We start from the raw sequence: 55961 nt of genomic DNA on the forward strand, positions 1-55961 counted from the left end.
TACATGCGGCATAAAAATCACCTCGGCACCCAGCAGGGTGGTGGCTCTAACATTTTCTATTACATTGTTATCATAACAGATCAGGATGCCAAATGTCCAACCATACAGATCAAATACGGTATACGAATTGCCAGGCGAAATATTGGGGTTAATAAACGGATGTAGTTTCCTATGTTTAGCTATCATCCCGGTTTTATCTACAAAAACCTGGGCCTTATATATATTGTTGTTCTCATCTTTTTCAAATAACCCGGCCAGTATGGCAATATCATATTCATTTGCGATGGCTTTTAGTGCATTAATGCTTGGCCCCTGCGGTAAAACCTCTGCCAAAGCAAGCATCTGTTCTTTAGATAGCCCCCTTGCAAAACTATATCCGGTTACAGAACATTCGTGAAAAGCGATAACGTGCGCCCCTTGCCGGGCAGCATCGGCAGCCAATCGCCTTATGATACTTAAATTATAAGTTTTATCGCCGTTTTTATTTTCAAACTGGGCCGTCGCTATTTTTAGGTTCTGTTTCATGTTGTTTGTTTTCAACAAAAGTATCCTGCCCAATAACTTATGCATTGTAAATAACCGACAATCTTTTTTACTAAACCTGCATAAAATTGATCACCGACGGATTGAATTTTGCCTTGTATTGCATAGGTGTTAAACCGGTATTTATTTTAAAACACTTGTTTAAATGTGCCTGGTCGTAAAAGCCATAGCTGTAAATAATATCGTTAATAGCTTTATCTGAGGGGCTATTTTGAAGGGATTTTAAAAAGAACTGGAATCGGATAATATCCACAAACTTTTTGGGCGATGTACCGATGTCGTGTTTAAATTTACGTTCCAGCTGCCGCTCGGTAATGGGTAACGCTTTCGTAAGGTACTGTATTGGTACAATACCACGTTTTTGGTAAATTATATCTACAGCTTGTTTAACATAGCTATCAACCTGGCTAACTGCGGTTAGCTGTTTTAACAGAAAACTTTCTATCAGTGAAATTAATTTTGGCAAAACGGACGAGCTTAAAAGTTGATCTTCGAGATCCGCGGCATCTTGTTTAAAAACATCAGTAAGTTTTACAACAGTGTTATTCAGCTCGGATGCAGCCAGCCCCAATAGTGAGTTAATACCATATGGCTGAAGTACCACAATCAGCATAGATAGATCGCCGTTAAGTATGATGTTATTGTAATGGGTGATCTGTCCGTAAATAAAACTTTGTGGCTGTAATTGTGTAGCTATATTTAAATTGTTTACCTGGCTCAAAGGTGTATTAAGGTGGAAAACAATGCCGGGGTTGCCGTCAGAGAAAAACCGGTAAAAAGATTGATCGCTATAAGCTGTATTAACAAACAAATAATGCTTAACTACAGATTGTAACTCGTATGATGCTGGTAGTTGCATTTAGCCGGGCTTGTTTTACAAACATAAGCGTGATTGTCTGATTTTAAAACGTTTAAGATATGATTTTTATTTCTTCTGCGTTTTAAAGCTAAACTTTAGGTTTACGCCACCCGCGCCAAAGCGTATATCCTGCGCACCCAAACCACTAAGCGGGTATTTAACAAATGGCTCTATTACCAGCCTGTTGCCGCCTACGGGATAACCTACACCAAATGAAAAGTTCAACGTTTTAGCGAAGTAAAAGCTGTTGAAACTGTTATGTGAGGTTTGCTCTTCGGGCGCGGCGTTTGCTGCAAAACCTGCGCCGCCACTGTAGCTGTAGCGGTAAGTATAAGTTTCGTTAATGAACGTGCCCGAACTTAAACCAGCCGATATATAAGCATCCGTTTTTTGAGGATTAAACTCGTATTTGATGTTAATAGGGATATCTAACCCTACCAGGCTGGCATTATAATTTTTAAATACAGGTAAAACGGCCGTGGCACTAAAAAGGCTTTCGGACCTTAACGCAGGGGCGGCATCGGCCAGCGCGCTTGCCGCTTGCGGGGCCTGCGTATTATAACTTAATGAATTTTGCGCAATGGATACGCCGGTAGATAGTTTAAGGTTTTTACTCAGCCTAAAATCCGACGTAACACCCGCGCCGGCGTTAACTTGGTTGGTGCTGCCCTCGGCATAGTTAAAATAGGTGGCAGCGTAAATGCTAAAGTTTATCTTTTTCGCATTTTGCTTATCGGCCTGTTTGTTGGTTTTAGTGGTTTGGTTAAGCCTGTCGTTTTCAAACATAGCAGCCATTGATATTTCAGGCGCTTGTTGTTTAGCTAAACTATTTGTTGAATTATTCGCAGCGTTTTTTACAACCGTATTATCGGCAGGGGGTATATTGCTTGCCAATTGCGGCTGGTTAGTTATATCATTGATAACCTTTTGGCTATCAATCAAAGTACGCGGGGTGGTATTATTAACAGGGCTATTTTGAATGATATTATTCGGCTGGATCGCATTTAGTGCAGCCAGTTGCTGCGCTAAAGTTTTTGAATTTTGATTCCCAAGAGCATCTGCACTCGCTGTATTTGTATTTTGGCCGGGTTGAGCGTTTTCAATAAGTTGTTTACCAACCGTACGGTCTACATACATAGGAATAACAAGCGTGTTATTAAACGCCGGGGCCGGGTTATTAGCAATAGCAGACTCAGTTTTATTTGAAGCAGTGGTATTGTTGATGACCGCCGTATCTTTTATAACCGGTTGGTGCTGTTGTTTTACATGCTTAACCGCTATATTGTTTACAGTAGTGCCCTGGTTATTGTACCATGCTAAAACACTTACAAAAACCAAAACGACGGCCGCAGCACTACTCCACCAAAGCCAGGCAACTTTGTTGCTCTTCGCTTCGGCAGGGAATTTTTTTCTCAACTGCTCCCAACCATGCTCAGCGCCGGGGTGTTCGTAGTTATCAAACACCTCCCTAATGTGGTTGCTTAGTTTTTTATCAAACTGCTCATCCATGGTTTTGTGTTTCGGTTGTTAACAGCTGCCTTAATTTATCTTTAGCCCTGCTTAAATAAACCCTTGACGAGCTTGCCGGCAAATTCAATATTTTGCCTATCTCATCGTGGTTATAGCCATCTATTTCGTACATGTTAAAAATGGTAAGCTGTATCTGCGGTAATTGCTTCATCAGCTTTAAAATATCTTGTGCGTTTAAAGTATCTATAGCTGTAGCGTTGCTGCCAACGTTATAGGCGTCTTCAATATCTAAGTTAGCCTGGTGTTTAATCTCTTTTCGGCGCCTGTCAATAGCGGTATTTACTACAATTGTACGCAGCCATGCCCTAAAAGGTTTATTGGCATTATAGGTGCCGATATTATTAAAAACCTTTATAAACGCGTCATTCGCAACTTCTAAAGCATCATCCTGGTTAAGGCTGTACCGCATACTTACACCCATAGCATAGCCATAAAACTGTTTATACAGTAACTCCTGATGTTTTATGCTTCCTGATTTACATTTACTGACTATTTCATCTTCAGTAATGCCGTGAAGTACATGCATTAATTGTAATACTGCTTAGTTGAATATTTACAATACGCCCCAAAACCGAAACGCTACATTAATAGCCAATTGTAAAAAATCAATGCCTTAATTGGTCTTTTTCAGATCGTATTGTAAGCTTAAGCTATCGCCGCTGTTAAATACCATTTGCAAATTTGTACCGTTGTATACAAAAACATAGTCGCCTTGCAGGTGTCTTTTATTGTATTTACCCACTACAAAGGTACTATCCACAAACCTGATGCCGTTGCCTGCAATGCCATAACGGCCTTTGCTGCCTGCATGTACTTTAGTGGTATCGCCTAAAACTTTAAAGCCTACGCCGGGTGTTAAAATCAGTTGAATAATGGCTTTGGCGGTATCAATTTTTGTAACGTTGGGTAATTTTCTTAAAAGCCTGAATTCGCCGGAGAAGGTGCCTTCCGGATTAGGAATAGGCACCGAATTATCGTTGTTAAAACAACCTGCAGCAAGTATCAGTAGCGTTGGTAAAAAATAAATTAATTTTCTCATCTTATTCGGGATTACACCTATCAATACGTACTAAATTCTGAAACGCTACAGGCAGGCAATAATTATTAAACTTTTTTGGCCTCGTTCCAAAATACATCCATTTCGGCAAGGTTCATGTCTTTCAGTTGTTTGCCATGTTCTTCGGCTTTACTTTCCAGGTACTGGAAACGTTTAATAAACTTCCGGTTTGTTTTCTCCAAAGCATCCTCGGGGTTTATACCTATAAAGCGCGCGTAATTGATCAGCGAAAACAGCAGGTCGCCAAATTCGCCTTCGGCTTTATCATGGTCTATGTCCTTTTCTTCGGCCACATTATACTCATCTTTAAACTCCTGTAGTTCTTCTTCTACCTTGGCCCAAACCTGGTCCTTGCTATCCCAGTCGAACCCAACACCGCGGGCTTTCTCCTGTATGCGCGATGCTTTTACCAATGCCGGTAATGATGCAGGCACACCACCCAAAACAGATTTGTTACCTTCTTTCAGCTTTATCTGTTCCCAGTTGCGTTTTACATCTTCCTCGCTGCATACAACGGTATCGCTGTAGATATGCGGATGGCGGTTTATCAGTTTATCGCAAATGCCGTTTAGTACGCCGGTGATGTTAAAACTTTCGGTTTCTGATGCGATGCGCGCGTAAAAAACCAGGTGCAGCATAATATCGCCAAGTTCTTTTTTGATCTCGTCGGTATCGCCGCTCAGGATGGCGTCAGATAGTTCGTAAGTTTCTTCGATGGTTAAATGGCGAAGGCTTTCCAGCGTTTGCTTTTTATCCCAGGGGCAGTTGATCCGCAGGTCGTCCATAATGGTAAGCAAGCGGTCGAACGCCGCAGATGGGGTATATGCGGTAATAGGAGCAGTAATTGGCATTTTGTTAAATTAGATGATCAAAGATAAGGTATTCGGTTTTAGTAGCAGTGGCCGTTGCGGGAGCAGTTTAATATTTGAAGTAGTAACGGCAGCATTTATTACTGCTACATCTACTGCACTATAAACTTTTAACAGCGCGCAGCATCTCCCGCTTACCCGGTGCGCCGGGGGCTTTCTGCACTTTTAAACCCAGGGCTTTTACAGCGCGTTTTAGGTTGCCGGTGATAGCATAGGTTACAAACACACCGCCGGGTTTTAAAAACTGCAGGGTATGGGTAATGGCCTCGTCGCTCCACATTTCGGGTTGGTAGGTGGCCGCAAAAGCATCAAAGTAAATAACGTCAAATTTTTGTGCCGATGTAAAATCTTGAAGCGTAGATGCCGCTACATGAAGATCGACATAACCATTCATTTTAACAGATGCGGATAATGAGTCCGTATATCGCTCTAAAAAACTTTCCCAAATAGAAGAGGCTACATATTGATCATAGCCGGTCTGGCTGATCATTTCGTTGGTGAGCGGGTAGGCCTCAATGCCGGTGTATTGCAATTTTATTTGCTGCTGTGTGCAAAAAACGGCAGTAAGCAAAAAGTTTAGCCCGGTACCAAAACCTACTTCCAGTACAGAAACTTCGGTTTTGCCGGTTCCGCTGTTCGCCAAAAAATATTCCAACCCCGAATGTAAAAACACATGCCTGCTCTCCTGCAAGGCCCCGTGGTGCGAATGGTAATTTTCGCCAACCCGCGCGTTGTAAATGGTATTTGAACCATCGGCAGTAGGTACTATTTGCAGGTGGGAGGGATTGGTGTTTTCTTCGTTCATGGTGGAGGGGCAAATTTAGGGAAAATTTAACCTCTCCCCAGCCCTCTCCGAAAGAGAGGGGTTTATTTTTCTTTCTGCTTTCGAAAGGAGGTAGTAAAGCGAAGCAATGTCCCGATAGATATTGGGAAGGTGAGAAGAGTACGAAACTTAAAAGCCCCTCGGTAAAAAGGGGCTTCAATCACAAATTATTCTATTATCCTATAAACATTCAATGTTAAAGCAGATTAATCTTTAATCTCCGCTACGCTGTCATCGCCAGCAGGCGGTTTAGCTGGTTACAATAATCGGGTAGGGTAATGTGGCCCTGGTCGTATTCTTTCACCAGTTCGTCCAGTTGTTTTTCAACTATGGCACGGTCAACCTTTTGCTCGGCGCAGGCAACTTTAAGCGACTGCACTTTTTGCTGTGCCGATTTACGCATGTACATTGGCTGTACATCTTTTGCCTGCATTAATATCTTATCAAGTTTTTTACGGTTTTGCTTATCGAATTTTAGTATCAAATACACCAAAACAGATCCTATTACCAGGAAGTAAAAAAAGTTAGCTGTAGAAGTAGTAAAAAGTTCGTTCATATAAATTATTCGTCTTCGTTGTTAATCTCTCGTTTTCAATTTATAGTGATGTGCTTCGGTTTTAATTATTACGCATATGACTTTAAATTGGTTACGTGTTTTTTTAAAAAGTTGATAAACAGCTTACGGGAGATATTTAATATTTAATTATTTGGAAAATTTGGTTGCAGGATATTATCCGCGTGTTAGGTTTTATATACCTTTGCGGCATGTTATCCAGGCACTTAAAAGTTACCCTATACAGTTCTGTTTTTTTTATGTTGATGCTGGCTGCATTACCGGCAGTATCACAAACCAAACGCAAGGCCAAGGCCGAAGCTGCAAAAGAGGGTGCCCCCGAACATTCATTCAAGTTCAAGACCATCGTTATAGACCCCGGCCATGGCGGTAAAGACCCCGGCGCGCACGGCGCTTACTCCAACGAGAAAACCATAGCGCTAAGCATCGGCAAAAAATTGAAAGTGGCTATCAACAATGCTATTAGCGGTGTAGATGTGATCATGACGCGCAGCACCGATAAATTTATTGAGTTACACCGCCGCGCCAACATCGCTAATGAGAATAACGCCAACCTGTTCATTTCCATTCACTGCAACTCATCGCCCGAGCGGGTAAGCCCTAACCGCGGCGTGCTGCTGTTAGTTTATGGTTTCCACCGCAAAGGCGAGCAATTAGAAGCCCTGCGCGAGAACGCCTCCATATTTATAGAGAAGGATTATAAGAAAAAATACAACGGCTACGGCGATGATGCCGCGCTTAACGCCATTGTATTGGCTGCGTTTCAGCAACGCTACCGGAAGCAAAGCGTACAATTTGGCAACCTGCTAAACCACCAACTTAAAGTGAATAACGGCCGCAAAAGCCTCGGCGTACGCGAGCAGGGTGTGCTTGTACTACAGCAAAGCAGCATGCCCGGTATGCTCCTGGAAACTGGTTTCATTAACAACCCAACCGACGAAAAATACCTGAACTCCGAAGAAGGGCAAAATGATATTGTACAATCTATTTTGGTAGCTATAAAGAAATATAAAGAGAGTTTTGAGTAAATGGCCTTTACACGTATAAAATTTGCTGTTCAATTATGATATCTTAAAGTAGACGCTATTATGAAAACCAAAAGACTATCCCGCAGAGATTTTATCCTCAACAGTACTATTGGCGCAAGCGCGTTGCTGCTTGGCCCGGCCCTTTCTGCACTTGCCTTAACAAAACCCGATAAACGACTGGGTATTGCCTTGGTAGGTTTGGGTGGTTACAGCAGCGGGCAACTGGCCCCGGCGTTGCAGCATACTAAAAACTGTTACCTGGCGGGTATAGTTACCGGCACGCCTGCCAAAGCCAAAAGCTGGGCGGCAAAATATAGTATCCCGCAAAAGAACATTTACAATTACCAAAATTTCGATAACATTGCCCGCAACCCGGATATTGATATTATTTACGTAGTGCTGCCGGTATCGATGCATAAAGAGTACACCATCCGCGCGGCACGCGCGGGCAAGCATGTAATATGCGAAAAACCTATGGCCCTTAATGCTGCCGAGTGCCGCGAAATGATAGCCGCCTGCAAAAAGGCAAACCGTCTGCTGTCAATAGGTTACCGCTTGCATTTCGAGCCGCACACGCAGGAGGTAATGCGCCTTGGGCAAAAACAGGTATTTGGCAAAGTAACCAAAATTGATACCGGGAATGGCTTTACCTACAACGGCGACCCCAACGCCTGGCGACTTAAAAAGGCTATGGCGGGTGGCGGCGGTTTAATGGATATGGGTATCTACGCCATACAGGGTGCGCGTTATACCCTGGGGCAGGAACCAATTGCCGTTAAGGCCACCCAGCAAAAAACCAGGCCGCAGTTTTTTAAAGAGGTTGACGAGACCGTTTTTTGGGAATTAAAATTCCCCGGAGGACAAAAAGTTACGGGAAAAAGTAGTTATAATAATGATTGGAGTTACCTGCAGGTTGAAGCCGAAAAAGGGAATTTTGAATTGCAGCCCGCCTACGGGTATGGTGGTTTAGACGGCAAAGTAAACGGCAAGCCCATGCAAATCCCTAATATTATACAACAAGCTGCCCAGATGGACGATTTTGCCACCTGCGTACAGCTTAAAAAGCAAAGCCGCGTCCCCGGCGAAGAAGGTTTAATGGATATGAAGGTTGTTGATGCTGTTTATCGTAGTTTGAATAGTGGCCAATGGGAGAATATTGTTTAATGCCCAAGCCTGAACGATATCTCCAGAAAGATCCCGCCAGAGCTATAATTTAGGGGCGCGTAATATGTAGGGCGAAGTTTATTTATCCCCTTGCCAAAATTAGTAGTGTCGTACCCAAGGCTAAACCCAATGCTCCCTACGTTAATGGGGAAAGTTAGGTTAACTGCAGGGGCGGCGTTCACGGTGAAACCCGCATGTACGGCTTGGTTTCGATCTGTTTATCCTGGTCGCTTAGGTTTGATTGTGTTACAACGCCCCAGCCCTGGTTAATGCCACCCTTAATTGCCATGGAAACTGAAAGTAGCACCCCCTCGTTCTCTGGATTAAAACAGTATCATGTGTTAAGCGCGAGGCCGGTATAAAGGGTAGTGGCATCAAGCTTGCGCAGATCGGGCAGATCATTTTTATAACTTAGGAAATCCGCGAACGCGGTTAGGTCGGCACCCATGTGGCCTTTCAAAAACGTTTTGCCGTACCCGAGGTTAACCCCAACAGAGGAATATTTGGAATCGAGGAAGTTAACTGATGGTGTTATGCCCCTAACGCCAATCACAAAACCGCTTTGTGCTTTGGTAACTTGAATAAAAAATAAACTAATAAATAAGGTTAGGAAAATGGTACGCATACAAATGTTGTAATTGGTTATACTAATATAATCACCTAAAATGAAAGGTAAATGAAAGCTACACGATTGCTATATTTACCTCATTAAAACAACCCATGTACCTAAAACGAATAATATTGATGGCGCTGATACCACAACTGATAGCCGCGTTTAGCTTCGCGCAAAAAGTGCCTTATGGTAAAAATGCCGCTGTGGGTAAGTATTGCGATGTGCGCGGTATAAAGCTTTATGTAGAAGAATATGGCAGCGGTGAGCCCTTGCTGATGATCCACGGTAACGGTGGCGATATGAGCGCCTTTAGCGAGAATGTGCCTTACTTCGCCAAAAAGTATAGGGTGATTTTGGTAGATAGCCGTTCGCAAGGGAAATCTATCGACACCAACCCGGCTATCACCTTTGAACAGATGGCCGATGATTTTGCCGAATTACTACATGTACTGCATATCGCCAAAGCGTATGTATTAGGCTGGAGCGATGGTGGTATCAGTGCTATTTTAATGGCCATGTACCACCCGGATAAGGTAATAAAGTTCGCATCCACAGGGGCTAACATTACGCCCGATGCATCCAGCTATGCCGACCCTAATGGCTGGCCGGGTTCCAAAAATTATTACGAGCAAAACAAGAATAGGAAATGGCGCACCGCCAAGGAACGGAACGCCTGGAAAATGTTTATGCTGGATTGGGAACAACCCAACATCAAACTTACCGAGCTCCACAAAATAAAAACCCCGGCACTCATCATAGCCGGCGACCATGATGTGATAGCAGATAAACATACCCGTCTTATCCAGGCCAATATCCCAGGCTCGCAGTTGTGGATCGTAAAGGATTCGGGCCATGGTACTTTGATAGAACATGCTGATACGTTCAATAAAAAAGTCGACGCGTTTTTTCAGCATAAATAGGCCTTTGTCATTACTTATTCAAAAACGATGTTTAAACATCGTTTTTACTATCACATATCAAACCTTTATCTATATTTGACTCAATAAAATATCAAACTGAAAAAATTTAAACAATGAAAAAGATTTTAACCTTAGCTGCTGCTGCATTATTTATGCAAACGGCATTTGCCCAAAGCACCTGGAAAGCTGACAAAGCACACTCACACGTTAAATTTACCATCACCCACCTTGCAGTATCTGATGTTGACGGTACATTTAAAGATTTCGACGCAAGCATCGTTGCTGCAAAACCTGATTTTAGCGATGCTAAATACACATTCTCTGCAAACGCAGCATCTGTAAGCACTGATAATGACAACCGCGACGGTCATTTGAAATCTCCAGACTTTTTTGATGTTGCTAAATTCCCGACATTAAATTTTGAGAGCACAAGCGTTAAAGCTGCAGGTACAAACAAATACAAAGTAACCGGTAATTTAACTTTACACGGTGTTACCAAACCGGCTGTTTTAGATGTTGTTTACCGTGGTACCATCACCCACCCAATGACTAAAGGCCCTGACGCCGGTTTCAAAATTACAGGTACAATCAAACGTTCTGATTTTGGTTTCGGTGCTAAATATGGCTCACCAATGCTTAGCGACGAAGTTGAACTTAACGCAAGCGGCGAATTCTTGAAACAATAATTGCCCCGATATAAATTGAAAAGGCGGCTTTCACTATTGAAGGCCGCCTTTTTTTATGGGGTGAAATTATTTAGATGCGTTTAAAGGTAAGTGTTTTGCCAATGAATTTATAGTGCCAATAGCCTTTTACCTTCAGCGCGCCCTCTTTATCAATATAGGCAGATGAGTTCCATAATTTGCCGTGCTTGGCATCGTAGATCATGCCATCTTCCCAACTGTTGGTTTGCTGGTTATAGGTAAGTTTCTCCAGCACATTCATGCCTATAAGCTTGCGGCTGCGTAGTGACGGGTCGGGGTTGTTCTCGTCTGTCCAGTAATCAAGCTCCTTACTATCGTCGCGGTCATCAAACCAAACTATCTTAGCTTTAAATTCATTACCTTCTTTATAAACCTGCACAATTAGTCTGTCATCATCAAGTTTCCATTTACCGCAAACCTTTTCGGCAGCTGCTGCCGTAGTTGTAACAACAGGTGTATGGTAATTTGTACTACCAACAAGCATTAAAGCCACAAAACTACACAAAAACAGATTTGCCATATTGGTGTCAATTTATCAACACAATATAGGCAATAGTAATGCCATTATTACAAATTATTTTTCAGAATAATTAAATAAATTTATAGTATCCTGTTAAAAGTCATGGTTTTACCTAAGAGCTTTACTTTCCAGTAACCTTTTACTTTTAATAAACCTGTTTTGTCGATGCCGGCGGCAGCACTCCAGTATTTGCCGCTCTGCACTTCGTAGATCTTGCCGCCCTCCCATGAGTTTGACGATGCGTCGTATTGAAGGTTCTCTACCACATCAAGCCCAAGTACCTTTCGGCTGTGCAGGGTGGGGTTGGGGTTTTTAATATCCATAATGGTTTCCATGGGTTTGGCTTTGGATACTCCACCACTAAACCATATGATCTTTGCCTTAAAAGTGTTTTTGTATGGATACACCTCAACGGTTAAATTCTTCTCGCTCGATTGCCATTTGCCGCAGATAAGATTGGCTTTAGCAACCTCATCCGGGTTGATGGTTTTAAAAGAGCAAAGTATGGTTAACAGTAAAAAACAAACGTAGTGCATAAGGGTGATTTAGCCGCTATTAAAAATAGCTTTAAGAATAACGCATAAATACGTAATTGTTTGCAATGCGCCAACGAAAACGTTATAGTGAATTGAATGCCCTTGGTTTGCGCCGGGGGCGTTTCTGTTTTATATATTTGAGATGTAAACCAATATTACCTTTACTACCCGTATGAAAAAACTGCCACTGCTACTTCCGTTGCTTGGGCTTGCCTTGTCTGCATCGGCACAACAAAAAAATATATACCACAAGGGCTGGGTCGATTTTAACAAGAACGGCCGCATGGATGTGTTTGAAGATCCATCGCAAAACATCGAAAAACGTATCACCGACTTGTTGAGCCAAATGACCGTTGAGGAGAAAACCTGCCAGATGGCTACCCTTTATGGCTACAAACGCGTGCTAAAAGATGAAATGCCGACCGCCAACTGGAAGAACGAGGTTTGGAAGGATGGCATTGCTAATATCGACGAAGAGCTAAACAATCTTACCTCCAAAACCGATGATGCACCTACACAATATTCGTACCCCTTCAGCAAACATGCGTCGGCTATAAACACCGTGCAAAAGTGGTTTGTAGAAGAAACCCGCATGGGCATCCCCGTGGATTTTACTAACGAGGGTATCCACGGCCTAAACCACGATCGTGCAACACCGTTGCCTGCCCCCATAGGAATTGGCAGTACATGGGATAAAGCCCTTGTGCGCCGGGCCGGCCAAACCGTTGGCCGCGAAGCAAAAGCACTTGGCTACACCAATGTTTATGCACCGATACTTGACCCTGCCCGCGACCAGCGCTGGGGCCGCGTGGTAGAATGCTACGGCGAAAACCCTTTCCTGATAGCTGAAATGGGCAAGCAAATGGTACTGGGCATCCAGGAAGAGGGTGTGGCATCAACCTTAAAACATTATGCCGTTTACAGCGTGCCCAAAGGTGGCCGCGATGGCAGCGCCCGTACCGACCCGCATGTGGCCCCGCGCGAGATGCACCAGATTTACCTGTATCCGTTTCGCCGGGTGATCCAGGAAGCCCACCCAATGGGGGTAATGAGCAGCTATAACGATTGGGATGGCGTACCCATTACAGGTAGTTATTATTTCCTTACGGAGCTGCTTCGCCAGAAATTTGGTTTCCAGGGATATGTGGTGAGCGATAGCGAAGCAGTAGAGTTCCTGTTCTCTAAACATAAAGTAGCCATTAATTATAAAGAAGCTGTACGCCAGGCGGTAGAGGCCGGGCTAAACGTGCGTACCAATTTTACCCCGCCTCAAACGTTTATACTGCCCTTGCGCGAATTGATCAAAGAGAACAAGATCTCAATGAAGGTAATAGACTCCCGCGTAGCGGATGTATTGCGGGTTAAATTCCGTTTGGGATTATTTGACAGCCCTTATGTTAAAGACCCAAAAGCTGCTGATAAACTGGTACACACCGCTGCCGATGCCGAGATGAGTTTAAAAATGAACCGCGAAAGCATGGTGCTTTTAAAGAACGAGAATAACCTGCTACCGCTTGATAAAAGCAAATACAAAAATATATTGGTGACCGGCCCGCTGGCAGTAGAAAGTAACTATACCATCAGCAGGTATGGCCCGTCGCATAACAAGATCATCAGCGTGCTGGAAGGGGTTAAAAACTTTGTGGGCACTGCCGGCAAAGTAAGCTACACCAAGGGCTGCGATATGGTAGATGCCACCTGGCCCGAAAGTGAAATTATCGAAACACCGCTGACCGCGCAAGAGCAGGCCGGTATCGATTCTGCAGTGGCACAGGCTAAACTAAGCGATGTGGTGATAGCCGTTGTAGGCGAGGATGTTGATAGGGTGGGCGAAAGCCTGTCGCGCACAGGGTTGAATCTTCCGGGCCGCCAGTTAAAGCTGATCCAGGCTTTGCAGGCTACAGGCAAGCCCGTTGTTATGGTGATGATAAACGGGCAGCCGCTCACCATCAACTGGGAAAATAAATATGTGCCTGCCATTTTAGAGGCATGGTTCCCCAGTGTACAAAGCGGGCAGGTAATTGCCGAAACCTTATTTGGCGATAATAATCCCGGCGGTAAACTGCCGATCACTTTCCCTAAAACAACCGGTCAGCTGGAATTTAATTTCCCGTTCAAACCAAATTCGCAGGCCGGGCAAGGCGGCCAAAACAGCTGGGGGCATACCAGTGTGAACGGCGCGCTATATCCGTTTGGCTACGGCTTAAGCTATACCAAATTTGAGTATAGCAATTTGCAGGTATCGCCCGAGAAAGGGCAATCGCAAGGCGATGTAACCGTAACGGTAGATGTTACCAACACCGGCCAGCGCAAAGGCGATGATGTGGTGCAGCTATATCTAAAAGATGACATCAGCACTGTTACCACCTACGAATACGACCTGCGCGGTTTCGACCGCGTAACCCTTAATCCCGGCGAAAAGAAAACCATTACCTTTACCCTGCACCCCGATGACCTGGCCCTGCTGGACAAAAACATGAACTGGACCGTAGAGCCCGGCACCTTCCAGGTTTGGATAGGCGCATCATCGCAGGATATAAAGTTGAAGAAAGGGTTTACGGTGGAGTAGGGGGTTTAGAAACCGTCGCCCGTTCAAGCGTCCAAGCTTACCATTATTTAAGTGTGGACACTTAAAGTATTGTTGCTTCAAGCGGATGACGCTTGAAGCGGCGGGTGTCATTACATATATTTGCTATTATGCCAAAACGTTTCGACTGGACACCCGCAGCTTATTCAACTATGGAAAACATCACTACCCGCCCGGCCACCGTGGCTGATATGGATACGCTGCTTCAATTTGAGCAGGGCGTTATCAGCGCCGAGCGGCCGTTCGACCCAACTTTAAAGGAGGGGCATATTAACTATTATGATCTTAACGAGCTTATCACCGCCCCACATATCCAACTTGTGATTGCCGAACTTAACGGCGAGATCATCGGCAGCGGCTACGCCCGGATCGAAACTTCTAAGATCTACCTGCAACATCCGCAGCATGCCTACCTGGGTTTTATGTATGTGTTGCCCCAGCACCGTGGCAAGGGCATAAATAAATTGGTTATTAATGCGCTAAAGGAATGGTCGGTGCAGCAAGGGATAACCGAATTTAGATTGGAGGTGTATTTCGGGAACGTGCCTGCTATTAAGGCTTACGAAAAAGTAGGTTTTAACAGCCACATGATAGAGATGCGCATGGGGCTTTAGGACATTTGCCTACAACAATAATTAAATTTTTAAAAAGTTTAGTAACTTATTGTAGTTTCGTGCTTTATTTATAAATTTATAGCCGAATACAAACCTAAACTATTTAAAGGCAAGAAAATACCGAATGGAAATTAAGAGTAATGGCGTAAAAAGCGGATGGTTAAAAAATATGATCATCAAAAGGTTATATTTCGATAAAGCTATGTCGTGTGCCGCGTTAAGCCAGCTTTTTGACAAGAGCATCCCCTCAATAGCGAAAGCAATAAACGAACTTATAAAAGAAGGTTTTGTGGTGGAGCAAGGCTTCGCCCCTTCAAGCGGTGGCCGCAGGCCGTTGATGTACGCCATCAATACCAACGCCATGTTTATACTGGCCGTAGCGATGGATCAGCTCTCTGCCCGTATCCAGCTGATAGACCTGAACAATAACCCCGTTGTAGATATGGCTACGGTTGAATTGAAACTCCATAATAACGATAACGCGCTGGCCGAATTAATAGGTCACCTGAATAATTATGTGGAAGAAAGCGGCATTTCTAAAAAGAAAATCGCGGGTATTGGCATCGGTATGCCGGGCTTTATCAACGCGGTAGAAGGTATCAACTACACCTACCTTGATGCCGGCGGCGAGAGCCTGAGCAAGTACATTACCAAAGAAATAGGTATTACCACTTATATTGATAACGATAGCAGCCTTATCGCCCTTGCCGAACAAAAGTTTGGCATTGCCCGCTCGCAGCAAGAAGTAATGGTGATAAACCTGGGCTGGGGTATAGGCCTGGGGATGATCATTGATGGTAAGATCTTCCGCGGCTATAATGGCTTCGCGGGTGAGTTGAGCCACATCCCGCTGTCAGACAATGGCGCGCTTTGCCTGTGCGGTAAACGCGGTTGTTTAGAGGCCGAAGCATCTATGCTGGTAGTTGCCGAAAAAGCCGAAGAAGGCATTAAAAAAGGCCGTATAACCAGCCTTAAACCACATAACGGCCAGTCCAAATTAATGGGCGAGGACCTGATGGAGGCCGCCAACCAGGGCGACCAGTTTGCTATAGAATTGTTGACAGATGCCGGTTACAAAATTGGCAAGGCGCTGGCTATACTGATCCATATCATGAACCCGGCAAACATCGTGTTAAGTGGCCGCGGTGCAAAAGTTGGCAAGATCCTAATGGCGCCCATACAACAGGCCCTGCATAAATATTGTATCCCCCGCCTTTCATCAGGCACCGAATTATTAATATCTTCATTAGGTTTTGATGCTGAACTTATTGGCGCCGCCGTATTGGTGATGGAGAATTTTGATAAGGAAGAGCAGGCGAGGTAACAAAAAATAAGTCTACAGTCTATGAAAATACTTTTGCTGGGTGCTACAGGCCGAACAGGTAAACTTATTTTAGAACAACTTATTCAACGCGGGCACATTGTGAACATATTGGTAAGAGACAAGCGAAAAGTGAAGTTGGATTCTGAGGCAGTTAATGTTTTTGAGGGTTCTACACTTGATATAAACCTACTTGGCACAGCAATGAAAGGCTGCTGTGCACTTATAAGTGCCCTTAATATATCGCGCGAAAATGATTTTCCATGGTCTGCATTACGTACGCCACCTAACCTGCTATCGGCTACCATGAAAAATGTTATTGAGCTTCTTGGTCAGTTTGAAATAAAGCGTATTATCATAATTTCAGCTTGGGGAGTAAACGAAACCCGAAAAGATATACCGGCATGGTTCAGGTGGGTAATTGACAATAGTAATATTTCATTTGCATATACAGATCATGCCTTACAAGAGGCTAAGCTTGCCGCAACCGACCTTTATTGGACGGCTATCAGGCCGGTAGGCTTAACCAATTTTAGTACAAAACAGGTTAAAGTAAGCATCGGCAATAAGCCTAAACCTGGTTTGTTGATAAGTAGAAAGAGTGTTGCCACCTTTGCTGTTGACATCCTGGAACAAGCGGAATTTATAGGATTATCGCCTGTTATCTTTAATTGAAATTACATATCTTGTATTGTAATGCTTTACCCGGGTATGCACTAATGCCTCGTGACTCTACACCCAACATTCTTTTTAAAAATACTTTTGTTATCTTGCAATGCACCTAAGCTAATGATGATACCATGAACCCAAAAGTTGATTTTTATTTTAATAAGGACAAAAAATGGCAACCCGGGGTAAATAAACTGCGGTCGATCATGCTGGATTGCGGGCTTACCGAGGAGTTGAAATGGGGCTGCCCGTGCTACACCTACCGGGATGATAACATTGTACTGATCCACGATTTTAAGGAATACTGCGCGCTGCTATTTTTTAAAGGTGTTTTACTGAACGATACCCACGGGATCCTGATCCAACAAACGGAGAATGTACAAGCTGCGCGACAGATCAGGTTCACCGGTCTTGAACAAATTGTTAAGCAGGAAGCTATTATCAAAACCTATGTTTTTGAAGCCATTGAAGTGGAGAAAGCAGGCTTACAGGTAGAAATGAAAAAGACCGCCGACTTTACCGTTGCCCAAGAATTTCAAACCAAACTGGATGTTAGTGATGCATTGCGGATTGCGTTTGAAGCTTTAACACCCGGCAGGCAAAAAGCCTACCTGCTGCATTTTGCGGCACCCAAGCAAGCCAAAACCCGCGAGGCAAGGGTAGAGAAATGCTTACCGCAAATTATGAATGGTAAAGGCTTGAACGATTAGTTAGATGGTGTTTATCCAGATACGATGTCGCCGTATTTATCCAGTTGTGTTTGGCAATTTGGGCAGGTTGTGCCACCCCATAAAAATTGCTTGCCGCTTTTAGGTACGCGCACAACAGGCTGTAGGGTTTGGCATACCGGGCAGGTTACACGGTTTAAATTAATGCCCCATTTAGATTTGTTCCTGCCGGCCCTTCTAACCCAGATAACGAGGCCAACCACTACGATCGCAAAAATAATAAGTTTGATCATTTTGAATTTTTACTGTATTAAAGATATGAAATATATTGTAACGTTTGTTTTGTCAAAACCAGTTTGGTTTTTGCTTAAAGCAGCTGTTTTAACTCATCAAAGTTGTTAATGGTAGCAACCTGCCCGCTTTCCACTACACCAAAACCGTACGATGCAAATATGAAAGGTACGCCCGCTTTGCTTGCGGCTTCGTAATCGCCCATGGTATCGCCCACATAAACCGGGTTTTTAAGGTTATGGTCTATTACAATATCGCTTATGTTATCTGCTTTGGGGTTGCCCTTGGTGCCATAGCATTGGTGCGCCAAAAAGTAAGAGTGCATATTATGCAAGTCCAGAAAGAGTTCGATATAGCCGCTTTGGCAGTTGCTTACAATGTAAAGCTTGTAATTTTTGCCCAGGTAGGTAAGCGTATCAGCAAGATTTGGGTACAGCGTGCCACCTTGTTTGTGCAGGATCTCCAGCTCACTAACCGAGCAAAGCTGCTTCACCTCTTCGCGCTGTTCGTGGCTTAAAAACGGGAACAGTTTTTCGAAGATCTTATCATACGTCATCCCGGTGATGGAACGAACCCGCTCGCGGGTCATTACCTCGTTAGCCATGTAGGGCGCCTGGTTAAGGGCTGCCTGCCATGCGCCGGTAATGGTATCGGTACTATCCCAAAGGGTGCCGTCAAGGTCAAATATGATGCTGTCGTATGTGTTTTTTAAGCTATCCATTGCTGCGTTTTGTGCCGCAAAAGTAGTAGATTATTTTTAGCGGACAGTCGCCTAAACGTAATTAGTAAATGGGGAACTCACCAATACCAAAGATGATAGACATGATTGGAACGGCTAAAAGGAAAAATACCCTCGCCTGTTCTACCTTGTCAGATTCGCCTTTTACAAATACGTGGTTAATGTCGGTTAATATAGTGTTGATCGCGTTTTTCATGGTAAACAGTGTTAATTGTGATTGCTGCAATTATGACTGTGCGAGTGGAGGTAAGGTTTAATGGGGAAGTAAAAAATTAAAAGATGAAAGAAAGAGCGGAAAGCGGGGTAATGGTAGAAACTTTAGTCACGCAGAGGGGGCTTCGAGAAGCTCAGACTAACAAAAAATAAATTTCATTTCGAACGAGGTACGAGGAGAACCGACCGAAGGGAGCTCATCGTAGATAAATCTTGTTAGACCTGCAAAGGTCGCTCGTCGTATCTAACAAGATTTCTCACAAACATAGGATGACATCGAATAAAAGATTTACCTACCCCTTCTCGTACAATACCGTATTATGGATATTCCAATCCTCAATATCGATCAAGCCCGGTTGGGTTTGGTAGTGCGTATCATGGGCGGGGCATTTAACCACATACTCGCCTTTACCAACAAGGGAAATAATAGGGCGTTCGCCGCATTGTCTACAGGGTTTGCAATAAATAGATTTGGGTATTGTAACATAGTCCTTCATACCGTGATATAGTAGGTTTTATTCCTTCGGGTTGTGAAAGTAATTAATTTTTTTATTCCCGTAAAAACTTATTTGAGGTTGTTATTTGGCGTCGTTTATCTCTATCCAGTAACCATCAGGGTCCTGTATGTAAACTTGCGATACGCCATCCACACGGTGCTCTATCTGGCCGGCAACACCTTTCCAGTTGCTGTAGGTGATTTTCTTTTCGTTAAGCGTGGCAATAAATTTGGTGATAGATGGCACGCTGAAACAAATGTGATCGCCAATGAGTTTTGGCGCGGTTGAGCAATTGCCTTGTATAATGTGCATAGCAATGTTAGGCGCAATGTTATACCAGGTGTGTACGGTATCTTTAAAGGGGTTGGGAATTATTTTTAGGCCTAAAACAGAGGTGTAAAAGGCATTGCTTTTTTTAAGATCGGCAGAGCATAGGGCGGCGTGGTTAAACACAGCTTGTGCATTGCTTGTAAGTGGGGCGCTTAGCAAAAGCATTGCAGCTATTTTAAAGGCACGGTTTTTTATTTGTGTATAGTTTAACATATTTAGGGATTATTAATACGTGATAAATATACACCTTGTATGATACTAAATTAATGTTTGCTGATATTTAATTGTAAAAAATAACAGCTAGTACTTTGGTATTGGTTCGTATATTTATTTCATCAATATATACCCTATGAACACCCAAACTGTAAATAGTAAAGCCATAACTACCTGGAGCGCGATTTTAGCATTGCTTAACTGGTTTGCTATAGGGCTGCAGTTCTACTTATCTATAAACGCGTACATGGCAAAAGGCCGCACATTAGGTGGGGCGGTGGTTGAGTTTTTTAGCTTTTTTACGATAGAAAGCAATATACTGGTGGCATTTGGCCTCACGGCGGTGGCATTAGGCGGGTTTAATAAAAGGTTTTTCTCGCGGGCAAGTGTACTTACGGCTATGGCGGTTTATATCACTATCGTTTGCCTGGTTTACAACGTAGTATTACGCAGCGGCTACAGCCCGCAAGGGTGGGATAGGGTGGTGAACGAGCTTTTACATGCTATTTGCCCGCCGCTATTTATATTGTTTTGGCTGGTATATGTGCCTAAACAGGGCATCACTTATAAAGGCGCATTGCCTTGGTTATGGTTCCCGTTTTTTTATATGGTTTATGTGCTGGTCCGAGGTGCCATCTGCTGGATCTATCCATACTTTTTTATGAACGCTACCAATTTTGGTTACCCGCGCGTTGCCTTAAACTGCCTGATGCTGATGGTAGTTTTCCTGGCCTTTGATATGCTGTTCGTTTGGCTGGCAAAGCTGATGGCTAAACACAGGGCTGCATAGCCTATCGCCCAAAAACCTTCTTCATTCATCAGAAACCCGCTTTGTAACAACTTAGTGATACTGCCTACCGTGGATTAGACTTTGCATTGCCGCTGTAGTTTATACTTATAACAAACAGGATTTAGCATATTAAAAACATAGAAATTATGAAAAAGGAAATAGTGAGATTGTTAGCGTTATTAGTATTTGGCGCAGCAGCATTAACCGGATGTTCAATTGAGAACAGGGGCCACAGGGGCAGGTATGATAACAACCGCCACCACAACCGTGACCGCAATAACGACCATCATTACAACAACGGTTATTAATTAACACAGTTAACACGTAAATCTTAATTTAAATATAAACATCATGAAATATTTTAAAGTATTAGCCATAGCAGTATTAGCCATGTTTGCCGTTGAAGGCGCAAAGGCACAAGTAGTAGTAAAAGCCCGTGTAGGCGCGCCCGTTGTACGCCATACCCGCACAGTAGCTGTAAACAGGCCGGTACACCGCGCGTATTACCGCCGCCCGGTTGTTGTTCGCCACGCATATGTACGCCCGGCTTACCGCCGCACCGTGGTGGTGAACAGGCCACATTACTACCGCGCACATACCAGGCATGTAGTGGTTAGGCACCAAATCATAAAATAATTAAGCTCTCCTGATTTTTCAGGGGGGCTTTTTTTATGCGCTGTTCGCAAACAATATTGGCTGTCAGTGTTTTTTACATCCTAATTACCTTTCCTTTTCTATCTTGCATGCTAAACAAATATTGTAAAATGCACAGAGGCGGTTTCCTTAAAGTTTTCCTGGTTATATCGGCCATTACGCTGCTGATGGATTGGTACGTTTTTAACGGCCTGCGTACCCTTACCGCCGACTGGCAGAACCGCCCGGTAAGGCTTATCCTTATCTGGGGTTTCCTGCTGATATCGGTTGGGGTAACCGTAGTGTTTTTGGTAGGCTTAAATAGCCTGAGTAGTGCTAAAGGGATGACGCCTTTCCACGAGTGGATGCTAAGCTTGTTCCTTACCTTTTTTGTAACCAAACTGGTATTTGTAATAGTATTATCAGTGGGTGACCTGGGCCGATTTATAACCGGGATTGTACACGCCGTTACTAAGGATGGGAAAACGGGCGAACCCGTATTCCCATCACGCCGTAAATTCATCAGTGAGATAGCCATCCTGCTGGCTGCTATACCTTTTATCGCGTTTTTTTACGCCATGCTGCGCGGCAAGTACGATTACAAGGTACACCGCCAAACCATTTATTACGATGAACTGCCCGAAGCTTTCGATGGCTTTACCATCACCCAGTTATCTGATATCCATTCCGGTAGTTTTGATAACGTAAAAGCCTTGCAGCGCGGTATCGACCTGGCTAAAGCCCAAAAATCTGACCTGTTTGTTTTTACCGGCGATTTGGTGAACAATGCCGCCTGGGAAATTGAACAATATATAGACCGTTTTGGTGCGATAAAAGCGCCATTCGGCCAGTTCTCAATATTGGGCAACCACGATTATGGCGACTATATTTCATGGGAGAGTGAGCAAGCCAAGCACGATAACCTTGCCAAACTAAAACAACACCACGCCGAATTGGGCTACCGTTTACTACTTGATGAGAACGTAGTGCTTGAAAAAGGCGGACAAAAAATTGCCCTTGTCGGGGTAGAGAACTGGGGCGAAGGCTTCGTGCAAAAAGGCGACCTTGACCGTGCCCTTAAAGGCACTGATTTTAACGCCTTTAAGATCTTATTATCTCACGACCCCACCCACTGGGAAAAGAAAGTACGCTACCACCCGGTGGATGTACATTTAACCCTATCTGGCCATACCCATGGTGCGCAATTTGGTATAGAAGCCGCCGGCCTGAAATGGAGCCCGGTTAAATACCGCTACCTGGATTGGGCAGGCCTTATCAATAACAAAAACCGCTACCTGTACGTGAACCGTGGTTTCGGCTTCCTGGCATTCTCGGGCCGCCTCGGTATCTGGCCGGAAATTACAGTTATAACTTTGAAGAAGAAGCGTTCCGCTTAGTGGTTGGTAAGTAGTTGGGCGTCACCCGCGCGACATTGCGAGGTATGAAGCAATCTCTTTGCTATACAGAGCGGCTCTGCCTACGTAGAGATTGCTACGTACCTCGCAAATATGGACTTTTTTAAATCTTGTCTCTTACCTCTAAAAGTCCTGCTTCTCTAATTCAACCACTTCCCAAACTCGTAAAACTTTTTAATGCTGATGCCCACCTTGCTGCCAACGGGATGTTTGCGGCGGGCGTAATTGATAACGCGGAGGCTAACCTCTTCGCGTTCGATGATGAGTTCTTCGAAAAAGCCTTTGAAGAGCACTTGCTTTATCACCCATTTTGGCCCCATGCCTAATGCGGTTATGGTGATATGCTCGGAATATATGACCACCGTACCACGTTTGGATTTGATGCCGCAAACTTTTGCCTGTGCTGTGGTTAGTTCGCTGCAGCTGACTAAAATTTTGGCGGTATAAAGTAATTTAGGGTCGTGATAAAGCGTTTCGGGGGCGCCATATTCTACAATTTCGCCCTCTTTTATTACGATGAGTTCATCTGCCATCGAGAGCAATTCCGCAGGGTCATGCGATACCAATATCACGGTAACGCCCCATTCTTTTACGATCTGGCGGATATCGTGCTGCAGGCTTTCGCGGTAGGCAGCATCAACCTGGTTAAAGGGCTCGTCCAGCATCAGCACTTCAGGGCGGTTGATGAGGGCTTTGGCGATGGTGACCCTTTGCTTTTCGCCGCCGCTTAGTTTACCGAAGGGCTGGTCGCGCAGTTCGTATATACCCAGCAAGTTTAGCGCCTGGGTAGTTTTTTGAATCTTGTAATTGGCATCCTCGGTAGGCAGGCCGCGGCCCACGTTTTCCCACACGTTGGCTCCTATGTCCATATCGGTATTATCCTGGCTTACCATGGTAATGGCAACCTGCGCGGCCGTGAAATTGGTCGTACGTACGGGCAGGGGCTGGCCATGGAAGAACACATCGCCCGAATCGGGTTTCATAGCGCCGGATAGCAGTTTAAGCAGGCTGGTTTTACCGCTGCCGCTTTCGCCCACAATGGCGGTAATTTTACCTTTGGGTATAAAAACGGTGATATTATTAACCCCGGAAGATTTATCGCCAAAAAAGTTTTTAGTAACCGATATGGTTTCCAGTATTAGATCGTCGTTCATTATTATCCCGGGGCGTATGATTGTTAACTTATTTCAAACCTAATCTATAAAACGGTATCAGCCAAAAAAAAGTGGAAATCAAAAATCCTTGTCGGCATGATGGGTACGATAGTAAGGTAATTCCCAACTTAGCAAACAATTCGCCCCAAACCGGCATTCACATATAAAATCTATCATCATGAATAAAATCATCGGAATAGTACTTATTGTTATCGGCGCGGTAATGTTGATCTGGACGGGCTTTACGTACACCAAAAAAGAAAAAATTGTAGATGCCGGGCCTATCCAAATCTCGGCCGACAGGCAAAAAACCGTTAACTGGCCGCCATACATGGGCGGGATATTGTTAGTAGGCGGGATAGTTATTGTGGCCACTTCTAAAAAAGCCTAAACCTGCCGTATTTTAGCGGTAATGGAATTGAACTTTTTTGAAACCCCTGCCCATTTCCGCGACTGGCTGCAAAAGCACGCGGATAAAGAAACCGAACTGCTGGTTGGTTTTTACAAAGTGGATAGCGGTAAACCCAGCATCAACTGGTCATAATCAGTAGATGAAGCACTGTGTTTCGGCTGGATAGATGGCGTACGCAGGTCTGTAGATGCTAAGGCATACAGCATCCGTTTTACCCCGCGCAAACCTACCAGCATCTGGAGCGCGGTGAACATTAAAAAGGTAGCCGAGCTTACCGAAAAAGGTTTGATGCAACCTGCAGGAATTGCCGCTTACGGAAAACGCAAGGAAGAAAGATCGGCTATTTATAGTTTCGAGGTGGATGCCATGAAGCTAAAACCAGCCTACGAAAAGCAATTTAAAGCCAACAAAAAAGCCTGGAATTTTTTTGAAGCCCAGGCACCATGGTACAAGCGGCTAACCATCCATCGCATCATGAGTGCCAAGCAAGAAAAAACGCAATTGAGCCGTTTGCTAAATATTATTGCCGCGTGTGAAAGGGGAGAGGTGATTAGGTAGGGGTAATTGTTAGTATGGAATTGTCGAAGAATTAAGGCTACGCTAAAAAAATTTGTCATGCTGAACGTAGTGAAGCATCTATTCGCCGCCATGCAAATTGTTGTGCACCGTTCGCTAAAAGAGCCTTCGCTATCGCTCAGGATGACAGGATACAGTTCAATGATAAATAAAATACTGTCATCCCGGTTTGGTAGCTAACAAACCGGGCCCCACACCGTAAATATTAACCTGTCACAGCCCTATTTAGTGTGAGATGCCTCCCTCCGGCCGGTGGGGGGCACGACAGTTATCTTTAATATTATATCAGCCTGCCATTCTCGATAGCATCCTGCAAAACAGCGACTTTAAATTTTGGCTTGTAGCAATAACCCGCCAGTTTTTTAACCCACGGGCGCTGGTAACCAAACACCGATTTAAGCATCCGCACCCTTGCCGAGCCTTTTGGGTAGCCATATTTGTACCAGCTAAATTTTGAATTGTCGATGTTGAAATGTTCGGCAAACTCGGCCAGGAAAAGGTCTATTTCTATATCGTAAATATCAAGGTCGAGGTCTATACTGGTGTTGGGGTACAGCTGCGAGGTATCAAACCGGCTTACCTTGTACCGGTTACAGTAGTTGATGATAAAATCTTTTAACTGTGGTTGAATTTGGTCCATACGATCCCTTAATAGTTATCTAAAGGACACTGCTTTTTGGCCGGCGTTGCATCTTAAAAATAAGAAAATCGATTAAAAAAAACACTGTTGGATTTGTGGCCATATCTTACATCAAGAAAGAGTTTATTAATTGGTTGTGCTATAAAATTCTTAAAAGTTACTTTCCTATCTTTACTGCATAACATTAAATGCGATTTAACCAGATGTTAGAAACAACAAAGCCACCTGCAGAGATATTAAAAGCACTGGAAACAGCGCCAAACATTTACCTGGTATTATCTCCCGATCTGTACATCCTTACCGCCAGCGATCTTTATTTTAAGGCAACTGAAAGCACCCGCAAAGCTATAGTTGGTAAACATATTTTTGAAGCCTTTCCCGCTAATCCCGATCTGCCGGATGCTGATGGTGTGCAAAATATAAATGCATCGCTGCAGGAAGTATTGCGTACTAAAAAGCCGCATTACATGCGCATACAAAGGTATGATGTGCCTGATATAAGCAATCCCGGCGAATTTATACAGCGATACTGGGACCCAAGCCACACGCCGGTGTTGGACGATAACGGCAATATTTCTTACATTATCCAGCTTGCGGCTAACGTTACCGATAAGGTCCTTACCGAACAGGCCCTTGAAAAAAGCCGCTCGCAGGAGCAGGAATCATTAGCGCATGTAAAGGAACTTAACGAAGCCCTGATTTCTGCCAATAATCAACTACGGCAAACACAGGGCAACCTGCACACTTTAAATGCCGGGCTGGAAGAAATAGTGCACAGCCGCACAAAAGAACTGGCTATTAGCGAGGCCAAGTTTAAATCGTTGATCATGCAAAACCCCATAGCCATGCAGGTTTACCGGGGCGATGACATGACCTTCGAAATAAACAACGATGCCATGCTGCAGTTTTTGGGTAAAACGGCCGAAATTAATGGCAAAACCCTGTTTGAAGGTGTGCCCGAAATTATGGGCCAGCCCATAGTAGATAGCCTGTACCATGTTTACCATACCGGCGAACAGCTGGATATCACAGCAATACCTGTAATGATACACCGTAACGGGCAAGATGAACACGGCTATTATAATGTAAGCTACAGGGCGTTGTATTATGATAGTAAAATTACCGGTGTGTTGGGGATAGCGATAGATGTTACCGCCCAGGTTATTGCCCGCCAGGCGCTGGAGGAAAGCGAAGAAAAACTTAAAGTTGCCATTGCGACCGGCAGGATGGGCACCTGGAGTATCGAATTGGATACGATGCAGATAACGATGTCTGATTTTGTGAAGGACCTGTTGGGTATCCCTGCGGATGAGCCGGCTACAATGGCCAGGATAATGCAGGCCATTAACCTGGAATACCATACCGACATCAACAATGCGCTAAAAGATGCTGCCGATAACCATCAGGCAAGCGATATTGAATATGCCATCCGGAACTTACAAACTAACGAACAAAAGTGGGTGCGGGCTACCGGTAGGGTATTCCCGGGGTTGTACGGAAAGTCGGCCCAGTTTACGGGGATGTTTATAGATATTACCGAGCAGAAGAAGGACGAACAGCGAAAGAATGACTTTATAGGTATGGTAAGCCACGAATTAAAAACACCGCTTACATCACTTAAGGCATACCTGCAGGTTTTAGAAATTAAGGCGCAAAAAAACGACGATACGTTTGTGATGAATGCCCTTGTTAAATCTAACAACCAGGTAAATAAAATGACCACCATGATCAATGGTTTCCTGAATGTTTCGCGCCTGGAATCTGGCAAGATCCATATCAGCATACAGCGCTTTGATATGGCCGGCCTTGTTAAAGAGGTTGAAGATGAATCGATAGCGACCATTGCCAGCCACAAGGTGATATTTTCCCCCGTCGACGAGTTATTTGTAAATGCCGACCGCGATAAAATAGGACAGGTTATTAACAACCTGATCAGTAATGCGGTAAAATATTCGCCCCAGGGTAGTACTATCCATGTAGCATGCCAAGTGGCGGATAAACGCGCCCGTGTATGCGTTAAAGATGAAGGGATGGGGATCTCGGCAAAGGATATAGATAAATTATTTGATCGCTACTACCGGGTAAATAACAATACCAATATTTCCGGTTTTGGCATTGGCCTTTACCTGAGCGCCGAAATTATAAACCGCCACAAAGGCAAAATTTGGGCGAACAGCGAAATTGGCAAAGGGTCTACATTTTGCTTCAGCATCCCCTTTAATTAAGATACGTCTCTATAGTTAAACCAGCTTCTCTAACTTATACATTTCTACAGGCTGCCTCAAAATGCCGTTACGCTCGGTAATGTTCAGCGGGATAACTTCGCCGGTTTTGGCGTAGCCGCGGCGTTCGTACCATTCCAGCAGCTCGGTGCGGGTGGTAATAACCGTCATGGTGATGGTGTGGTAATTGATGCTTCGTGCATAATCTTCAGCGGTTTCTAAAAGTTTGCGGCCAAGTCCACCAGCTTGCAGGGTGGGCGATACGGTAAGCATGCCAAGGTAAAGTTTGTCGCTACGTTTTTGCAGGTAAACACAGCCGGTTATTTGGTTGTCCTCATTTGTGCTTTTTAGGATGATGGCTTTCGGGTCGTCCATCTGCTCAGTTAGGCCTTCTGCGTCTATGCGCTGCCCATCTATCAGGTTAGCCTCGGTGGTCCAACCTTTTTTGGAACTTTCGCCACGGTAGGCCGAATTGATCAACACAACAAGTTCGGGAGCATCAATAAGGGTAGCAGGAGTAATAGCCATGCGGCAAATTTATTAAATCGAAACAACAAAGAAAGTGTCATGGTGATCTTGTCGAACCATATTTGGAAGTATAGGTCTTCGATAGGCTCAAACTGATAAGCGTATTTTACAAATTCCTGTAATCTTCCCGCACGGGGCTAAACACATCTATCAACCGGCAATCGGTAATAGCCAGGCCGCTGTGCCTTACGTTTGACGGGATCACCGCGAACATGCCGTTATCCAAAACCTGCACCTCGCCATCAACCGTAAGCTGAAACTGCCCCTCCAGCACTAAAGACATTTGCTCGTGCACATGCTGATGATCGGGCACGCTATTGCCTGCCTTTACCGCTATAAAATTGATCGTATTGTTGGCAGTATGGATGAGTTTAGAGAAAAAGCCCGGGGCGATTTCTTTAGTGTCGATATCGGTAAATTGGCGGAAGTAAGTGGTATTCATAGGTGTTAAAATACAAAAAAGCGCCGAGTAAAACAGAAGAAAAATATTTCAATCAGTAAAATCGTACAAATCCCGGTATTATCCAACTATATACTTACTCCCGGGCAAGTACGATAATATCTTGATGCCGAGATACGTCACCAAAAACGTGCTGATTGCCAGAACGGGTATCACCAACACCACATCGTGCAGCCAATTATTAATGATGGGGAATAGCTGCACCAGCACTAAAATATGCGCAAGGTACATGCCATAAGTAAGCCCGGATACTTTAGCCATGAAGGTTTCTATCGGGGCACTTTTAAAGCTGATAACGCGAAATATCAGGAACATACCCGTTGCCATCATAGCCACGTTGATGGTTGGGAACGCCCATGACAACTCCAGTTCGGGTAGGTCTTTAGCGAATGGCAACTGGTGGTCAAATACCACGTGGGTGATGATGTAGCCTATCACCATTAACACTGCCCCAACTGCAAAGCCACCCCATTTAGAGATAGTAACATGCCCCTTAATGTAATTGCCCAGTAGCAGGTAGCCGATGTAGCCCGAAAAATAATACCCGCTATGGTATTTGTTCCAGAAGCACTCGCCCCAAACTTCGGGTGTGATGGTTTTGATGTAGGGGAAGCACAAGGTAATAACCCATATCAGCAAAAAGAATTGTTTAAACCGCTTGGATGCCGTTTGCACCCACGGCGAAAATATGGGGATGAACAGGTACACGCCAATAAACATATATACAAACCACAAATGCCCTGCGCTTGGCGCAAAGTTAATGGGAATGATGAACAGATCGTGCCACATCTGGTCGGGTTTGGTATTGCCCATCAGGAACGGTATTATGGCGTACATCACGCTCCAAAACAGAAAGGGGATAAGCAGGCGGCTAAACCTGCGCTTGTAAAACTGGCTGCCGGTTTCTTTAATAGGCAACAGCAAATAGCCCGAGATCATCACAAACAACGGCACGCACGACCTCATAAAACTGCCGTAATTATTTACCCAAACATGGTTGTAGCGCACTATACTATTATTGTCGCCGATGTAAAAAAACTCGCCCGAGTGTACCAGGAGTACCATAAGGCAGGCAAAAATTCTTAATACGTTAAGGTAGGCAGTTGGGCTGCTTTTAAAAACGGCAGGGGCTTGTATGGTGGGCATAGTTTATTGTATGGTGGCCTAATTTATATAAAACACGTGTAATTATGTACATATGTTAAAACTTAGCCCCAATTTAGGCGTTTTACAAATACATCGTATGTAGCTATGGCATTTATTGATTATTATAAGATACTGGGCATCAGCAAAACCGCTACTGATAAAGAGATCAAGAGCGCGTACCGCAAAATGGCCCGCAAACACCACCCCGACCTTAACCCCAACAACGCCGAGGCCGAAAAACAATTTAAGGAAGTTAATGAGGCCAACGAGGTATTAAGCGACCCTGAAAAACGAAAAAAGTATGATAAATATGGCGAGAACTGGCAACATGGCGAGGCTTATGAACAGCAATCGCGGCAGCAAAGCCAGCAACGTAACCCTGGCGGCGGCGGTGGCTTTGATTTCGGCGGTGGCGGCGGCGATTTCTCCGGGTTCTTTAATTCTATGTTTGGCGGCGGCCCTCCAGGGGGAGGTGGCGGCAGGCAGCAGGCTCGTTATCGCGGGCAGGATATGAATGCCAGCCTGAGCCTGGATCTGCGCGAGATACTGGAAAGTAAAAAGCAAACCATTACCGTTAACGGCAAAAACATCCGGCTTACCATTCCTGCGGGGATTGCCGACGGCCAAACTATAAAAATTGCAGGGCATGGCGGCGCAGGCAGCAATGGCGCACCAGCCGGCGACCTTTACCTTAAGTTCAACATCCCCGAGGATGCCGAGTTTAAACGGGTAGGTAGTGATTTGTACCGTAACATCAACCTTGACCTGTACACAGCCGTATTAGGGGGTGAAATTACTGCCGATACCCTAACGGGCAAAGTGAAGCTAAAAGTGGTACCCGGTACGCAAATAGGCACTAAGGTGAAGCTTAAAGGTAAGGGCGTACCTGTTTATAAAAAGGAAGGCCAGTTTGGCGATTTGTACCTTACCTACAACGTGCAACTGCCAACCAACCTAACCGATAAGCAAAAAGAGTTATTTGAAGAACTGGCTAAATCATAAACCATATGAGGACCGAAAATTTAATAACCGTAAACGATTTTTGTATGTACCACAATGTGGAATATACATTTGTAGACTATTTGGCTGACGCAGGGATGGTTAAAGTGACCACCGTTAATCAAACCAATTGCATCCCGCTGGACGAGATCCAAAAGTTAGAACAGCTGGTGCGCCTGCATAACGAGTTAGAAATTAACGAACCGGGCATTGCAACCATAAATAATTTGTTGCAAAAGTTGGAAGATATGGAACAGGAAATGAGTGTTTTACGCAGTAAACTGCGCCTTTACGAGGAGTAATCTTTTAAAAAGAGTGAATTTTTATTAAACCATGGTACAATTATAGTGTCATACATATAAATGAAACAATAATTGTATATAAAATTCACTACCATGAAAACACTTAAAATTTCAATATTAGCATTAGCATTAACCCTTGGCGCACAGCTTGCAAAAGCACAGGTAAGGGTAGGCATAGGCATCAATTTGGGCACACCGGTACGTTATGTAGAACGACCGGTAGTTTACGACGATTACGACGAACCGGTAGTTTACGACGAACCCATAGTTTACGAACGCCCGGTTGTTTACAATAGATATTATAGCCGCCCGGTGGTTTACCGCAGCCGTTATTATAGCCGCCCGGTTTACCGCAACGTAGTTTACCGCGGCGACTACGGTTGGAAAAAAGGTCACGGTGATGGTAATGGCTGGGGGCGCGAACATGGCGGTGGCAGAGGCCACGGCAAGCACTAAGCTTTAAAAGATATAATTTACAAAGCCCTTCGGTAACGAGGGGCTTTTTTTGTAATGGTTTATCTTCAACCCGTCATTGCTTCGTACCTTACAGCAATGACGCGAGTATAGGGCGGGGCTAATACTACTTTTTCAAAAAACCATTCAAAGCAGCCTGTGTAAACTCAGACAACACCAACTCACCGCTAATGGCGGCGCGTTCTATCAAAAGCTTATCCCAATCTTCGGTGCCTTCCCAAAGGATCTGTTTGAGGCCTATGAGGGCTTCGGGGTGGTAGGAGGCAAGTCGTTGGGTTAAGAGCGATAATGCTTCGTCTAATACTTTAGTGTTGGCATAAACCTCGTTATATAAACCCTTTTCCATAGCCCATTGCGCCGATTGAAAATCTACCGCGCGTATGGTTAACTGCGAAAATGCCGGTAAGCCTATTTTACGGATAACGGCGGGGGATATCACAAACGGGCCAATGCCTATAGCCAGTTCGCTTAATTTTATGGAGGCAGCTTCGGTAGCCAAACAATAATCGGCAGCGGCGGCAAGGCCTACGCCACCACCCACGGCTTTGCCCTGTACACGAGCTATGATGATCTTGGGCGATTTGCGGCAGGCGTTGATCACATTGGCAAATCCTGAAAAAAATTTGGCACCTGCTTCTTTATCTTTTATCTGCAGCAGTTCGTCAAAACTGGCGCCCGCGCAAAAGGTGCGTTCGCCGGCGCTTTGCAATACAATTATTTTAGTTTGCGGGTCGGCGCTTGCCTGGTTTATTTTGTCGGTTAGTTCCTGCAGTAAAAGCGCAGGGAGTGAGTTTTGAGCGGGGTGGTAAAAGCCAATGGTGGTTACGCCATCGGCGGCGGTATTGCTAATTACGTTTCCGTTAGTGCTATCGGTTATCATTCGGCTGATATAAATACGCGGTAATATCCGCAATTTTAACGGACCTGCAAATTATAGGCAATAAACAAATAGCTAAGGCCCTAAGCCAGTGGTAATTCAAAATAAAATATTGAGCCCTTGCCCGGTTCGCTATATACACCTATGGTGCCATTATGGTTGGTAATGATCTTGTGCGAGACATGAACTCTGTGCTACCGGTTTTAAAATTGGAATAGCCTGTATTCTTCTAATGCAGTACTGTGCCCAAGGTTTCCCCTATCGCTGCGGATGGTAGGGACATGGTTGCGGCTGCTACTCCCGCACCTATGATGGCATCTCGTCTTTTCATTTTAGTGATAGTTTTTACCAAAACTAATCTCCACTTGCCGGTAAGGCAAGTAGGTACTTTTTAGTGCCCTACTTACCAACACCATAGTTAAACTGATTATCAGGTATATAAAAAGAGAAATAAGCTCCTTCATCAAAAAGATCTATTTTCTTTTTACCCTGCAATATTTTATTTATAGCTTATGCAAATTTTGCCATAGTGGGAAGACTGTTCAATCTTGGTTAGTGCTTCCTTTACTTTCGCAAATTCAAATATGCCTCCGATGACCGGGTGTAAATTGGCGGCTTCAATTGCTTTATTCATCCTTACAAACATTTCTCTTGAGCCTACGTTTATGCCTTGCAACTTTATTTGCTTGGACATAATCTTTGCTGTATCCAAATTTCCCTTCAATCCGTTAATTAAACCTATTATCGAGATAGTTCCATCCAAAGCAATGGCATCGATGGATTTATTAATATTGTCGCCTCCCACTACTTCCACAATGTGATCTACACCTTTGCCATTGGTAATATTCGATACCTCATCCTGCCAGTTTTGAAGATGCTTATAGTTAATCAAATGCTGTACGCCCATTTGCCCGGCCATTTGCAGCTTGTCATCGCTCCCAGATAGTAGGATTACTTTTGCACCCGCCATTAATGCAAATTGAGTTGAAAATAAAGAAACACCTCCGGTTCCCTGGATAAGAACAGTATTGCCTGGCTCTATCTTACCCTTTTCCATTAAAGAATGCCAGGCAGTAAGTGCGGCGCAGGGTAGTGTGGCAGCCTCTTCATCGGTAAGAAATGCCGGGACTGTTACGACCTCGTTTTCATTCAAAACAACATATTCCTGTAGCAGGCCGTCTCTGACCCTCCCTCCCAAAGGATTAACTAGCTTTTCCATGGTCATTGGGCCATCTATCCAGTTTGGGAAAAAAAGCCCGGCAACTCGGTCGTTTAAATTTACTGCCGTCACGTTTTCCCCGACTTCAATAATGGTTCCGACACCATCAGAAACTGGTATCCTTCCAATAGGGGGCCTCCAGTCAGCTATTCCTTTAACTACCAAAAGATCCCTGTAATTTAAAGACACAGCATTAATTTTAATTAAAACTTGATTTGCCAAAATTATCGGCCGATCTGTTTCAACCAAACTTAAACTTGCAACGCTATATTCTTTTGTAATTTGATAAGTTTTCATACTCTAATGATTTGCCGTTTTAATAATAGACATAATTGGAATTATATGTCTATTATTAAAAATTATCCCCTAATTTGTACAGACAAATGTATCTGTAAAATAAGCTTGGGTATCATGTTTTGCCCATTATGAGTTACTAATAAAAATGTGAGTATGAGCCAAAAAAAAATCAATTCAACAAACACTTTAAATGAGTTTTATCTTGAAGAACGATGCACCTTAAATAAGGTATTAAAAATTGTCGGAAAAAGGTGGGTTTCAGAAATCCTGCTATTAATTAAACAGGATGTTTCACGGTTTTCAAACTTAAAAGAATGTTTAAATGGAATTTCGGATAACGTACTTTCATCTGTACTAAACGAGTTGGTTAATAGTAAATTAATTGAAAAAGAAATATTTAAACAGATACCCCTACGAGTTGAATATCGAATTACGCAAAGTGGACTGGAACTGACGGATATAATGCATCAACTGTGTGCCTGGGGTAAAGTGCATATACCTTACGTAACTCGTATGAAGCCTAGTTTTAATTAAGGAGAAGTGTTACCTTTTTAAGGTATTTGCCCTAAAAAAGTAGAACATTAGTTTAGGATAAATCCGGCAAGCTTAGATAATAAGACAAAGTTTCGAGGGAACTACACTAAGTGAGTTTTCTAATAAGCTCGTTCGCAAACGTTTTGATAATGAATCGTTGAAGTCCATAGTAGCTCTGCAAGACATACATAAACGGCATTCTTGGCCACCAGTTTTTCATTTTTTGAGGGCCAAACAGGCCGTTTACCTGTTGATGTTCCAGTATATAATTTATCTATTTCGCAATGGTGAAGAATTAATACCGTTACGTAAAATTATGATCGTGGATTAGCTATAATGGAACAGAAAAATTAATATTGCACAACATTGCCCTGCAAACCTTTTTAGCCGATACCTGTTTGCCTTATTTAAAACTGTTTTTTCTACATTAAAAAATGGAAAACAACGCTGACCAGAACGCGCAAACCGAAAATATTTTTAAACTCATTGTAGAGCAGTCGCCATCGCCCGTAGGGCTGTATGTGGGGAAAGGTATGACCATTACCCTCGCTAACGATGCCATATTAAAGGTATGGGATAAGGACAGAACTGTAATTGGCAAAACCTTTCGCCAGGCCCTGCCCGAACTGGAGGGACAACCCTTCTTCGACATTCTCGACGAAGTTTACACCACCGGTATTGCATACGAAGCTAAAGCTGAGCGGGTAGACTTGCTATCCGGCGGGCAGCTTAAAACTTTTTACTTCAACTTTATATATCAACCGCTAAAAAACGAAAAGGGCGAAGTATTTGGTATATTAAATACAGCCAATGATGTTACCGAACTGGTCCTCACCCGTAAAAAACTGGCCGAGAATGAGGAACGGGTGCGTTTCGCGCTCGAATCGGCACAGCTGGGTACCTGGGATATGGACCCGGTTAACGAATTGGTTACCTGGGATGAACGCTGCAACCAACTGCATGGTTATGCCAGCAGCGAGGTTTTGGCATACAACGATGTGCTAAAGAGCATCCACCCGGAAGACCGCGCCACTATAGAACGAAAAGTTAATAAAGCACTTGATTGTAAAGGAGACGGCAATTACGATTGCGAATTTAGGGCCGTTAGTGCAATTGATAAGCAGGTACGGTGGCTGCGTGGCAAAGGCAAGGCCTATTTTGATGCCGAAGGTAAGTGCACCCGTTTTGCAGGCACCGTGCTTGACATTAGTGCCGAGATCCGCGATAAAGAAGAACAACAGCGGCTGATAACGCTGATAGATAATACATCCGACTTTATTAGCCTGAGCGATGTTGACGGTAATGTTAATTATGTAAACGCCGTTGGCCGTAAAATGGTTGGTTTGGAAGATGGTGATAAGCTGCCCCATAACTCGGAATTTATTATGCCGGGCGAACTGGATAAGCTGAAAAACAACATCAATGTAGCTTTAACCAAACAAGGCAAGTGGAGCGGCGAGGTGCTGTACCGCAATTTTAAAACAGGCGAGGCTATCCCGGTTCATGGTACGTCTATGTTTATCTACGATTCTAACGGTAACGCCCGGGGCCGTGCTACTATAGCCCGCGATCTTCGGGGCGAAATAGCAAGCAAACAGGCCCTTATTGATAGCGAACACCTGCTGCAAAATATTACCAGTGCATCGCCTACGTCCTTATGGATGTCTGACGACCATGGCAATATTACGTATGCCAACAAAACCTGGACAGACTGGACAGGCCAATCTAACGAAGAAATTTTAGGCAGAGGATGGCTGAAATGTATTTTAGATGAAGACCGCGACCGCACCGCCGAAAAATTCCTCGAAGATTTAAAAGCGCAATGCTCTTACGAGGTTGATTTTAGGATAAAGCATAAGGATGGCAGCGTGCGCTGGTGCATCGCCACGGGCAACCCGCAATATAATATTAATGGTGTTTTTAGGGGATACATTGGTGCCTGTACCGATGTTACCGAGAAAACCATTACCGATATTGAGCTACAGTTAAAGAACAGCGAGCTTAACGACCAGATAAAACAGTTTGAGTTTGTGACCGATTTTATGCCCGTGCAATTATGGACGGCAAAACCAAACGGCGAACTGGATTATGTGAACCAGCAAACCCTCGATTTCTTCGGCTTGCCAATGGAAGAGATCATTGGTGATAAATGGCCGAATAATTTACACCCGGACGACCGCGACGGCTGCATTGCAGCATGGATGGAAGCCCTGGCGAGTTTAAGCCTTTATCAATACGAGTTTAGGTTACTGGATAAGAACGGCGACTATAAATGGCACCTGGTGCGCGCTTTACCGTTTAGTTTAGATGGCGAAATTGTGCGCTGGTTTGGTACCAATACAGATATTGACGAGCAAAAACAAATGCAGCGCCAAAAAGACGATTTTTTGGGTATTGCCAGCCACGAATTAAAAACCCCCGTTACAAGTATAAAAGCCTACGCGCAGGTACTTGGCGCCATGCTAAGTAAAGAAGGTGAGGAGAAAAAAGCCGCCATGGTAAGGAAGATGGACGCCCAGCTAAACCGCCTCACCAACCTTATTGGCGACCTGCTGGATGTTACCAAAATAAACTCCGGTAGGATCCTGTTCAATAAAACCTGGTTCGATTTTAACCAGGTGATACAGGAGAACGTGCAGGACCTGCAACATATCACCCACAAACACACCCTGGTGATGGATTTTAAGGACGCCGGTAAGATCTATTCTGACAAAGAACGCATAGGGCAGGTAATTACTAACCTTATTACCAACGCCATTAAATACTCGCCGCAAAGCAACCGTATTATCATCACTACCGAGCGGGATGACAAAATGGTAACCGTTTGCGTGGAGGATTTTGGTATTGGCATACCCGATGATAAGAAAGAACTCGTGTTTGAACAGTTCTACAGGGTAAGCGGGAGCAAGCAACATACTTTCCCCGGTTTGGGGTTAGGATTGTACATCTCCAATGAGATAATAACACGCGAAGGCGGCAGGATGTGGGTAAACAGCACAGAAGGAAAAGGGTCTACTTTTTGCTTCTCGTTACCTGTTGATATAAATGAAACGAAATAATTATTTAATAACAAGTTAAAAGCGCGAGCAGTTTTGGATTCAAAATTGCGCTGATATAAGCCAGATGCCCAAAAAGATAATGATAGCCGATGACGACCCCGGGATAGTGGACGCGATAGCGATGCTACTCGAGTTTGAGGGCTACAGCGTAACAACAACCGTTGATGGTGCCACCGTGCTTGATATGAAAGAAGAACTGCCCGACCTGCTGCTGCTTGATATTTGGATGAGCGGAGAGGACGGCCGCGACATTTGCCGCAAACTAAAATCAGAAACCCTTACTAAAAATATACCGGTCATCATGATCTCTGCCAGCCGGGACATTGCCTCATCGGCCATGGCCGCCGGGGCGGACGATTTCCTGGCCAAGCCATTTGAGATGGATGTACTGCTGCAGAAAATAGAAAAGCTAACCCATTAAGGTTAGCTTTTTTTATGGAATAATATTAAAAAAGCACGTCATTGCGAGGTACGAAGCAATCTCTTTAGGACGAGCGGCTCTGTAAGTCGGGGATTGCTTCGTACCAATGACGCGTGGGGAATGCTTAATCCTGCTTTTTAAAATCTTCGCCGTTAGCTAACGGATGTTGGGGGGCACCTTGTACTTATCCTCACTTCTCCAAGCCTCGTAATTTAGCCCCGGCGTAAGCCAGTATAACAACGCCACTCTCGAGTACCTATAATTAAACGGAGATAATAAAAATATCACACCCAACAATACCCCAACATATACCCAGGGAGAATTAGAGCCTGTTAACATGTGCAAGCCTACCGCAAAGGTCACCATTTCGGCAACATTAAAGGCGTAGCTTACAAACATGGCTACATACCAGTACCCAGGTTCGCGCTCGTAGTGCAGGCCACAGTGCGAGCAGCGCTCGTGCATTTTTTGGCCTCCAAAACTGTAGGTAGGTGTACTGTAAATATCGCCACGGCGGCAGCGAGGGCATTTGGCCTTTATAAATGCTTCTAAAACGTGCACTTCTTTGGCGGGTTTTATATCAGATGGTGTCATTGGGCTATGGGTTTTTGCGGAAATCCTCGGGGGTAAGTCCGTTATGTTTTTTAAAAAATTTGGTAAAGTAGGAGTTATCGGCAAAGTTGAGTTTGGCGGCTATTTCGGTAATGTTGAGGTCGAGGTTTATAAGCAACCTTTTGGCCTCCAGTATCACGCGGTTGCGGATCACTTCGCCTGCCGAGATCCCCAGCATATCGTTACACAACGCATTTAAATGGTTAGGGGTGATGTACAAAAAGGCAGCATAATCCTTTGGTAAACGCAGGGTGTCGAAGTTTTTATCCGTTAGCTTCCTGAAGCTTTGCAGCAAGGTGTAGTTATAAGTGGGCGCAGTGCTTTGGCTGCTATGCGCGCTTTGCCTTGCCACTAAAATAAACAATTGTAGCATCAGCGTGCGAATCATATCCATCCCCATGCGGCTAATTTCGCTGCTCTCTTGTATCAATTGCTCAAACAGGGCTACTGTCTGCTGGTGTACTTCGGGTTTCAGGTTTATTACCTCATCGTCTACATTGCCGGTAAAAAATGGAAGGCTCTCCAAATAATCGGGCCGCAATAAAAATGACTGGAAAAACTCTGCCGAAAAATTGATAATGTAGCCATCAACCGGGCCCTCAAAATTCCAGCGGTGTACCTGGCCGGGCACCATAAAGTAAATTTGATACGGCTTAACCGGGAAGCCGGTGAAATCAATAGAATGGCTGCCTGCGCCTTCGGTAAATAATACCACGTGGTAAAAGGTATGCTTATGCGGCAGGCTCAGGTTCTGATGTTTTTGCAGATATGGCGCAAACCGGCTGATAAGCAGGTCGTTGTGCTGATTATCAGCTAACGAACATATATCATAAACAGGGAACGCTTTTTTCATGCTACAAAGATACTTAACTATTACCCTCGGCAATGGTGTTGGATGTGGTTGTTGTGGTGTTTTTTACTGATTGTGATAACAATCACTTTTTTACCATATAAGGACAAAAAGAGAAAACCACAAAGCGCACAGAGAAAAGCTTTGTGCCCTTTGTGAAAAAACTTCGTGTCCTTTGTGGTTAATCATCGCAAATAGATAATCTTTATTAATTTCACCATCTTTAACAAAACAAAATGCAAAAGCCCGATAGCCTTATTTTTGATATGGACGGTACCCTTTGGGATGCCGTTGACACTTACGCCCACTCCTGGAACGTTGTTTTCGCCGAACTGGGGATTGACAAAACCATCACCCGCGATGTTTTGGCCGGGATGGTGGGTATGGAAGGCAAAAAGGTGATAGAGATACTGATGCCAGAGTTTGACCACGATAAACGCATTGAAATTTATGGATTAGTGAATGGCCGCCGCCACAACCTGATCGCAGAAAAAGGCGGTATATTATACGATGGTGTTAAGGACGGCCTGAAGCTGCTTGCCGAAAAGTACCCGCTGTTTATATTGAGTAACTGTGCTAAGGGTATCATCCGCCAGTTTATTGACTGGGCAGGGATTGACGACCTGATTAAAGACGAGCTGGCCCACGGGGTAAACTTTATGCCCAAAAGCCACAACATAAAATTGCTGATGGATAAACACGGATTGAAGACCCCTGTATACGTTGGCGATACCGAAGGCGACGGCCAGCAAAGCCGCCTGGCAGGCATCCCATTTGTGTTTGTAAGCTACGGTTTTGGTACAACGGAGGATTACGACCTGAAATTCGATGATTTTACATCGCTGGTTAACTATTTTGTAAATTTATAAGCTGCCAATATGTTAGCTTTATATCAAATTTAAATATCATGAAAGGTCGCGTTTTAACAATTATATTTTTGGTTTTGGCAGTGGTAATTATCGGCGTGGTTTACTACCGCTATTGTTTTGTTTTTGGCGAAGGCACCAAGGCCGGCACCATGAATTATTTTGTGAAAAAAGGCTATATGTTTAAAACCTACGAAGGCCGGTTGATCCAAAGCGGTATCCGCAGCCAAATACAGGGTAATATCTCTTCAAACGAATTTATGTTTTCGGTAACCGACGATAAAGTTGCTGATAAACTTAACCATAGCGCTGGCGCCATGCTGGAACTTCATTATAAAGAATATTTGCACACACTGCCATGGCGCGGGGTAAGTAATTTTGTGGTTGATAGTGTGATGTCGGTAACGCAGGTTGCGCCTACTGCACCGTAAGCAGATACGGGTTTAATCCAATCCGTCATCGCGAGGTACGAAGCAATCTCTTTAAGCAAATCGGTTAGGCAAGGTGTATAATTGTCTTAAAGAGATTGCTTCGTGCCTTGCAATAACGCTTCTTTTATTTCTAAAACAACGGATCTGCCTTCCCCGAGTTTTGCGTAAGTATCTTGCTTAAATTATACTGCCTTTCCGCTTTATCATCACCTTTAATGCGGCCCTTGTTAAACAACCCTTCCAATACCTCGCGGGTTTGTTGCAAGTGGGTAGCTTTGTCAGTTTGGGGTTCAAACTCATCCATTTTGGCGGCTACTTGCGGGGCGGTAGCGTATTCTAAGTGCGCCAGGGCAAATACCACGTTATCCTGCAAAGAAGCGCCTGTATCGTACTTATGCGGTACGTGCAGAGGCTTGTAATCTTTCAAAAAATCCTGATCGGGGCTATCCATAATTAGGCTACTTGTTTATAAGTATCGCGCAGGGCTTTAATGGCATCATGCGCTATTTTTAAACCACTTAAGTGGTTGGTAAGCAAGGTTACTACTTCATCGTCTTCCCATATCAGTTCCTTATCATCCAATGCTTTGAGGTAAGCACCTTTGGCAACATCTTCGCCAAATTCACAGTCTGATAATACTGAGTAATTATCTTTTTTGGCAAATGCTGATTTCATATCTATCCATGCATGATGCATTTTCCCAGAAAGGGTTGTACCATCAGTAGGTGAGCCACCCAGCAGGTGGATGTAATCTTTAATTTCGTTAACGTAACCGGTGCTTTGGTCGGCATAACCCTCAAAAACCGATTTTAACGAGGCCTCTTCTAATCCTTCAACGGCTTTTTCATAGCCTTCAACGCGGTCGTTATTTATTTTGATCAGATCGTTCAGTGCGCCAATCTGGTGTTGTATGTGTTGTAATGTTCCCATGTTAGTATCTGTTTATATTTGGTGAACATATTGTGTAAGTTAAATGTTTTAAGTTTGTAGAAATTTAAGCGTAATATTCAATCACGTCATTGCGAGCGATAGCGTGGCAATCTTCGATAGAAAGTTGGCGGCATACCTATCGAAGATTGCCACGTCGCTACGCTTCTTAATGACGTTGTTTTTGGCTCACCTTTGAAGAAGGCGGGGTGCGGCCTCTACTCATACAACCCCTGCTCCTCTGTGTAATATGTCTTCCTTGATTTTTCATCGATGAGGATCGGCGCGCCTTTGGGGCTGTGTTTTTTCTTAGCGTTGTGGATCAGCATAAAATCGCGGATCTCGCCGGCAATAATATCGGGGTTTGCTTTGATGATCTCTTTTTCTGCATTCTTCAGCACCTCGTGGATGGACTTTATTAGGTCTTTAACCTTATCGGCAGGGATCTTATTACTTACTGAAAACGGCGAAATGCGGGCATCCCACAGGATCTCATCGGCGTAGGCGTTACCAATGCCGCGGATTATCTTTTGATCAAGCAATACGGCTTTAATGTTGGTTTTCTTTTTGCCGAGGATGCCTTTCAGGTAATCCAATCCTGCATCGTCAGATAATGCATCCGGCGCGTCTTTAGCTTCGGGGTTAAGGGTGGGGGCGGCAATGCCTTGGAAATCTGTTAGCGCCAAGCCGGTATCATCAGTAAATAAAAGCTCGATGATAGGGTACTTGTTATTGCTTTTACCTTCAAACAAAAAAAGCTTGCCGTGCAGCATCAGGTGCAGGCCAAGCACATCGCCCTTGCTAAATTTAAAGAACAGCTCCTTACCATCGCGGTAAACCGACGATAGCTTTTGGCCATGCAGGGTGTCCTGCAGTTCTTTATGGGTAACGTTTAGCTTCGGTGCTTTATGTATGGTAATTTCTTTTACGGTTTTGCCTTTCAGTTTTTTATCGAGGTTATGGCTGAAGACTTGCAGATCGGGTAGTTCGGGCATGGTTTTGAGTATTATTGGTATGCTAATGTAAAAGCTTAGTGGTATATAAAACAATAGCCTTTATTAAAAGTTGTAAACTAAATCTATAATAATAACGTAATTGTTGTAGAGGCTTTAATAACCAGGTAAAATGCCACACATAGCAGCAGTTTCTAAAATAGACCTCCCCGATAAAACCAACCAGCAGGCCGTAAAGGCCCAGGCGCGCGAAATGTTCAGTAAAGATTTCCCACAGGCCGACCGACTGATGCCGGCGTTTGACAATACCGGCATTGTAACCCGTAATTTTGTAAAACCACTGAGCTATTATGCGGAAACCACCACTTTTAAAGAGCGTAACGACGAGTACATCCGGTTATCATTACAATATTCGGTACAAGCGGTTGAGGGCGTAATAACTAAAGCAGGTATTGGTAAAGACGATATTACGGATATTATCTTCATCTCTACCACCGGCCTTGCAACACCAAGTATCGATGCGCTCATCATTAACCAGATGCACTTAAACCCGCATATAAACCGCACGCCGGTTTGGGGATTAGGATGCGCAGGCGGCGTGTCGGGCATGGCAAAAGCTAATTTGGCAGCAAAGGCAAATCCGGATGCGGTGGTGCTTTTGGTAGCGGTTGAATTATGTTCGCTCACGCTGATCAAAAGCGATTACAGCAAGAGTAATTTCATAGGGTCGAGTTTATTTTCTGATGGCATAGTGGCCTGCATCATCAAAGGTGATAATCACGAACAACCAAAACAACTGCTTAGCATAAAAGCAGCCAGCAGCAAGCTATATTACGATTCGCTTGATGTAATGGGCTGGGATTTTAGGGAAGATGGTTTTAAGGTGGTATTCTCCAAAGATATCCCGACATTCATCCACACCAACATCAGTCAGGATATTGAAGATTTCCTGGAGAAGCAAGGTCTTAAGTTGAGCGATATTAAGAATTTTATCTTCCATCCCGGTGGTAAAAAAGTGTTGGATGCTTACGTAGATGCCTTGCAGATAGAAGGCGATTTTTTGAAGAATACCCGCGAGGTGATGAATGATAACGGCAACATGAGCAGCGTTACCGTACTATATGTGCTGGAGAAATTTATAGCTACCGGTTTTGCCGATGGTTATGGCCTGATGCTGGCCATGGGCCCCGGCTTTAGCAGCGAAATGGTTTTACTGGATATGAAAAACTAAGCCGATGATATTTATTGTATTTATCCTGTTCCTGATCTCCCTGCGCCTGGCCGAGCTTTATGTATCATCTAAAAACGAAAAGTGGCTTTTAAAGAACGGCGCAGCAGAGTATGGAAAAGAACATTACCCGTTTATGGTTACCATGCATACGCTGTTCATCATTTCGGTTATTGCCGAATACATGTGGCGGGATAATACCGTGGTTAGCTATCCGCTTATTGTATTGTTTTTTGTGCTGATCGTGATCAAAATCATCGTAATATCTACCCTCGGCCATTACTGGAACACTAAAATTTACAAAGTGCCCGGCACGCGGCCTGTTGCTACCGGCATTTACAAATACATTAAGCACCCTAATTATATTATTGTGATCTTAGAAATAGCAATTATCCCGCTGGCTTTTGGGCTTTACTATACTGCTATAGCTTTTACCTTGCTAAATGCTGCCATGCTTTACGTGCGCATTAAAAAGGAGAACGAGGTTTTGGCGATGTGATTTTTTGAGCTATTTGCATTAGCTTAGCTACGTAAAATAAGCCTTATGCCAACTAATTACCAAGACGTTTTCGACGATTCGTTCGATACTTTTAAAGTGTTCGATAACCTTAAATTGAATGAAACCGGCCAGTATCTTGATTCGCCTAAATCCATCTGGCAGATCTTAAACCACTTGATTAAGTGGCAAGGCTACCAGCTTGCCCAATTGCAAAATATGGAAATCGATATTGCGATAGATGAGGATGCGACCTGGATTGAAAGCAATAACGCAGAAAGCCAGGATGCACTAAACGGTCTAGTAAAGGTTTTCGCAGGGCAGATGAATACTATAAAAACGGTAATTGAACATCTTAATGAAATTGAACCTTTTTTATATCAAAAGTTAAAAATAGTGCAGGACTTATCGGTTCATTTATCGTTCCACGTAGGCGAGGTTATCCTGATGCGCCGTATGGCCGGCAATTATCCTTTACCACACCAAATGAAAGATTTTTTAACTTAACCACCACGAAGTTTTTTGATTTGTTTGTGTACAAAGCAGTAACGCTGCTATCCAAATCAAACACAAACTAAAACAAAGAAACTAAAACTGATCATCGCAGTAGTAGCAACTGTTTTGCTGCCTGCTTTTACCATTGCCACAACATATAAAAAAGCCCTGCTGATATGATGATCAGCAGGGCTTTTTGCTTTAGTTGTTTACTTATTATTGCTGACCTAACAGCGCGGAAAATTTGGTTTCGTAATCTTTTAATTGTGCATCTAACTTGTTGCTCACCGCGATTTCTTTAGCGGTTTTGGCGTACTCGCTCATGCCGTTTAAAACCTGCATACCAATTTGTACATCGCGGCTGTTTACGCGGTTGGCATTATCTTTTAGCAGGTAGTAGTTATAATCCAACTGGTCAACCAAAAACTTATCTACGTTGGCTACAAATTTGTTGCCCAGTTTGGCATCGCCTAACTGGTAGGCTAACTGCGCCAAAAACATTTTACGGGCGGTAACATCTATGTACGGGTACAGGTCTTCCGGCAATTCGTCATCGCACTTGTGCAGTACTTTTAGTGCCATATCCGGGTGGCCTTCTTTTACCAGGTTTTGGGCGAGGTCTAAAAAGGTGGTTAGCATTACGGGGTAAAACATATTGGTCGACTCATGGTCCAAATACTTAGCCGTTTTAAACTTGCCGAATTTAAACTTGTTCATCACGTTGTCGTACATCACCAAACTGTTGGTTTTGCTTAGTTGATCTTTGTTGGCAGTATCGGCCTTAAGCGGTAATAATCGGTAGGTAAAGCCCTCTTTATACAAGTATGGCTGTAAGCCTATCAGGTTGCTGTTGCCAATGGTGGTGGTGAAACAGATAGGCCTTTTCCAATCGTTATGGGTCAAAATATCAAGCAGGGCAAGGTTGTCTTTAGTTACATAGTTGGAAGTATATTTCCACTCCATGGTGGTAGCTAACCGGCTTTTTTGCTCGGGCGTTACCACCTTGTTCTTCATCACATCATCGGGGTTGATAGTTAGTTTGAAGCTTTTTGTAGGCAGGTAATTAGCGCTTTCGCCGGCCTGGTTCTGGCCTTGCACGTTCTTATCGTCGCTTGTCAGGAAATCAAATACCTCTTTAAGTTCAACCGGGCCGTTGATCTTGCCATCGTTGAAATAGATCACATCCCGTACGCCATCCTTATACTTGTCAAAAGGCATGGTAATAGGCAATGGCTCGGAGTTGTTCATTTTCTTCTGCATCTGGCGGATGTACCAGTCGCCGCTAAACAGGCTCAGGTTCACAATGCGTACGTCCGGGCGTATGCCTTCCACTTCCTGGTCGTACCAAAGCGAATAGGTATCGTTATCACCATAGGTGAACAAAATAGCGTTTGGCGGGCAGGAGATCAGGTAATTATACGCCATATCGTGCGCGGTCATCTTGGTAGAGCGGTCGTGGCCAGGCCATTCTTTAAAGGCCATTAGCACCGGTGCTGCCAGTAAACAAATGCCCGTAGCAATATACGCTGCTGTGCGGGCATTAACCTTGCGGCTTATCCCGTCTGCAATGGCAATAACGCCAAGGCCTATCCAAATGGCAAACGCGTAGAACGAACCTACGTACGAATAATCCCTTTCGCGGGGCTGTACACTCGCCTGGTTCACATAAAGCACTACTGCTAATCCTGTAAAGAACCACAGTAGGGCAATGATCAATGCGTCTTTCTTTTTACGTTCGAAATGGTAGATCATCCCTATCACACCCAAAATAAACGGCAGGGCGTAAAGCGGGGTGTAAGTAGGGCTATCCACTACAGACTTTGGTAAATGCCTGCCTCCGTCTAAGATCCCGCTGGTCCAGTTACCGTCAATGGTTTCGGTGCTTTGCTGGCCATCCTGGTCGTTATAACGGCCTACATAGTTCCATAAAAAGTAGCGGAAGTACATCTGGTAAACTTGCCAGCCGGCCATCCATTTAATATTATCGACAAAGGTTGGTTTTTCGCTTTCGGGCAGTTGCAGCCAGCCACGGTAAAACTGCACGTCGCTTGGGTCGGTACTATACATACGCGGCAAAAGGGTGGTATGGTCGTAATCGTAGGTCGACCGTTTACCGGCAATTTCGTATTTGGTGGCACCCTTGCGGTAAATGGTGCTGCCTTCGTGCTGGTCGGTTATTTGCGCGTCAAAGTAAGGGCCGCTTAATAGCGGGTTTTCGCCGTATTGGATGCGGTTTAAGTACCCGTAAAGGGTAAAGGCGTTATCCGGGTGCGAGTTGTTAAGGTTGGTATTTGCCGTTGCCCTGATAGGGATATAAGCGAATGAACCATAACCAAAATAAATGAACGCGATACACAAAAATATTAGGTTAAGTACCGGCTTGTTTTTGCGGATGCTGTACATAATGCCGAAAACAATAGCGGCGATGAGCAACACGAAAAAGAACAATGCGCCGCTGCCAAAACCAAGGCCAAGCGTGTTCACAAAAAACAGATCGAAAAACGCGGCGAATTTAATAGTATAGCCCCTGATGCCGTACTGTACAAAACCAAGTATGGCTATACTTACAAGGAAAGCGATAATGGCGCTTTTGGCAGTAACGTTTTTATACCTGCGGAAGTAATATACCAGCGCGATAGCCGGGATAGTAAGCAAGTTTAACAGGTGGATGCCTATAGAAAGCCCCATTACGTAGGCGATAAAAATGATCCATTTATCGGCACCGGGTTCATCAGCATGGGCATCCCATTTTAATATCGCCCAAAAAACAACAGCGATACAAAGCTGTGATAACGCGAACACGATGGTTTCTACCGCCGAGAACCAAAAGGTATCGGTATAGGTAAAGGCCAGCGCACCAACAAGGCCTGCGCCCATAATAACAGTGGTTTGCGCGTCGCCAAAAGATTTTTCACGGCCCGTAAGCATTTTTTTAGCTATGGCGGTTATGGTCCAGAACAGGAACATCACCGACGCCCCGCTGGCTATGGCCGAACCCATGTTGGTGAAATAAGGCACTTTGGTATTATCGCCCAGGGATAACAAGGAGAAAACCTTGCCCAGCATGGCAAATAAAGGGTAGCCCGGCTGGTGCGATACCTGCAGCCTGTATGCGCACGAAATAAATTCGCCACAATCCCAAAAACTTACTGATGGCTCTAGTGTTAAGATGTAGGTTGCTGAAGCGATAACAAAGCAAAGCCAGCCAAAAAGGTTATTAATTTTATTGTATTGCATCCTTAAACGCGTATAATTAAGCGCGGCAAATATCAGTATTTTTTGTAGCTTGACAGATATATAATACAGCGGCGCTTATAAATTTAACAGAAATTAACGTGGCCTCACCCAAACCCTCTCTAAAGAAGGGGGCTTAAACAAAAAAAATGATTTTTCAAGAACCCTCTCTTTTGGAGAGGCAGGGTGAGGCAACAGGTACAATAAATTGTAATATTACAGTAAATAACACTTATTTTGTTGCGTATGCAAAAAAACTATACAAAGCTGGCGGGTAAAGTTTCTTTACTGTTGTGCATCATTATGTTATCAGTTACGGTAAGTCAGGCCCAATCTGTTTACCTGCCGCAATCTTACCGGTTGTATCAAAAGTTTAATGCCGATGTTTATTCAAAAGGCAGCAGTATGCATACTACGCTGCGCCCGTTTTTAATTGATAGCACGCTGCAAGGCCGTTACCATCAACTGATGAATGTTGGGGTTGACAGTAGCCGCAAAAACTGGTTCCTGCGCAAGTTATTTAACGAACACCTGATAGCTGTTAAAGCCAAAGATTTTACTTTTTACGGCGACATCCTTTTAGAAAACACCTTTGGGCACGATTTTGATGATAAAACTACCACACCTGTAAACTTTAAGCCCATAGGTTTCGGGCCAAATTCAAGGATAGGCCTAAACACCCGTGGTTTCCAATTTGGAGGTACAGTGGGTACAAAATTCTCGTTCTACACCAGCGCTTATGAGAACCAGGCGGCCTTCCCTAATTATTATACCGATTACGTAAAACAAATAAGCTTTATACCGGGCCAGGCATACGACCGCTCACCTGCAAAAAGCTACCGCGATTATTCTTATGCTACCGCGATACTGTCATACACCCCATCCAAATACCTTAACTTTACCCTGGGGCAGGATAAAACCTTTATTGGCGATGGTTACCGGTCGATATTGTTGTCGGACAATGCGGCCCCTGCGCCTTTGTTACGCGTAACAGCAAATGTTGGCCACGTGCAATACATGATCATGTGGACCTACATGCAGGATGCTAACCTGCCCAAATTTGATACATTCGGCAGCAACCGCCGCAAATGGGGCTTGTTCCATTATGTAGACTGGAACGTTAACAACAGCCTGTCGCTGGGCTTCTTTAACGCCTACATTGTTCCCGAGGCAGACAACCAGGGCAACCGCCGCGGTTTTGATGTTAACTTTATTAACCCTATCCTTTTTTCGAGCAGTTTAGGCCCGTCATCGCAGCCGGGTAACGCGTTGGTTGGGTTTACCGGTAAGTATAAGATATTTGATAAGACCGCCATTTATGGCCAGTTCCTTATCGACAGGTTTAAGGGCGATAACTTTTTCAAAAGCAACAATACCGATAACACCAACGGCTTCCAGTTGGGTATCCGCGGGGCGGATATTTTTGGCGTGAAGGACCTGAACTACCTGTTAGAGTATAACACCGTTAAACCATATACCTATTCAAACACAAACGCTTTAAGTGCATATACTTATTACAGCCAGCCACTGGGCGATCCGTTTGGTGCCAACTTTAGGGAGCTTACAGGCATCATGAACTACACCACAGGCAGGTTTGATTTCCAGGGCCAGCTGATGTACGCCAAATATGGCCTGGATGCCGCGGGTGAGAACAATGGTAAGGATGTTACCAAACCATACGCGCCAACCCTTACCACCAACACGGTAGGGCAAGGCATTGGCACCAACCTGTATTATGCCGAGGGCACAGTATCATTTATGTTGAACCCCAAATACAATATGCGCCTGGAGCTTAACGGTATCTATCGCAGAGAATCAAACACCCTGGCAAACAAAAATGCTACCATTATTTCCTTTGGATTGAGAAGCAGCTTCAGGAACCTGTATCACGATTTTTAGACCTTGCGGTTGGGTTTCGTCCACGCAGGGTCTTCTGAAAGAGACCCTGCGCACGTATGCAAGGCATCGCAGGGTCCACGATGTGAGGCCCTGCGGCGACATGAAGCTGTATCACGATTTTTAGACCTTGGGGTTGGGTTAACCACAAAGTGAACAAAGTTTTTTTCGTCCATGCAGTGTCTTCTGAAAGAGACCCTGCGCACGCATGCAAGGCATCGCAGGGTCCACGATGTGAGACCCTGCGGCGACATGAGGGCACAAAACAGTGAGCGCAAAGCCTTTCGTCTACGCAGGGTCTTCTGAAAGAGACCCTGCGCACGCATGCAAGGCATCGCAGGGTCCACGATGTGAGACCCTGGGGCGACATGATTTTGTATCACGATTTTTAGACTTTGCGGTTGGGTTAACCACAAAGGGCAATTTTTTTTTTGACAGAGAGCGCAAAGCCTTTAAATTTCTCATCTGTCGAAATGATATGCCTCTGTGTTCTTTGTGCTTTTTCCCTTTGTGTAGTCTGTGGTTAAATTCTGAGGCTAAAACACCTATCTTTGATCTACAATAATTATTATGGCTACAGAAGTTAAGTGCCCAAGCTGCGGACATGGTTTCCCTATTGAGGAAGTTATGGCCGAGGAATATAAGCAGCAGCTAAGGCTGAAGATGCAGGATTATACCCGCCAAAAAGAAGAAGAGTTCCAGAAAAAAGAGGCGGATTTTAACAGTCGCGAGAAAAAGCAGCACGAGGCTTTTGAAGAACGCCTTGCCGGCGAAAAAAAAGCCCTGCAATTAACACTGGAAGAAAATCTGCGCAAATCCATCGCATCCGATTTTGAGAACCAGCTGCTGATGCTGCAAAATTCGGTAAACGCCAGTGCCGAAAAATTGAAAGAATCGCGCCAAAAAGAACTAGAGTTTTTACAGCGCGAGCAATCCCTCAAACAAAAAGAGGAAGAACTGGAGTTAGCTACTGAACGCAAACTGCAAGAACAACGTGCCCTGGTTTCTGAACAAGTACGTAAACAGGAAGCCGATAGATATGCCTCTAAAGATACCCAGCATCTGTTACAAATGAAAGAAATGGAGATGAAGCTGGAAGATCAAAAACGCATGGTAGACGAAATGAAACGTAAGGCCGAACAGGGCTCGATGCAGCTACAGGGCGAGGTGCAGGAACTGATCCTGGAAGAGCAGCTGCGCAGCTATTTTCCGTTTGATGTGATCAGCGAGGTAGGCAAAGGTGTACGCGGGGCAGATTGTGTGCAAACCGTGCGCAACCAGTTTGGGCAGGAGTGTGGCCGTATTATTTACGAAAGTAAACGCACCACCGCTTTCGGCGGCGATTGGATAGATAAGCTTAAAAAAGATATGCGCGCGCAAGGCGTTGATGTTGCCGTTATAGTAACCCAATGCTACCCAAAAGGTATGGATTGCTTCGGCGAAAAGGATGGCGTTTGGATCTGTAGCTTTGACGAAGTTAAGGCCGTATCTTACATCTTGCGCGATGGGGTTATTAAGCTGGCCAACATGGCCAAAGCCCAGGATAACAAAGGCGACAAGATGCATTTATTGTATGATTACCTAACCAGTAGCGAATTTTCTGAGCAATGGAAAGCCATTCGTGAGGGGTATATGAGCATGCGGCTATCCATCGTTAAAGAACGTGACGCGATGGAACGCCTATGGAAATCTCGCGAGAAGCAATTGGATAAAGTGTTACTAAACGCCGCTGGTATTAAAGGAAATATAGAAGGTATTGCCGGTAACGATGTGATTCGCCTAAGCCTTGACGACGACGACGAACCCTTATTGTTAGATTAGTACTTACACAACTATTAAGAATGTTAATACAACTATCTAAACTTTTATATGTAAATTAAAGGCTTAATTGCTACTCAGCCGTTATACTTCCCGGTTCTAATTTTCATTCCGCTAAGTTTTAGTATTTCTCTGTAATGATCAAAATTTTACTGGCCGAAGACCATAATGTGGTGCGTAATGGCATCAGGTCTTTTCTTGAAAAAGAAGGAGATATGGAGGTAATTGCCGAAGCCAGCAACGGCAAAGAAGCCCTGCAACTTATAAAAGATGGCAACAAGCCCGATATTGTGCTAACGGGCATCAATATGCCCCAAATGAGCGGTATCGAACTGCTTATCCGCGTTAAACAAACTTATCCTACTGTAAAAGTTGTCATACTGTCTATATTAGATCAGGACAAATTTATTCTGCAAGCTTTTAAGGCGGGTGCCACCCAGTCATGATCGGAATTTCTTCCGACCAAGCCAGGACATCCCGGCTTATTTTTTGTCTCAATTTATCTCTTTATAGTGGGTTAGCAGAACCATAATTGGCGTTTTAAAGGCGAAAAAAGGCGAAAAAAAGCGCAAAAATAAGGTGTCCCATTCCGTCCCATTCAGAAAAAAGTGGGACAATCTTTGAGATTTATAAATACCTTATAATCAATTAATTAAATTTTATACTGACTATTTATCATAGTAAGTCAAATTTTCATATTATTGATTATCAATTGCTTGTATATTTTTCTTAGTTTGTATATAATTTAGTGGGACACCTGGGTTGAATAGACCACGGATTGATCATACTTCCGTTGTTAACATAAACCAAAAAGCATTACTTTTGCCGTTCACAATCTGTGTAAACATCCGCAACATATATGGCCGATATAACAGCACTGTCGCAACTGGCATTAGAGCTATTGCAGCAACTCATCTCTATACAATCATTCAGTAAAGAAGAAGACCGCACCGCCGACTTAATAGACCAGGTTTTGCAGCAGCACGGCGTTAAAACACATCGTAAACTCAACAATATCTGGGCTTGGAACAGGCATTTCGACGATAGCAAGCCTACCATCCTGCTTAACTCACACCACGATACCGTAAAACCCAACAGCGGCTACACCCGCAACCCATACGACGCCAAGATAGAAGGGGGTAAGCTATTCGGCCTTGGCAGTAACGATGCCGGCGGTTGCCTGGTGTCGCTTATAGCCGTATTTCTTTATTATCAGGACCAGGAGAACCTTAAATATAACTTTTGCTTAGCCACCACTGCAGAAGAAGAGATCTCGGGCGTAAACGGCTTAGAACTCATTATCCCCGATCTTGGCAAACTGGACTTTGGTATAGTAGGCGAACCCACGCTAATGGACCTTGCCATTGCCGAACGCGGCCTGATGGTACTGGATTGCACCGCCTTCGGCAAAGCCGGCCATGCTGCCCGCGAAGAAGGAGACAACGCTATTTACAAAGCACTGGCCGATATTGAATGGTTCCGCAACTATAAGTTCCAGAAAGAATCGGAAGTTTTTGGGCCGATAAAAATGTCGGTTACCATCATCAACGCAGGCTCGCAGCATAACGTAGTGCCTGCTACTTGTACCTTTACGGTGGATGTTAGGGTAACGGATGCCTACAAAAATGAGGAAGTCCTTGAGATTATCCGCCGGCATGTAAGCTGCGAAGTGAAACCGCGCAGCATCCGCCTAAAACCATCGTCTATAGATAAAAGCCACCCATTTGTACAGGCAGGCATATCTTTAGGCCGTAACACCTACGGCTCACCAACCACATCAGACCAATCATTGCTGGATATCTCCTCCATTAAAATTGGCCCAGGTGATTCCGCCCGTTCGCACATGGCCGATGAGTTTATTTATGTGGAGGAAATAGGCGAGGGGATAGCGTTGTATATAGAGATGCTATCGAAGATTGTTTAGAAAGTAATTCCCTCCCCAGGAGGGTTAGGGAGGGGTTTCTGCGCGAGTTTAGCAGCGAAACCCCTCCCCGGCATTACACAATCCATCGCAATAGGAGAGAATTTAAAACCTTCTTTGTCATCCTGAGCATCGCGAAGGATCTAATGTACGCCATGCATGTTGGCGGTTATATGCTTCAAATCGTTCGGCATAACAAATCCAATAAATCGTTTAAATCTGTGTAATCCCGGTTCAAGACAAAACGCATTTAATTCTATATTTGCAACATGAGCAAGCTTTGGCAAAAAACCACTAACGTTAATAAGCTGGTAGAAAACTTTACTGTTGGCCGCGACCGCGAGCTGGACAGGCAAATGGCCGCTTTTGACGTGCTTGGCTCGCTTGCCCATACCAAAATGCTCGAATCTATAGGTCTAATGGATGCAGCCGACCTAATGTTGGTGCAGAAGGAACTGAAAGCCATTTACACCGAAATAGAGAATAATAATTTCGAGATCGAGCCTGATGTGGAGGACGTACACTCGCAGGTAGAAATGCTGCTTACCCGCCGCATTGGCGAGGCCGGCAAAAAGATTCACAGCGGGCGCTCCCGTAACGACCAGGTTCTGGTGGATCTGAAACTATTCTTTCGCCACCAGCTACAAACGGTAGTTACTGAAACTGATACGCTTTTCCGTCAGTTGATCCAACTGAGCGAACAACATAAAGATGTGCTTTTGCCGGGCTATACGCATCTGCAGGTGGCTATGCCATCATCTTTCGGGCTGTGGTTTGGTGCTTACGCCGAGGGTTTGGTTGATGACCTGGAAATGGTTTTAGCCGCCTGGAAGATCACCAATAAAAATCCTTTGGGCTCGGCAGCGGGCTACGGCTCCTCGTTTCCCTTGAACAGGACGATGACCACCAACCTGCTTGGTTTCGAGAGCCTGAACCATAACGTAGTTTACGCCCAAATGGGCCGTGGTAAAACCGAACGTGTTATTGCGCAGGCATTATCATCCATAGCGGCAACCTTAGCCAAAATGGCGATGGATCAATGTTTATACCTGAGCCAAAACTTCGCGTTTGTAAGCTACCCCGAAAACCTGACCACCGGCAGCAGCATTATGCCGCACAAAAAAAACCCGGACGTTTGGGAGATCATGCGCGGTAAATGTAACCGCCTGCAAGCCCTGCCAAATGATGTAGCGCTGATGACCACTAACCTGCCATCGGGTTACCACCGTGAGCTGCAGTTACTGAAAGAATTACTGTTCCCGGCGTTTACAGACCTGATAGACTGCCTGCAAATGGCAACCTTTATGCTGCAAAATATCAGCGTAAACAAAAATATACTCGACGATCCAAAATACACCTACCTGTTTAGTGTGGAGGAAGTAAACAAATCGGTACTGAATGGCACACCGTTCCGCGATGCCTATAAACAAATAGGGCTGGATATCGAGGCCGGAAATTTTAACCCCGAAAAAACTGTTAACCATACTCACGAAGGCAGCATAGGTAACCTGCAAAACGAAGAGATTACCAAGGCCATGGATAAAGTGGTCAGCAGTTTCGACTTTAAAAAGGTTGAGGATGCAATAAGCTGGTTGGTGAAATAATTATTATGAACGGACAAAATAGAGCAGATATATATCCCGGACTTGAAGTAGACATCATCCTCAAAAAAGACCAGCGCAGCGGCAAGCTTACGCGCGGCGTGGTGAAGGACCTGTTAACCAGCTCAGCTTACCACTCCCGCGGCATAAAAGTACGCCTGGAAGACGGGCAAGTGGGCCGTGTGGCGGAAATTGTTGAAGAGGATTAAGGATTTGCAGCATATGGATCATAGTTAATGGTTCATATAAAGAAGCAGTGACTATAAACCATGAACTAACCGCATCTGCCATGATCAATGAACCATCAACCATGAACCTGAAATAACCATTACCTAATGGAACCAGTAACCGAACCTAAAGAGAATTTCCTGCTTCGCATTGACGCGCATTACAGGCTGTATATATCATTGCTGATAGGAGCGGTCACGTTCTTATTTGTGAGGCATAACCCATCGGCGCCGGCAGTTACGTTAATTACCTGGATAGCCGTTGCGGCCAGTATTATTGTGCTGGACTGGATAACCATTTTGTGGGCCCACCCAAAAGACATTCGCAAAATTGCCAATTTAGAAGATAGCAGCCGTTTTATGATC

64 protein-coding genes (2 of these 64 cut by a window edge) are annotated in these 55961 nt (G+C 44.4%); 34 read left to right on the plus strand and 30 right to left on the minus strand.

Going from position 1 to position 55961, the window contains the following annotated elements:
* From RHM67_RS07255 to RHM67_RS07290, 8 genes are all read right to left on the minus strand, one after another.
* Window positions 1–525, minus strand: the 5' portion of a protein-coding gene (locus tag RHM67_RS07255) for a nitrilase family protein (RefSeq protein WP_322231442.1). It extends 420 nt beyond the left edge of the window; only the first 525 of its 945 coding nucleotides appear in the window; the start codon lies at window positions 523–525; its stop codon lies beyond the left edge, outside the window.
* Between the two features lie 70 nt (window positions 526–595).
* Window positions 596–1402, minus strand: a complete 807-nt coding sequence (locus tag RHM67_RS07260) for a helix-turn-helix domain-containing protein (RefSeq protein WP_322231443.1) — start codon at window positions 1400–1402, stop codon at window positions 596–598.
* A gap of 66 nt (window positions 1403–1468) precedes the next feature.
* The gene (locus RHM67_RS07265; protein ID WP_322231445.1) at window positions 1469–2911 is read right to left on the minus strand and encodes a hypothetical protein; all 1443 of its coding nucleotides are present in this window, start codon (window positions 2909–2911) and stop codon (window positions 1469–1471) included.
* Window positions 2904–3458: an RNA polymerase sigma factor gene (locus RHM67_RS07270; RefSeq protein WP_322231446.1), complete on the minus strand. Its 555-nt coding sequence runs from the start codon at window positions 3456–3458 to the stop codon at window positions 2904–2906. Before RHM67_RS07270 ends, RHM67_RS07265 begins: the two co-directional genes overlap by 8 nt.
* A gap of 87 nt (window positions 3459–3545) precedes the next feature.
* A complete protein-coding gene (locus tag RHM67_RS07275) occupies window positions 3546–3971 on the minus strand; it encodes a hypothetical protein (RefSeq protein WP_322231447.1) in 426 nt (141 codons plus the stop codon).
* 65 nt (window positions 3972–4036) lie between these two features.
* On the minus strand, window positions 4037–4840 hold the full coding sequence (gene mazG / locus RHM67_RS07280; RefSeq protein WP_322231448.1) for a nucleoside triphosphate pyrophosphohydrolase: 804 nt from the start codon (window positions 4838–4840) through the stop codon (window positions 4037–4039).
* Window positions 4841–4958: 118 nt separating this feature from the next.
* Entirely contained in the window at window positions 4959–5663 is a 705-nt protein-coding gene (gene mnmD, locus RHM67_RS07285; RefSeq protein ID WP_322231449.1) for a tRNA (5-methylaminomethyl-2-thiouridine)(34)-methyltransferase MnmD, read from the minus strand.
* A gap of 241 nt (window positions 5664–5904) precedes the next feature.
* Window positions 5905–6237, minus strand: coding sequence for a hypothetical protein (locus RHM67_RS07290; RefSeq protein WP_322231450.1), 333 nt, complete (start codon window positions 6235–6237; stop codon window positions 5905–5907).
* A gap of 209 nt (window positions 6238–6446) precedes the next feature.
* On the opposite strand from RHM67_RS07290, the gene RHM67_RS07295 reads away from it, so the two are divergent.
* Both RHM67_RS07295 and RHM67_RS07300 read left to right on the plus strand, forming a co-directional pair.
* Window positions 6447–7283 carry an N-acetylmuramoyl-L-alanine amidase gene (locus RHM67_RS07295; RefSeq protein WP_322231451.1) on the plus strand — a complete coding sequence of 279 codons (837 nt, stop codon included), beginning with the start codon at window positions 6447–6449 and terminating at the stop codon, window positions 7281–7283.
* Between the two features lie 60 nt (window positions 7284–7343).
* Window positions 7344–8447, plus strand: coding sequence for a Gfo/Idh/MocA family oxidoreductase (locus RHM67_RS07300; RefSeq protein ID WP_322231452.1), 1104 nt, complete (start codon window positions 7344–7346; stop codon window positions 8445–8447).
* Window positions 8448–8781: 334 nt separating this feature from the next.
* Here the strand turns inward: RHM67_RS07300 and RHM67_RS07305 are convergent, their stop codons facing one another.
* Window positions 8782–9072: a hypothetical protein gene (locus RHM67_RS07305; protein ID WP_322231453.1), complete on the minus strand. Its 291-nt coding sequence runs from the start codon at window positions 9070–9072 to the stop codon at window positions 8782–8784.
* Between the two features lie 95 nt (window positions 9073–9167).
* Here RHM67_RS07305 and RHM67_RS07310 point away from each other — a divergent pair, with 95 nt between their 5' ends.
* Together RHM67_RS07310 and RHM67_RS07315 are read left to right on the plus strand one after the other, a co-directional pair.
* Complete coding sequence (locus RHM67_RS07310; protein WP_322231454.1) at window positions 9168–9980, plus strand: alpha/beta hydrolase; 813 nt, start codon at window positions 9168–9170, stop codon at window positions 9978–9980.
* Between the two features lie 113 nt (window positions 9981–10093).
* Window positions 10094–10666 (plus strand): YceI family protein, encoded by a 573-nt coding sequence (locus RHM67_RS07315; RefSeq protein WP_322231455.1) that lies wholly within the window; start codon window positions 10094–10096, stop codon window positions 10664–10666.
* 70 nt (window positions 10667–10736) lie between these two features.
* Here RHM67_RS07315 and RHM67_RS07320 read toward each other — a convergent pair whose 3' ends face one another.
* Window positions 10737–11204 (minus strand): DUF2147 domain-containing protein, encoded by a 468-nt coding sequence (locus tag RHM67_RS07320; protein WP_322231456.1) that lies wholly within the window; start codon window positions 11202–11204, stop codon window positions 10737–10739.
* An 80-nt stretch (window positions 11205–11284) separates the two neighbouring features.
* Window positions 11285–11740, minus strand: coding sequence for a DUF2147 domain-containing protein (locus RHM67_RS07325; RefSeq protein WP_322231457.1), 456 nt, complete (start codon window positions 11738–11740; stop codon window positions 11285–11287).
* A 172-nt stretch (window positions 11741–11912) separates the two neighbouring features.
* On the opposite strand from RHM67_RS07325, the gene RHM67_RS07330 reads away from it, so the two are divergent.
* The 5 genes from RHM67_RS07330 (at window position 11913) to RHM67_RS07350 (ending at window position 17641) form a co-directional block, all read left to right on the plus strand.
* A complete protein-coding gene (locus RHM67_RS07330) occupies window positions 11913–14309 on the plus strand; it encodes a glycoside hydrolase family 3 N-terminal domain-containing protein (RefSeq protein ID WP_322231458.1) in 2397 nt (798 codons plus the stop codon).
* A 128-nt stretch (window positions 14310–14437) separates the two neighbouring features.
* Window positions 14438–14941 (plus strand): GNAT family N-acetyltransferase, encoded by a 504-nt coding sequence (locus tag RHM67_RS07335; protein ID WP_322231459.1) that lies wholly within the window; start codon window positions 14438–14440, stop codon window positions 14939–14941.
* A gap of 124 nt (window positions 14942–15065) precedes the next feature.
* Window positions 15066–16265 (plus strand): ROK family protein, encoded by a 1200-nt coding sequence (locus RHM67_RS07340; protein WP_322231460.1) that lies wholly within the window; start codon window positions 15066–15068, stop codon window positions 16263–16265.
* Window positions 16266–16286: 21 nt separating this feature from the next.
* On the plus strand, window positions 16287–16937 hold the full coding sequence (locus RHM67_RS07345; RefSeq protein ID WP_322231461.1) for an NAD(P)-dependent oxidoreductase: 651 nt from the start codon (window positions 16287–16289) through the stop codon (window positions 16935–16937).
* Window positions 16938–17062: 125 nt separating this feature from the next.
* Window positions 17063–17641 carry a YdeI/OmpD-associated family protein gene (locus RHM67_RS07350; protein ID WP_322231462.1) on the plus strand — a complete coding sequence of 193 codons (579 nt, stop codon included), beginning with the start codon at window positions 17063–17065 and terminating at the stop codon, window positions 17639–17641.
* Window positions 17642–17652: 11 nt separating this feature from the next.
* Here the strand turns inward: RHM67_RS07350 and RHM67_RS07355 are convergent, their stop codons facing one another.
* From RHM67_RS07355 to RHM67_RS07375, 5 genes are all read right to left on the minus strand, one after another.
* Window positions 17653–17892, minus strand: a complete 240-nt coding sequence (locus RHM67_RS07355; protein WP_322231463.1) for a hypothetical protein — start codon at window positions 17890–17892, stop codon at window positions 17653–17655.
* Between the two features lie 74 nt (window positions 17893–17966).
* Window positions 17967–18611 carry an HAD family hydrolase gene (locus RHM67_RS07360; RefSeq protein WP_322231464.1) on the minus strand — a complete coding sequence of 215 codons (645 nt, stop codon included), beginning with the start codon at window positions 18609–18611 and terminating at the stop codon, window positions 17967–17969.
* Between the two features lie 61 nt (window positions 18612–18672).
* Entirely contained in the window at window positions 18673–18825 is a 153-nt protein-coding gene (locus RHM67_RS07365; RefSeq protein ID WP_252758232.1) for a hypothetical protein, read from the minus strand.
* Between the two features lie 310 nt (window positions 18826–19135).
* A complete protein-coding gene (locus RHM67_RS07370; RefSeq protein WP_322231465.1) occupies window positions 19136–19339 on the minus strand; it encodes a hypothetical protein in 204 nt (67 codons plus the stop codon).
* Between the two features lie 81 nt (window positions 19340–19420).
* Entirely contained in the window at window positions 19421–19882 is a 462-nt protein-coding gene (locus RHM67_RS07375) for a VOC family protein (protein WP_322231466.1), read from the minus strand.
* Window positions 19883–20018: 136 nt separating this feature from the next.
* On the opposite strand from RHM67_RS07375, the gene RHM67_RS07380 reads away from it, so the two are divergent.
* The 4 genes from RHM67_RS07380 (at window position 20019) to RHM67_RS07395 (ending at window position 22702) form a co-directional block, all read left to right on the plus strand.
* Complete coding sequence (locus tag RHM67_RS07380) at window positions 20019–20672, plus strand: Pr6Pr family membrane protein (protein ID WP_322231467.1); 654 nt, start codon at window positions 20019–20021, stop codon at window positions 20670–20672.
* Between the two features lie 146 nt (window positions 20673–20818).
* On the plus strand, window positions 20819–20980 hold the full coding sequence (locus RHM67_RS07385; RefSeq protein ID WP_322231468.1) for a hypothetical protein: 162 nt from the start codon (window positions 20819–20821) through the stop codon (window positions 20978–20980).
* 43 nt (window positions 20981–21023) lie between these two features.
* Window positions 21024–21308, plus strand: a complete 285-nt coding sequence (locus RHM67_RS07390) for a hypothetical protein (RefSeq protein ID WP_322231469.1) — start codon at window positions 21024–21026, stop codon at window positions 21306–21308.
* A gap of 128 nt (window positions 21309–21436) precedes the next feature.
* A complete protein-coding gene (locus RHM67_RS07395; protein ID WP_322231470.1) occupies window positions 21437–22702 on the plus strand; it encodes a metallophosphoesterase in 1266 nt (421 codons plus the stop codon).
* A 158-nt stretch (window positions 22703–22860) separates the two neighbouring features.
* On the opposite strand, the gene RHM67_RS07400 is transcribed toward RHM67_RS07395, so the two are convergent.
* Window positions 22861–23874: an ABC transporter ATP-binding protein gene (locus RHM67_RS07400; RefSeq protein ID WP_322231471.1), complete on the minus strand. Its 1014-nt coding sequence runs from the start codon at window positions 23872–23874 to the stop codon at window positions 22861–22863.
* 178 nt (window positions 23875–24052) lie between these two features.
* Between RHM67_RS07400 and RHM67_RS07405 the strand changes: the two genes are divergently transcribed.
* Window positions 24053–24265 (plus strand): hypothetical protein, encoded by a 213-nt coding sequence (locus tag RHM67_RS07405; RefSeq protein WP_322231472.1) that lies wholly within the window; start codon window positions 24053–24055, stop codon window positions 24263–24265.
* 110 nt (window positions 24266–24375) lie between these two features.
* Here RHM67_RS07405 and RHM67_RS07410 read toward each other — a convergent pair whose 3' ends face one another.
* Window positions 24376–24540 (minus strand): hypothetical protein, encoded by a 165-nt coding sequence (locus RHM67_RS07410; RefSeq protein WP_322231473.1) that lies wholly within the window; start codon window positions 24538–24540, stop codon window positions 24376–24378.
* Here RHM67_RS07410 and RHM67_RS07415 point away from each other — a divergent pair.
* Entirely contained in the window at window positions 24533–24844 is a 312-nt protein-coding gene (locus RHM67_RS07415; protein ID WP_322231474.1) for a YdeI/OmpD-associated family protein, read from the plus strand. The genes RHM67_RS07410 and RHM67_RS07415 overlap by 8 nt on opposite strands.
* Before the next feature lie 298 nt (window positions 24845–25142).
* Here RHM67_RS07415 and RHM67_RS07420 read toward each other — a convergent pair whose 3' ends face one another.
* Complete coding sequence (locus RHM67_RS07420; protein ID WP_322231475.1) at window positions 25143–25502, minus strand: DUF1493 family protein; 360 nt, start codon at window positions 25500–25502, stop codon at window positions 25143–25145.
* Between the two features lie 203 nt (window positions 25503–25705).
* On the opposite strand from RHM67_RS07420, the gene RHM67_RS07425 reads away from it, so the two are divergent.
* Window positions 25706–27727 (plus strand): ATP-binding protein, encoded by a 2022-nt coding sequence (locus RHM67_RS07425; RefSeq protein ID WP_322231476.1) that lies wholly within the window; start codon window positions 25706–25708, stop codon window positions 27725–27727.
* Between the two features lie 15 nt (window positions 27728–27742).
* Here RHM67_RS07425 and RHM67_RS07430 read toward each other — a convergent pair whose 3' ends face one another.
* The 3 genes from RHM67_RS07430 to RHM67_RS07440 form a co-directional block, all read right to left on the minus strand.
* Window positions 27743–28252, minus strand: coding sequence for a GNAT family N-acetyltransferase (locus RHM67_RS07430; protein WP_322231477.1), 510 nt, complete (start codon window positions 28250–28252; stop codon window positions 27743–27745).
* A gap of 106 nt (window positions 28253–28358) precedes the next feature.
* Entirely contained in the window at window positions 28359–28694 is a 336-nt protein-coding gene (locus tag RHM67_RS07435) for a cupin domain-containing protein (protein WP_322231478.1), read from the minus strand.
* A 78-nt stretch (window positions 28695–28772) separates the two neighbouring features.
* On the minus strand, window positions 28773–29858 hold the full coding sequence (locus RHM67_RS07440; RefSeq protein WP_322231479.1) for an acyltransferase: 1086 nt from the start codon (window positions 29856–29858) through the stop codon (window positions 28773–28775).
* A gap of 105 nt (window positions 29859–29963) precedes the next feature.
* On the opposite strand from RHM67_RS07440, the gene RHM67_RS07445 reads away from it, so the two are divergent.
* From RHM67_RS07445 to RHM67_RS07455, 3 genes are all read left to right on the plus strand, one after another.
* A complete protein-coding gene (locus RHM67_RS07445; RefSeq protein ID WP_322231480.1) occupies window positions 29964–30860 on the plus strand; it encodes a J domain-containing protein in 897 nt (298 codons plus the stop codon).
* A 5-nt stretch (window positions 30861–30865) separates the two neighbouring features.
* Window positions 30866–31159 carry a chaperone modulator CbpM gene (locus tag RHM67_RS07450; protein WP_322231481.1) on the plus strand — a complete coding sequence of 98 codons (294 nt, stop codon included), beginning with the start codon at window positions 30866–30868 and terminating at the stop codon, window positions 31157–31159.
* 93 nt (window positions 31160–31252) lie between these two features.
* Window positions 31253–31615, plus strand: a complete 363-nt coding sequence (locus tag RHM67_RS07455; protein ID WP_322231482.1) for a hypothetical protein — start codon at window positions 31253–31255, stop codon at window positions 31613–31615.
* Window positions 31616–31739: 124 nt separating this feature from the next.
* Here RHM67_RS07455 and RHM67_RS07460 read toward each other — a convergent pair whose 3' ends face one another.
* Both RHM67_RS07460 and RHM67_RS07465 read right to left on the minus strand, forming a co-directional pair.
* Window positions 31740–32513, minus strand: coding sequence for an enoyl-CoA hydratase/isomerase family protein (locus RHM67_RS07460; RefSeq protein WP_322231483.1), 774 nt, complete (start codon window positions 32511–32513; stop codon window positions 31740–31742).
* Window positions 32514–33009: 496 nt separating this feature from the next.
* Window positions 33010–34026: an NAD(P)-dependent alcohol dehydrogenase gene (locus RHM67_RS07465; RefSeq protein WP_322231484.1), complete on the minus strand. Its 1017-nt coding sequence runs from the start codon at window positions 34024–34026 to the stop codon at window positions 33010–33012.
* A 153-nt stretch (window positions 34027–34179) separates the two neighbouring features.
* Between RHM67_RS07465 and RHM67_RS07470 the strand changes: the two genes are divergently transcribed.
* From RHM67_RS07470 to RHM67_RS07480, 3 genes are all read left to right on the plus strand, one after another.
* Complete coding sequence (locus RHM67_RS07470; RefSeq protein WP_322231485.1) at window positions 34180–34560, plus strand: helix-turn-helix domain-containing protein; 381 nt, start codon at window positions 34180–34182, stop codon at window positions 34558–34560.
* Window positions 34561–34994: 434 nt separating this feature from the next.
* Complete coding sequence (locus tag RHM67_RS07475) at window positions 34995–37619, plus strand: PAS domain S-box protein (RefSeq protein WP_322231486.1); 2625 nt, start codon at window positions 34995–34997, stop codon at window positions 37617–37619.
* A 64-nt stretch (window positions 37620–37683) separates the two neighbouring features.
* The gene (locus RHM67_RS07480) at window positions 37684–38040 is read left to right on the plus strand and encodes a response regulator (protein ID WP_322231487.1); all 357 of its coding nucleotides are present in this window, start codon (window positions 37684–37686) and stop codon (window positions 38038–38040) included.
* Window positions 38041–38196: 156 nt separating this feature from the next.
* Here RHM67_RS07480 and RHM67_RS07485 read toward each other — a convergent pair whose 3' ends face one another.
* Both RHM67_RS07485 and RHM67_RS07490 read right to left on the minus strand, forming a co-directional pair.
* Window positions 38197–38634: a DUF983 domain-containing protein gene (locus tag RHM67_RS07485; RefSeq protein WP_322231488.1), complete on the minus strand. Its 438-nt coding sequence runs from the start codon at window positions 38632–38634 to the stop codon at window positions 38197–38199.
* 4 nt (window positions 38635–38638) lie between these two features.
* On the minus strand, window positions 38639–39505 hold the full coding sequence (locus RHM67_RS07490; protein ID WP_322231489.1) for a helix-turn-helix transcriptional regulator: 867 nt from the start codon (window positions 39503–39505) through the stop codon (window positions 38639–38641).
* Window positions 39506–39738: 233 nt separating this feature from the next.
* On the opposite strand from RHM67_RS07490, the gene RHM67_RS07495 reads away from it, so the two are divergent.
* Together RHM67_RS07495 and RHM67_RS07500 are read left to right on the plus strand one after the other, a co-directional pair.
* On the plus strand, window positions 39739–40371 hold the full coding sequence (locus tag RHM67_RS07495; RefSeq protein WP_322231490.1) for an HAD family hydrolase: 633 nt from the start codon (window positions 39739–39741) through the stop codon (window positions 40369–40371).
* 38 nt (window positions 40372–40409) lie between these two features.
* On the plus strand, window positions 40410–40799 hold the full coding sequence (locus tag RHM67_RS07500) for a hypothetical protein (RefSeq protein WP_322231491.1): 390 nt from the start codon (window positions 40410–40412) through the stop codon (window positions 40797–40799).
* 130 nt (window positions 40800–40929) lie between these two features.
* Here RHM67_RS07500 and RHM67_RS07505 read toward each other — a convergent pair whose 3' ends face one another.
* The 3 genes from RHM67_RS07505 to RHM67_RS07515 form a co-directional block, all read right to left on the minus strand.
* Entirely contained in the window at window positions 40930–41250 is a 321-nt protein-coding gene (locus tag RHM67_RS07505) for a hypothetical protein (RefSeq protein WP_322231492.1), read from the minus strand.
* A 2-nt stretch (window positions 41251–41252) separates the two neighbouring features.
* Window positions 41253–41729: a PA2169 family four-helix-bundle protein gene (locus RHM67_RS07510; protein WP_322231493.1), complete on the minus strand. Its 477-nt coding sequence runs from the start codon at window positions 41727–41729 to the stop codon at window positions 41253–41255.
* 215 nt (window positions 41730–41944) lie between these two features.
* A complete protein-coding gene (locus RHM67_RS07515; protein ID WP_322231494.1) occupies window positions 41945–42721 on the minus strand; it encodes a DNA-formamidopyrimidine glycosylase family protein in 777 nt (258 codons plus the stop codon).
* A 130-nt stretch (window positions 42722–42851) separates the two neighbouring features.
* Here RHM67_RS07515 and RHM67_RS07520 point away from each other — a divergent pair, with 130 nt between their 5' ends.
* From RHM67_RS07520 to RHM67_RS07530, 3 genes are read left to right on the plus strand one after another with little or no spacing between them, the layout of a single operon-like run.
* Window positions 42852–43910 (plus strand): type III polyketide synthase, encoded by a 1059-nt coding sequence (locus tag RHM67_RS07520; protein WP_322231495.1) that lies wholly within the window; start codon window positions 42852–42854, stop codon window positions 43908–43910.
* A gap of 4 nt (window positions 43911–43914) precedes the next feature.
* A complete protein-coding gene (locus RHM67_RS07525) occupies window positions 43915–44406 on the plus strand; it encodes an isoprenylcysteine carboxyl methyltransferase family protein (RefSeq protein WP_322231496.1) in 492 nt (163 codons plus the stop codon).
* Between the two features lie 45 nt (window positions 44407–44451).
* On the plus strand, window positions 44452–44910 hold the full coding sequence (locus RHM67_RS07530) for a hypothetical protein (RefSeq protein ID WP_322231497.1): 459 nt from the start codon (window positions 44452–44454) through the stop codon (window positions 44908–44910).
* 204 nt (window positions 44911–45114) lie between these two features.
* Here RHM67_RS07530 and RHM67_RS07535 read toward each other — a convergent pair whose 3' ends face one another.
* Complete coding sequence (locus RHM67_RS07535; RefSeq protein ID WP_322231498.1) at window positions 45115–48135, minus strand: DUF2723 domain-containing protein; 3021 nt, start codon at window positions 48133–48135, stop codon at window positions 45115–45117.
* A gap of 243 nt (window positions 48136–48378) precedes the next feature.
* Between RHM67_RS07535 and RHM67_RS07540 the strand changes: the two genes are divergently transcribed.
* From RHM67_RS07540 to RHM67_RS07570, 7 genes are all read left to right on the plus strand, one after another.
* Window positions 48379–50031, plus strand: coding sequence for a capsule assembly Wzi family protein (locus tag RHM67_RS07540; RefSeq protein WP_322231499.1), 1653 nt, complete (start codon window positions 48379–48381; stop codon window positions 50029–50031).
* Window positions 50032–50598: 567 nt separating this feature from the next.
* Window positions 50599–51849, plus strand: a complete 1251-nt coding sequence (locus tag RHM67_RS07545; RefSeq protein ID WP_322231500.1) for a DUF2130 domain-containing protein — start codon at window positions 50599–50601, stop codon at window positions 51847–51849.
* Window positions 51850–51983: 134 nt separating this feature from the next.
* On the plus strand, window positions 51984–52292 hold the full coding sequence (locus tag RHM67_RS07550) for a response regulator transcription factor (protein WP_322231501.1): 309 nt from the start codon (window positions 51984–51986) through the stop codon (window positions 52290–52292).
* Between the two features lie 413 nt (window positions 52293–52705).
* Window positions 52706–53770, plus strand: coding sequence for a M20 family metallo-hydrolase (locus tag RHM67_RS07555; protein WP_322231502.1), 1065 nt, complete (start codon window positions 52706–52708; stop codon window positions 53768–53770).
* 266 nt (window positions 53771–54036) lie between these two features.
* The gene (argH, locus tag RHM67_RS07560) at window positions 54037–55371 is read left to right on the plus strand and encodes an argininosuccinate lyase (protein ID WP_322231503.1); all 1335 of its coding nucleotides are present in this window, start codon (window positions 54037–54039) and stop codon (window positions 55369–55371) included.
* 5 nt (window positions 55372–55376) lie between these two features.
* On the plus strand, window positions 55377–55577 hold the full coding sequence (locus tag RHM67_RS07565) for a YwbE family protein (RefSeq protein ID WP_322231504.1): 201 nt from the start codon (window positions 55377–55379) through the stop codon (window positions 55575–55577).
* Between the two features lie 126 nt (window positions 55578–55703).
* Window positions 55704–55961 carry the start of a DUF1345 domain-containing protein gene (locus RHM67_RS07570; protein ID WP_322231505.1) on the plus strand. 432 nt of this gene lie beyond the right edge of the window, so the window shows 258 of its 690 coding nt (coding positions 1–258); it begins with the start codon at window positions 55704–55706; its stop codon lies off the right edge, out of view.

It is taken from the genome of Mucilaginibacter sp. 5C4 (genome assembly GCF_034345625.1).
Lineage (GTDB): Bacteria > Bacteroidota > Bacteroidia > Sphingobacteriales > Sphingobacteriaceae > Mucilaginibacter > Mucilaginibacter aurantiaciroseus.

Excerpts from the sequence above, each read along its gene's own strand:
- RHM67_RS07260 (WP_322231443.1), bottom strand. The coding sequence starts at position 1,402 with ATGCAACTACCAGCATCATACGAGTTACAATCTGTAGTTAAGCATTAT.
- RHM67_RS07265 (WP_322231445.1), bottom strand. The coding sequence starts at position 2,911 with ATGGATGAGCAGTTTGATAAAAAACTAAGCAACCACATTAGGGAGGTG.
- RHM67_RS07270 (WP_322231446.1), bottom strand. The coding sequence starts at position 3,458 with ATGCATGTACTTCACGGCATTACTGAAGATGAAATAGTCAGTAAATGT.
- RHM67_RS07275 (WP_322231447.1), bottom strand. The coding sequence starts at position 3,971 with ATGAGAAAATTAATTTATTTTTTACCAACGCTACTGATACTTGCTGCA.
- mazG (WP_322231448.1), bottom strand. The coding sequence starts at position 4,840 with ATGCCAATTACTGCTCCTATTACCGCATATACCCCATCTGCGGCGTTC.
- mnmD (WP_322231449.1), bottom strand. The coding sequence starts at position 5,663 with ATGAACGAAGAAAACACCAATCCCTCCCACCTGCAAATAGTACCTACT.
- RHM67_RS07290 (WP_322231450.1), bottom strand. The coding sequence starts at position 6,237 with ATGAACGAACTTTTTACTACTTCTACAGCTAACTTTTTTTACTTCCTG.
- RHM67_RS07295 (WP_322231451.1), top strand. The coding sequence starts at position 6,447 with ATGTTATCCAGGCACTTAAAAGTTACCCTATACAGTTCTGTTTTTTTT.
- RHM67_RS07300 (WP_322231452.1), top strand. The coding sequence starts at position 7,344 with ATGAAAACCAAAAGACTATCCCGCAGAGATTTTATCCTCAACAGTACT.
- RHM67_RS07305 (WP_322231453.1), bottom strand. The coding sequence starts at position 9,072 with ATGCGTACCATTTTCCTAACCTTATTTATTAGTTTATTTTTTATTCAA.
- RHM67_RS07310 (WP_322231454.1), top strand. The coding sequence starts at position 9,168 with ATGTACCTAAAACGAATAATATTGATGGCGCTGATACCACAACTGATA.
- RHM67_RS07315 (WP_322231455.1), top strand. The coding sequence starts at position 10,094 with ATGAAAAAGATTTTAACCTTAGCTGCTGCTGCATTATTTATGCAAACG.
- RHM67_RS07320 (WP_322231456.1), bottom strand. The coding sequence starts at position 11,204 with ATGGCAAATCTGTTTTTGTGTAGTTTTGTGGCTTTAATGCTTGTTGGT.
- RHM67_RS07325 (WP_322231457.1), bottom strand. The coding sequence starts at position 11,740 with ATGCACTACGTTTGTTTTTTACTGTTAACCATACTTTGCTCTTTTAAA.
- RHM67_RS07330 (WP_322231458.1), top strand. The coding sequence starts at position 11,913 with ATGAAAAAACTGCCACTGCTACTTCCGTTGCTTGGGCTTGCCTTGTCT.
- RHM67_RS07335 (WP_322231459.1), top strand. The coding sequence starts at position 14,438 with ATGCCAAAACGTTTCGACTGGACACCCGCAGCTTATTCAACTATGGAA.
- RHM67_RS07340 (WP_322231460.1), top strand. The coding sequence starts at position 15,066 with ATGGAAATTAAGAGTAATGGCGTAAAAAGCGGATGGTTAAAAAATATG.
- RHM67_RS07345 (WP_322231461.1), top strand. The coding sequence starts at position 16,287 with ATGAAAATACTTTTGCTGGGTGCTACAGGCCGAACAGGTAAACTTATT.
- RHM67_RS07350 (WP_322231462.1), top strand. The coding sequence starts at position 17,063 with ATGAACCCAAAAGTTGATTTTTATTTTAATAAGGACAAAAAATGGCAA.
- RHM67_RS07355 (WP_322231463.1), bottom strand. The coding sequence starts at position 17,892 with ATGATCAAACTTATTATTTTTGCGATCGTAGTGGTTGGCCTCGTTATC.
- RHM67_RS07360 (WP_322231464.1), bottom strand. The coding sequence starts at position 18,611 with ATGGATAGCTTAAAAAACACATACGACAGCATCATATTTGACCTTGAC.
- RHM67_RS07365 (WP_252758232.1), bottom strand. The coding sequence starts at position 18,825 with ATGAAAAACGCGATCAACACTATATTAACCGACATTAACCACGTATTT.
- RHM67_RS07370 (WP_322231465.1), bottom strand. The coding sequence starts at position 19,339 with ATGAAGGACTATGTTACAATACCCAAATCTATTTATTGCAAACCCTGT.
- RHM67_RS07375 (WP_322231466.1), bottom strand. The coding sequence starts at position 19,882 with ATGTTAAACTATACACAAATAAAAAACCGTGCCTTTAAAATAGCTGCA.
- RHM67_RS07380 (WP_322231467.1), top strand. The coding sequence starts at position 20,019 with ATGAACACCCAAACTGTAAATAGTAAAGCCATAACTACCTGGAGCGCG.
- RHM67_RS07385 (WP_322231468.1), top strand. The coding sequence starts at position 20,819 with ATGAAAAAGGAAATAGTGAGATTGTTAGCGTTATTAGTATTTGGCGCA.
- RHM67_RS07390 (WP_322231469.1), top strand. The coding sequence starts at position 21,024 with ATGAAATATTTTAAAGTATTAGCCATAGCAGTATTAGCCATGTTTGCC.
- RHM67_RS07395 (WP_322231470.1), top strand. The coding sequence starts at position 21,437 with ATGCACAGAGGCGGTTTCCTTAAAGTTTTCCTGGTTATATCGGCCATT.
- RHM67_RS07400 (WP_322231471.1), bottom strand. The coding sequence starts at position 23,874 with ATGAACGACGATCTAATACTGGAAACCATATCGGTTACTAAAAACTTT.
- RHM67_RS07405 (WP_322231472.1), top strand. The coding sequence starts at position 24,053 with ATGAATAAAATCATCGGAATAGTACTTATTGTTATCGGCGCGGTAATG.
- RHM67_RS07410 (WP_322231473.1), bottom strand. The coding sequence starts at position 24,540 with ATGTTCACCGCGCTCCAGATGCTGGTAGGTTTGCGCGGGGTAAAACGG.
- RHM67_RS07420 (WP_322231475.1), bottom strand. The coding sequence starts at position 25,502 with ATGGACCAAATTCAACCACAGTTAAAAGATTTTATCATCAACTACTGT.
- RHM67_RS07425 (WP_322231476.1), top strand. The coding sequence starts at position 25,706 with ATGTTAGAAACAACAAAGCCACCTGCAGAGATATTAAAAGCACTGGAA.
- RHM67_RS07430 (WP_322231477.1), bottom strand. The coding sequence starts at position 28,252 with ATGGCTATTACTCCTGCTACCCTTATTGATGCTCCCGAACTTGTTGTG.
- RHM67_RS07435 (WP_322231478.1), bottom strand. The coding sequence starts at position 28,694 with ATGAATACCACTTACTTCCGCCAATTTACCGATATCGACACTAAAGAA.
- RHM67_RS07440 (WP_322231479.1), bottom strand. The coding sequence starts at position 29,858 with ATGCCCACCATACAAGCCCCTGCCGTTTTTAAAAGCAGCCCAACTGCC.
- RHM67_RS07445 (WP_322231480.1), top strand. The coding sequence starts at position 29,964 with ATGGCATTTATTGATTATTATAAGATACTGGGCATCAGCAAAACCGCT.
- RHM67_RS07450 (WP_322231481.1), top strand. The coding sequence starts at position 30,866 with ATGAGGACCGAAAATTTAATAACCGTAAACGATTTTTGTATGTACCAC.
- RHM67_RS07455 (WP_322231482.1), top strand. The coding sequence starts at position 31,253 with ATGAAAACACTTAAAATTTCAATATTAGCATTAGCATTAACCCTTGGC.
- RHM67_RS07460 (WP_322231483.1), bottom strand. The coding sequence starts at position 32,513 with ATGATAACCGATAGCACTAACGGAAACGTAATTAGCAATACCGCCGCC.
- RHM67_RS07465 (WP_322231484.1), bottom strand. The coding sequence starts at position 34,026 with ATGAAAACTTATCAAATTACAAAAGAATATAGCGTTGCAAGTTTAAGT.
- RHM67_RS07470 (WP_322231485.1), top strand. The coding sequence starts at position 34,180 with ATGAGCCAAAAAAAAATCAATTCAACAAACACTTTAAATGAGTTTTAT.
- RHM67_RS07475 (WP_322231486.1), top strand. The coding sequence starts at position 34,995 with ATGGAAAACAACGCTGACCAGAACGCGCAAACCGAAAATATTTTTAAA.
- RHM67_RS07480 (WP_322231487.1), top strand. The coding sequence starts at position 37,684 with ATGCCCAAAAAGATAATGATAGCCGATGACGACCCCGGGATAGTGGAC.
- RHM67_RS07485 (WP_322231488.1), bottom strand. The coding sequence starts at position 38,634 with ATGACACCATCTGATATAAAACCCGCCAAAGAAGTGCACGTTTTAGAA.
- RHM67_RS07490 (WP_322231489.1), bottom strand. The coding sequence starts at position 39,505 with ATGAAAAAAGCGTTCCCTGTTTATGATATATGTTCGTTAGCTGATAAT.
- RHM67_RS07495 (WP_322231490.1), top strand. The coding sequence starts at position 39,739 with ATGCAAAAGCCCGATAGCCTTATTTTTGATATGGACGGTACCCTTTGG.
- RHM67_RS07500 (WP_322231491.1), top strand. The coding sequence starts at position 40,410 with ATGAAAGGTCGCGTTTTAACAATTATATTTTTGGTTTTGGCAGTGGTA.
- RHM67_RS07505 (WP_322231492.1), bottom strand. The coding sequence starts at position 41,250 with ATGGATAGCCCCGATCAGGATTTTTTGAAAGATTACAAGCCTCTGCAC.
- RHM67_RS07510 (WP_322231493.1), bottom strand. The coding sequence starts at position 41,729 with ATGGGAACATTACAACACATACAACACCAGATTGGCGCACTGAACGAT.
- RHM67_RS07515 (WP_322231494.1), bottom strand. The coding sequence starts at position 42,721 with ATGCCCGAACTACCCGATCTGCAAGTCTTCAGCCATAACCTCGATAAA.
- RHM67_RS07520 (WP_322231495.1), top strand. The coding sequence starts at position 42,852 with ATGCCACACATAGCAGCAGTTTCTAAAATAGACCTCCCCGATAAAACC.
- RHM67_RS07525 (WP_322231496.1), top strand. The coding sequence starts at position 43,915 with ATGATATTTATTGTATTTATCCTGTTCCTGATCTCCCTGCGCCTGGCC.
- RHM67_RS07530 (WP_322231497.1), top strand. The coding sequence starts at position 44,452 with ATGCCAACTAATTACCAAGACGTTTTCGACGATTCGTTCGATACTTTT.
- RHM67_RS07535 (WP_322231498.1), bottom strand. The coding sequence starts at position 48,135 with ATGCAATACAATAAAATTAATAACCTTTTTGGCTGGCTTTGCTTTGTT.
- RHM67_RS07540 (WP_322231499.1), top strand. The coding sequence starts at position 48,379 with ATGCAAAAAAACTATACAAAGCTGGCGGGTAAAGTTTCTTTACTGTTG.
- RHM67_RS07545 (WP_322231500.1), top strand. The coding sequence starts at position 50,599 with ATGGCTACAGAAGTTAAGTGCCCAAGCTGCGGACATGGTTTCCCTATT.
- RHM67_RS07550 (WP_322231501.1), top strand. The coding sequence starts at position 51,984 with ATGATCAAAATTTTACTGGCCGAAGACCATAATGTGGTGCGTAATGGC.
- RHM67_RS07555 (WP_322231502.1), top strand. The coding sequence starts at position 52,706 with ATGGCCGATATAACAGCACTGTCGCAACTGGCATTAGAGCTATTGCAG.
- argH (WP_322231503.1), top strand. The coding sequence starts at position 54,037 with ATGAGCAAGCTTTGGCAAAAAACCACTAACGTTAATAAGCTGGTAGAA.
- RHM67_RS07565 (WP_322231504.1), top strand. The coding sequence starts at position 55,377 with ATGAACGGACAAAATAGAGCAGATATATATCCCGGACTTGAAGTAGAC.